The sequence below is a fragment of the Mycobacterium neglectum genome, from assembly GCF_002591975.1.
Lineage (GTDB): Bacteria > Actinomycetota > Actinomycetes > Mycobacteriales > Mycobacteriaceae > Mycobacterium > Mycobacterium neglectum.
The window spans coordinates 1-55,348 of the sequence record NZ_NVQE01000023.1; the positions used below are offsets into that span (position 1 = coordinate 1).

The window sequence follows — 55,348 nt, forward strand, 5'->3', positions numbered from 1 at the left end:
GAAGTCGCCGCCGAACTCAACAACCGGCCCCGGAAACGCTACGACTTCGACAGCCCCGCCCAAGTCCTTGACCGGATACTCTCGGATCCGAAAACAACCACTGTTGCGATCAAACCTTGAATCCGCCCGAGAAGACGTCTGCACAACGTCGATTTCGGCGCAAGCATGTGGCCATGACCGCAGCACTCCAGACCCCCAGCCTTCACGCCACCTCGTTGACCGACGGCGAAGTCGTCGAGCAGAACGACCTCGGATCGATCACGCGGGTCACCGCCGACACCTTCCCGATCCTGGCCGGCATGTCGATCAAGCGCATTGTCGTCAACCCCGGCGCGATGCGCACTCCACACTGGCATGCCAACTGCAACGAGCTAACCTACTGCGTCTCCGGCGCCTCGCTGGTGTCGGTGCTCGACAGTTACAGCCGGTTTTCCAGTTTCACCGTCGGAGCCGGCGACATGTTTCACATCGACTCCGGGTCACTGCATCACATCGAGAACATCGGCGAGCAGCCCGCCGAGTTCATTCTTGCGTTTCGCAGCGAGAGGCCCGAAGACTTCGGTCTGGCGGCGTCTTTCGGTGCGATGACCGATGCCGTGCTGGGCAACACCTATGACCTACCCGCCGCCGACTTCGCCAAGATGCGCCGCGACACCACTGACCGCAAGTTCGCCGCGCGCGCCGCAAATCCCAACGTTCCGTCGACTGCGCGGTTCGACGATCCGCACAAGTTCGCTGTCGAGGCGCAGAGCCCGGCGATCGGCGTCGCGGTCGGCTCGGCGCGGCTGGCGCGGGCTCAGTATTGGCCAGCGCTGAAGGATCTGTCGATGTACTCGCTGCGGATCCGCGAAGACGGTATGCGTGAACCGCACTGGCATCCCATCACCGCCGAAATGGGCTACGTGCACACGGGTTCCGGCCGAATGACGGTGATGGACCCAGACGGCTCGCTCGACACCTACTACCTCAAGGAGGGCGACGTCTACTTCATCCCGCGCGCCTACCCGCACCACATCGAGGTCGTCGACACCCCCGACATTCACTTCGCGATCTTCTTCGACCAGCCCATGCCCGGCGACATCGGTTACCGCGCATCGGCGAGCGCCTACTCACGGGAAGTGCTGGCCGCGACGTTCAACATGCACATCGACGATCTGCCGGCCTTCCCGTTCACCAAGACCGACCCATTGATCGTCAACCGCTGCAATCCGGTCGACGCAATCAGCGAACGTTAGATCACGCCGCAGTCGCGTTGATTTCCATCGCGCCACGATTTGGACACAGTCACGTTGACCTGTGTGAATTCATGTCACCCTCACTGCACGGCGTCACACCAACGAAGGAGTCACGCATGCGCGAGCCCACGATGCTGCACCGATTGGCGGCAGAGTTCATCGGAACGTTCTGGCTTGTTCTCGGCGGCTGCGGCAGCGCGGTGTTCGCCGCCAAATTCGCCTCTGCGGACGGGGTGTCGCTGGGCATCGGGTTCCTGGGTGTCTCGCTCGCCTTCGGCCTGACGGTGCTGACGGGCGTGTACGCCTTCGGCACGATCTCCGGCGGCCACTTCAACCCCGCGGTAACGCTCGGCGCTGCACTGGCGCGTCGGGTGGAGTGGAAGGCGCTGCCCGCGTACTGGGTCACCCAGGTCATCGGCGGAGTGGTCGCCGGCGCGGTCATCTACATCATCGCCAAGGGCCAGGAAGGCTGGACCGCCACCGGCAACATGGCCGCCAACGGCTTCGGCGAGCACTCGCCGGGTGGCTATTCACTTGCCGCGGTCCTCATCGCCGAGGTGGTCCTGACGGGCATCTTCCTGCTGGTCATCCTCGGGTCCACCGACGACCGGGCACCGAAAGGGTTCGCGGGCTTGTCGATCGGCCTCACGCTGACGCTGATCCACCTGATCTCGATTCCCATCTCGAACACGTCGGTCAACCCGGCGCGCTCGACTGCCGTCGCGTTCTTCAACGGCGACGGCGCACCGGTTCAACTCTGGGCGTTCTGGTTGGCGCCGCTCGTCGGTGCCGCGATCGCCGGCATCGCCTACCCGTTCCTGTTCGGCAGGAACGAGGAACTGGCCGACCGTCCGGTCCGCGACGACGCCCTCGACGACTCCGCGGCCAGGTAAGCCCAAACTCCCCTCGAGTCCCGGTGCGACATCGTCGCACCGGGCTTGTTCGTTCGCCAAGAAACCTCCAAGATCGGGTTCGCAAACTTCCTCTCGTCGAGACGAGACCGAGAGGAGATATCCGATGAACGCAGTTCGTGCACTCAACCCTTGGTACATGCCAGGCCCGGGAGACTTCCTGCACCGCTCTGCGATGCACGGCCACACACCCGAGTGGTTCAACAACGGCGCCATCTTGCTGAACGCCGCACCGGGCGCCATGCCGTGGCTCGCGGCGATCAGTATCGTCGGATTGCTCCTCATCGCCGTCCTCCGCACAGTCCGTACGGGTCGATTCGGCGCTTCGCTTCGGCACTACGTGTGGCGGATCGTGGTCTCCCGATTCGGCGGACTCACGGTGATCGGCCATTGGCGTCACGTTGGCGGCTGCATCCTCGTGGCCAACCACAGCTCACACGCCGACACCGCCGCGCTCCTCGCGGCGCTGCCGCCCAGCGCGAAGCCGGTGTTCGTCGCGGCCGCTGACTACTGGTTCGACGTGCCGGTACGCCGCTTCGTGCTCACCAGCCTCGCCGGCGGTCTACCGGTGCGGCGGTCGGGCGGATCCTCCTACGCCGCGCTGGTCGCAGCGGTCAAGCCGGCGCTCACTGCGGGCCGCACCGTCGTGATCTACCCGGAAGGCACCCGCAGCACCGACGGTCACATCGGCGAATTCCGTTCTGGTGCACTTCATTTGGCCAAGGAGTGCGGTGTGCCGATAGTCCCCGTCGCCCTGCTGGGCACGGCTGACGTGTTGCCGAAGGGCGGGCGCCTGACATCCAGCCCGATGGAGATCCGCATCGGTGAGCCGATGCACCCGAACGCTCTCACCGCGCAGGAATTGCGGCGCGAGGTGGTGGCGCTGCGCTACGGACGTCGTACACGGACGAACACGGGTACCCTGCGGCTGGTGCCAGCCACCGATCGTGTGGCGTTGGCACACAACGGATCTCGTCATGTGCCCCTGGCGGGAGTGGCTTAGGCCGATCCGATGGACGGACTGTACGCACTCAAACCCTGGTATACCCAACGCCTGCGAGTCTTCATTCAGCGCGCTGAGATTCACGGCACGTCACCAGACGCCTTCACCGCGATCGGCGTCTTCGGCGCGGCGGCGGCCGCGATCAGCATAGCCGCCGGCTGGTGGCCACTGGCAGTGTTCTCGCTCGGGGTGCGGCTCGCCGGGGCCAACCTCGACGGCGCCGTCGCCCGAGCCAGGAAGGTCAGCCGGCCGTGGGGGTTCGCTCTGAACGAAATCGGCGACCGGGCATCGGATCTGCTGATGTTCTCCGGACTTGCGGTGTGGGCGGCGTATCAGGGCGGCCCCGGCATGAATTGGCTGTCGTGGCCGGTGATCTGGGTGCTCGTTGCCGCGTCGACGGCCACGCTGCCGACATTCGCGTCACTGGCGGCCGCAGGAGCGGGTGCGACCCGACGCAACGGCGGACCGTTCGGCAAAACCGAACGCTGCCTCGCCGTCATCGTGGCCGCCGCGGCACCGGCCGCCATCCCGACGGTCTGCGCGATGATCGTCATCGGATCCATGCTGACCGCAGGCCTACGACTGGCGAGCGCGCACCGTGAGCTCACGGAGCCAGGACGAATCCTGGCTGAGTGACTATTTGGCGGGTGCTTTCTTCTTCGCCCGGCTGGCCGCGGCCTTCTCGGTCTTGGCGCCCGCGTTGGACAGCTGCCCACCCGAGTTCTCCAGGTGCGCGCGGACAAACCACTGGAACTTCTCCAGCTCGCCCGCCTGGCTGATGAAAAGGTCTTGCGACACCAGGTCGAGATCATCGAGGCGGTCGATGCCCTTACGGAGGTCCTCGATCACGCCCGTGTAGACGAGATCAAGTGCCGCGAGGTGCGCCTGCACCGTGTCGCGGTTGACGGAGTAGTCATCCCAGGTGCGGTCCTTGATGATGGCTCCCGGCGTGCCAAGGGGCGACTTACCGAGCGCCGCGATGCGCTCTGCGACGTCGTCGGCATATCCACGCACCAGTTCGACCTGAGGGTCGATCATCTCGTGGACGCCGATGAAGTTCGGCCCGACAACGTTCCAGTGCACGTGCTTGAGAGTCAGGTGTAGATCGTTGTACGCGCTCAGCGCCTTCTGCAGAATTTCAGCAACCTCGCTGCCCTGCTTGTCGGACAGGCCGGGGATGGTGAACGTAGTCATCAGTAGCTCCTTCGCATGATTGACTTCTCAGGCCGTGTACCCATCCCTACCGCAGATAACCGTGCGTGCAAGCGGCGTCACATATCGGCAAGCTTCGGGATCGGCATACGCGGACCGAACCGCGGATTCGATCCCAGACCGCTGACTTCCAGCAGGCGAACCGCCCGATGACGGTGCGGGCGCATCGGCTCGAGAAGCTCGACCATTTCGGGGTCGTCAATGGGGTGCCCGAGCAGGCTCCAGCCGACCATCTTGGCCAAGTGGTAATCGCCGACTGACAACGCATCGGCGTCCCCGAATGCGCGCTGGGCGACCTCGGCCGCGGTCCACTCCCCGACGCCGGGCAGCGACATCAGTGCCGCGCGGGCGTGCTCCGCGGAGCGGCCGGTCAGGCGTTCCAGTGAGTCGGCTCGCTGCGCGCAACCCACGATCGTGCGTGCGCGGCCAGGGTCGACGTTGGCGAGGTGGAACTCCCACGACGGAATGCGCCGCCAGATTCCGCCGGGGGGCGGCACCCGCATGTGGGCAGGAGCAGGGCCGGGCGCGGGGGCACCGTATTTGGTGACGAGCGTCCGCCAGGCCCGTCGGGCGTCCTTGCCATAGACCCGTTGTTCGAGCACCGCCGGGACGAGCGCTTCCAGCACCCGGTCGGTTCGGCCCAGCCGCAGGTGCGGCACGCGCCGAAGCGCGGCGGCGATGGTGGGCTCGACCGGAAGAAATCCCGATGTGTCATCGTCGCATCCGAGCTGGATCGGCAGCGTCTCGGTGAATTCCGTTGCGCCGCCGCCCCATGCCTCACATTCGACCGTGCCGGGTCCGGTCTTCGTGATGCGGGCGGTGACAGGTCCGCTGCGCATGAGGCTGATACGCCAGATGGCCCCGTCCTCGGCGTCGTGATAACAAGGATCGGCGCGGCCACGGCGCAGCGGCGACAACGTCAGTCCCGGGCTGGCCGGCCCGTCGAATACGACGCTGACCGAGCTGTACACCGCCTCAGATTAGGCGACTGTGACGACAGCCTTGTCCGGATAGAAGGCCACATGCCCGCCGATCGCGGCCACGGCGGGAAACGGCTCGACATATGTCCAGATCGCGTCCTCGACCGTGTCCCCGGATCCGGTGACAACATGGAAGTAACTCGCTTCGCCCTTGAACGGGCAGTACGTCTCGGTGGTGCTGTCGCGCAGCGCCGACTGCACGACGTCATCCCTCGGGATGTACTGGACGGCGGGATACGTCGACTCCTGCAGGGTCAGCGCGTTGTCGGTGTCGGCCACGACCTCGCCGTTGACGCGAACGGTGACGTGCTTTCCGGTCGCTTCGACGGTGATCGGGTGTGTCTCAGAGGGCTGGAGTACCGGTCGATCGCTCATGAACGAACCAACGTGGCAGTACGCCTCAGGATTCCTGTCCCGCTGACTACGATCGCGGGATGACTCAACACGGGCCCGCCTCGGCAGCTGCTTCGACGGACATCGCAGCGGATCCGGCAGAGGTATACGCGCTGATCACCGACCTTCCGACGCTCGCAGCGCTCGCTGAGGAAGCCACCAAGATGGAGTGGCACAAAGGCGACTGCGTCGCACCCGGCGCCGTCTTCAAGGGCCACAACCGGCAGGGCACCAAGAAGTGGACCACCACCTGCACCGTCACTCACGCCGAGCCCGGGCGCGCGTTCGCCTTCGACGTGAAGAGCCTCGTCATCCCCGTGGCGCACTGGCGCTACGACATCACGGCCACCGACGCTGGCTGCACCGTCACCGAACGCACCTGGGACAAGCGTCCGGGGTGGTTCCGCACCCCTGCGGGTATCGCGACCGGCGTGCGTGACCGCGATACGGCCAACGCCAAGCACATCAAGTTGACCCTGCAGCGACTGAAGGACAGGGCCGAGTCCGTCTAGGGCCGGCCGGCGATCCGGTCGGCGACGACGGCAATCGGTGATGTCGACTTGCGCCCGCGCGCCTCGTGCCAGTCGGCGGCCTTGTACGCCAGATACATCCCGCGCACACCCAGCCATCGCAAGGGTTCGGGCTCCCAATCGCGCGAATGGTGCCCGACCCACGGCAGGTCGGTGAGCGGCGTCTGATGTCCGAGCACCAGGTCGGCCAGGGTGCGTCCGGCCAGGTTGGTCGCGGTGACGCCGTGGCCGACGTACCCACCGGCGGCACCCAAACCCGTTGTCTTGTCGAAGGTTACGCATGCCTCCCAGTCCCGCGGGACGGCCAGCACACCACACCATGCATGGGCCACGGGGATGTCGCGGACCTGCGGAAGCGCCGAATGCAGCACGGCAGTGAGATGTGCGATGGTGCGCTCGGGCACCTGCCCGTCGATATCAGTACGTGAGCCGAAGCGGTAGGGCACACTGCGCCCGCCGATGGCGATGCGATCGTCGACGGTGCGCTGAGCGTAGAAGAAGCCGTGCGCGGTATCGCCAAGAGTCTCGCGGCCCTCCCAACCGATCGTCTCCCAAATATCTTGGGGAATAGGCTCTGTCGCGATCATCGAACTGTTCATCGGCAGCCAGCGTCTTTTCAGCCCCGGCAGCGCGGACGTGAAGCCTTCGGTGGCGCGCAGCACGACGGGTGCGCTCACGGTGCCCTGCACGGTCCCGACCCGTCCCGCGCGCAGTTCGTTGACCGGCGAGCGCTCGTAGATGTCGACGCCGAGTCGCTCGACTGTATCCGCCAGTCCCCGCACCAGCTGGGCCGGCTGCACCCGCGCGCAATGCGGGTTGTGGTAGGCCGACACCACGCCGTCGAGCTTAATGCGTTGTGCTGAATCAGCTTTCGTCAGTGTGGTGATGCCGTCGATCCGCCAGCTGAGTTCTTCGGAGACTTCGTCGGCCAACCTCGACGCCTGGGCGCGGTTGCGGGCCACATGAAGTGTTCCGCCCTTGACGATGCCCGCATCGATGCCTTCGCGGCGGGCGACGTCGATGACCTCGTCCACGGAGTCGTTGAGGGCCTGCTGCCAGGCCAGCACGCGGTCGCGCCCGTAGCGCTTCGCCATCCGGTTGCGGTCACCAGGCACCAGCCCCGACAGCCATCCGCCGTTGCGGCCCGAGGCGCCGAACCCGGCGAATCGCGCCTCGAGCACGACGATCCGCAGCGACGGATCGGCCCGCTTCAGGTAGTACGCCGTCCACAATCCGGTGTAGCCGGCGCCGACGATGCACACATCGGCGTCCCGGTTGCCGGGCAGCGCCGCCCGCACGTCCGGAAGCTCGGCATACCAGGCCGAGATGCGGCCGTTGATCACGTGGGGCACCGTCCGATTCTGGCAGGACGCCGCGGTGATGTAATCGGGAGATGACCCGTCTTGACCGCACCGGGGCGGTTTTCGTGTTGACGCTGGGGGACGACGAGAACCGCTTTCATCCGGATCGACTCACCGAGATCAATGCCGCGCTCGACGAGGTGGAAGCCGCCGATGGCGCCAAGGCCGTGGTCACGACGGGTGGCGGCAAGTTCTACTCCAACGGGCTGGACCTTGATTTCATGGCCGCCAACCCCGACGCGTCCGAGGCGAACCTGGTCGACGTCCACTCGTTGTTCGCCCGCGTCCTCGCGTTTCCGGCGCCGATCGTCGCCGCGGTGCAGGGCCACGCGTTCGCCGCAGGGGCGATGCTGGCGCTGGCCCACGATCTGATCGTCATGCGTGCCGACCGAGGCTACTTCTGTCTGCCCGAGGTCGATCTCGGCATCCCGTTCACTGCAGGTATGAATGCCCTGATCCGCTCCCGGCTGCCGATCGCGACCGCGCACGAGGCGATGACGACCGCGCGCCGCTACGGCGGTGAGGACGCTCGGCTGGCAGGCATCGTCACCGCCACCGGCGGCGAAGGCGAAGTGCTCGACACCGCAGCCGCGCGGGCCGAGGAGCTCGCCCCGAAGGCCGGTGCGGTGTTCGGGGCGATCAAGGCCCGGCTCTACGCCGAGGTCATCGCCGAGCTGAAAGCCGCCTAAACCGTACTTGTCGGAGTGGCCCGCCACAGTATCCGTACCGACGACAGGAAGGTGCGGCCATGTGCTGGATGTGCGACCACCCCAACGCGACCCGCGAGGACTACTCCGATGTGTTGCGCACCAAGATGCTGCAGTCGGGGTGGGTGGTCCAGTACGTCGAAAGCGACCGCAATCCGTTCGCCTACACCGTGGGGCTGCACGACTGGGGCCGGCCGGAGCTGCTCATCACCGGAGTCTCACCGACCAGGGCGTGCCGGCTCCTCAACAGCGTCACCCGCGACGCGCTCCGCGGTCTGACCCTCGTGCCCGGAATGCAGATACGGGTGGCTGACGGGCCGCTTGTCGAGGTCGTCGAGGTCGACCACCCCGACGCCCACATGGGTTGGGCGATCCATGTCGGTGGGCCGGACGTGCGGGCACTCCAGCTGGTCTGGGCCGACGGTCGCGGACGCTGGCCCTGGTCTGCGACATTCTGCGACGGCCGGCGCCGACAGCCGGTCCTCGGGCGCCGCACTCAGAACGTTTAGCGGTGTACTGCGTCGGTAGCGCAGCGACGGTGAAAGTGGTGTCCGAACCCGTCGCCGCGCCGTGCGATCCTGGAAATGGACTGTGACGAGACAGAGAGGGCGACTTGATGAGTCAGTACCAATCGTGGGCGAGTCCTGGGGCCGAGCGCGCTGACCGGCGCAGCAGCGGGCGGATGCTCGTCGCGCTCGCCCTGTCGTCGGCCGCACTCCTCGCGGGGTGTGGTGGCGACTCAGAGGCGCCCCCCACGGAGGCTTCCTCTGCGGCCGAGCCGACCACGACGACCTCGACCACCCCGCCGCCGCCGCCGCCGGCGCCGCCGCCTGTCACCGCCAACACCGCGCGCTCGCTGTTGCCGAGCCTCGATGAACTCAAGACCATCATGGACAACCCCGAGTTGATCGCAGGCCCGGACTCCACCGGTGTGGCGGAACCGGATCCGACCCAGCAGGTCTACGAGCCCGCGGACTGCGCGAGCTCGTTCAGCGCCGGCGCGCCGCCGGCCTACGAAGGCACCGGCTGGCGGGGGTTCTTCGGGGCCAGCCAAGCGCAATCGCCAACGCCTTCGGTCATGCTCGGCGAATCTGTGGTCACCTTCGACGACGCGGCGGCCGCGCAGCAGGCTTTGGCCCAGTACGTCGAGCAATGGCGTCGCTGCGCCAATAAACAGTTCACCTGGAAAATCATTGCGCAAGGCCAACAGGCGGCGTTCACGCTTGGCGAGCCGGTCGACGCCGGAGACGGCGTCACGTCGTTGCGCAATGTCAACCCCGATTCACCGGTGACTGTCACGCGTGCCATCGCAGCCAAGAACAACGTGCTGGTCGACGTGCAGATCATGGGCAGCGATCTGGCCGAGCAGAACGTCACGATCGCCCAACGCATTTTGGAGCGCATCCCCGGCTGAGCCGAGGGTGCTTCTATCGGCTGAGCATCAGATACTGGGCCGCTAGCTGCTGATGGGCGTTGGTTAGTTCGCGGGCAACGGCTTTGAACGTGAATCGCTCGTTGGTGGCGACGCACCAGTGGTGCGCAATCAGCCCGCTCGCGTCTTCGATGCGCACACAACGGCTGCCGGGAAGGCCGGGCACCGCAGCGGCGGGCTGCGCGCTCACCGCGATGTCATCCCCCAGCGCCTGCGCAAGCCGTTGCGCGGCCTCGACGTCGCGGGCCTGGTACACCGTCGTCTGGCTGACCGCGACGGTGTCGACTCCTGCGTCCTGCATAGCAGTCGCCGCCTGAATCGGGTTGTCCTCCAACTGCATTGCCCCCGCCGGATCGTAGTCGGCGTCCGACATCGAGTCGCCCTGGCCTGGCTTGAGCGGCACCGTACGGACCAGCAGGCCCGACGGATCCCGCGGCAGCGTCGCCAGCGGAGCCGGCTCGGTGGGCACGAACGTGTCGATCATCGGGACCTGCAGATCGAGAATGCGCCCCGCGAGGTCGGCAGCCCGTTCGGGCGTCGCGAACTGGACAACCTGGATCAGCACGTACCGCCCACGAGCGCTGATGACGGTCAGCTCATGCACGCCCGCGGTGCCTTCGAGACGTTTCATGAGCGCTCCGGTGGCCTCGGGGTGCCCCGGGATCGGCACCGGCCGTATCGGTTCGGTCAGTGCCGGGCCGCCGCCATGGTCGACGACGTTCAGCGCCCCAGCGGCCAAGGCTTCGGCCGCATCCGTTGCGGTCTGCGGAAATGGGTACTGTAGCACCGCATTTCGCAGCAGTGTGGCATCGCCTGGATTTGTCGAGGTCCGTTCACTGACGAAGCCGGCGACGATCGGTAGCGCCGGCAACCTGGCCAGCATCGCGGGCCAGACCACTCCGACGATCTCGTTACGGCGCTGTATTACTTTCGCAGACGACGCCCCGATCTGAGTCAGCGCGGGGTCGACCTGCCACGGCCCGACGACGAAGCCGGCCATCCGCCGACCCTCGACGAGCTGACCCGCCTCATCGGTGCCCGCCTGCCCCAGCGGCGGCCGCGCTGTCGTCGGGTAGGAACCGGGGTCGAGCGCCGACGGATCGACCGTCGGTGTCGTCTCCTGCACCGCCGTGCCGCCGACGGTGCCCCCGCACCCGGCCAGCAGCAGCGCGATGGTCAACGCCGCCAGCGTCTTCCGCACTACTGCACACCGCTGGGCATGCACATGCGCCAACCGTCCTCGCGTACCAGCTTGAGATCGAGGGTCTTCCGTCCCAGCATCTCGTTCTGGGCATCGACAGTAGCCGTGGCTTCGTCTCCGACGATCTGCACGCTGTCGACGGTCATTGTCGTCAAGCCTTGATCGATACGGGTTTTCTTCGTCATATCCATGACCGGCCCGGTGTACTGCGCTCGCCACGACGGGCACATGAGCTCCAGATAGGCGTCCCAGTTCTGCGTGTTGTAAGCCTGTTGGAAGGCCATCACAGTTTCGCGTACCTGATCGTCGTCGGACGGCGCCGCGGTCGTGGTCAGCGTGGTGGCCTCCGCCGCGGACGTCTGTGTCGACTGCGCGGCGGTCTCCTCAGCGACGGGCGCTCCACCGCGTGAGCAGGCAGCACTCAGCCCGGCCGTGACGAGTATCGCTCCGATGACGGTCAGTACTCTACGTGACGCCATGCGCGGCAAACCTCCTAAATGACAATGGGTTTCGATGACTCACTGTTCTCGGGGCACCTTGTTCGCGGTGGCGGTGATCAACGCGCCGACGTCGCCGGTGCCCGGCGGTCGGCATTGGCGGATGTCGATGAGCACGTTTCCGCGGGTGGATATGCCGTGCTGGCAGACCGCGTCCCCGGCGCTCGATGAGGCCTCCAACACGAACGCGCCTACGTTGTTGGTGGGCTGCCCGAACGTCCATTGCTGCGGCGGTTCTCCGGCGGGGGTGACGGTGACGGTCTTGCCAGCGCACGCCTCCCAATCGCGCCGCTGCAGCTGCAGTGAAATGCCGGCGCCGTTCGGGTCGGGGAACGACACGACTGCCTGAATAACGCTGTCCTGGGTGATCTTCCGGTACAGCGCACGCAGTGACTGCACCGCGACCCCGGCGATTTGGGTCTCGCTGTAGACCGGCTGCTGCGCCGGCGCCCATGCGCCAAGGCACTGCTGATTGTCGATGGTCGCCGAGTCGTTGAGCAGCTCGGTGCCGTCCTGCTCGAGAACTACTGCGTTCTCCCCGGTGTTTCCGGGAATCTGACTGCCGTTCAACAAGATTGATCGTAAAGCGCGAACGGGCACGTCCGTGGCTGGGGGTCCGGCCACGGTGGTCGGGACATCTGCTGACGACGATCCGGCCTGCTGGTTGGCGGCCGGTTCGTCCGAAGGCCACGCCACGACCGTCACGGTGGCGGCAACCAGCACCGTCACCGCGGCCACCGCGCCGATCACCACGGCGCGCCGTCGGCGTCGCGGCGCGGCACCGGCCCCCACGGACGGGCCGTAAGCCGGTGTCGACTGCGCCGGCGGCGGGCCGGAGTGAGGCCAGGACACAGCGGGCGCGCGCGCGTCCGCCCGAGGGTAGGAGCTGACCTCCGGACCGGGCACCGGCGCCATCAGCATCCGGTTCTGCAGGCCACTCGGGTCGTGCAGTGCCGCAGCTGCGGCCGCCGCCAACGCGCTGCCCGAACCGAACCGCTGCCCCGGCTCCTTGGCCATCGCCACCGCGATCACCCGGTCGAGCGCGGGCGGCAGCGAGGGCACCACGTCGGTAACGCGTGGCGGCGGTTGCTGCAGGTGGGCCATCATCGTGGCGGCCGGCCCGTTGCTTCCGGAGTACGGTGTTTTGCCGGTCAGCAACCGATACAGGGTGCAGCCCAGTGAATAGATGTCTGCGCGGCCGTCAAACGGCATGCCCGACAACACCTCTGGTGCGGCATAAGCGATGGTGGCCATGACCGACCCGGTCGCGGTCAAACCCACATCGTCGAGCGCGCGGGCGATCCCGAAGTCGCCGAGCAGCACCCGCTCGTCGGGGCCGGCCGGTCCCGACAGCAGAAAGTTGGCCGGCTTGATGTCGCGGTGCACCACCGTGCGGGAATGAGCGAAGTCCAACGCCTTGGCGACCTGGGTGACGATGTGCACCGCACGCGCCGGGGTCATTGTGCCGGCGCGCAGCGCCGCATCGGCGTCTGTTCCGTCGACGAACTGCATCGCGATCCACAGTTGTCCGTCGTCGGTCTCGCCCCGGTTGTACACAGCCACGATCTGTGGGTGATCCAGCGAGGCCGCCACGTCGGCCTCGCGGGTGAACCGCGTCCGGAAGTCGGGGTCGCGGGAGAGTTCGCGGGAGAGCACTTTGAGCGCATCGAAGCGAGGAAGGGTGGGGTGTGCGGCCAGATACACCGACCCCATACCGCCGGCGCCGAGCTCCCGTTCGATGCGGTAGCCACCGACCATCGACCCGCCGGTCAGCATCGGCGGCCCCCCGTCGCAGTCATGCTCAGCAGTATCACGCACGGACCTGGTCGTCGTCTTCTCACCCGGCGGGGACGGAGTCGCATCTGGATCCGCGCGCTCAGCGGCTGGTGAGCCGGTAGACAACGTCTTCCAGCGCGGCGGACACCTCCGCCGGTACCACCCGTTCAGCCTCCGCCGCGGTCACGGCATCAGCGTCGACGCCGATGGCTGCGGCAATTTCCGCGGCGCTGAGTTGGGCTCGGTGCCGCGCGGCGTAAAGGCGCTGGCCTAACGTGGCGCCCGGGGCGGTGGCTGCGAGCAGCATCAGGTCGCGATGGGTTCGGCGAACATCGCTGAGCGCCAGCATGATCTCGAGGGCCGGGGCGCTGCGTGCGGCGTGGGCGGTGGTGGCTACCAGCCGTCGCAGCTGCGCCAACTGGGCAGCGGCCTGCGCGCCGAAGTCCGGGTCGCTGACCGGCGGCAGGCCCGCGATCCGCGCCGCCAGCCCGTCGAGGGCGATCTCGGCGTAGTCGAGCATCACCTCGAGCTGCACGGAGTCCGACAACAACTCGGTGTCCTCGTCCTCGGGGATCTCACCCCCGTAGGCCACCCGCGTGATCGTGCCCGGCGGCCAGCGCAGCGCGTCCTCGAGCTTTTCGCGGATGTTCTCGGGAGGCCAGCTGCGCCCGCGCTCGAAGTCCTCCAACTCGACATGGCCGATGACGCCGTCGTCGCTCAGGCGGCGTGGGGAGTACCCGAGCTCTTCACGACGCTCGGCCACCGCCGCGCCGGCCCGTGCGATGTCAGGGGGGCCGCCCAGCGCATCGGTGCGGACGGCGGTCGTCTCCTCGTCGGCACGTGACGGCATCGCGTGGGTGGCCATCATCGTGCCGGCGTCGGGATCGATGAACGAGAACCTCACAGCGATGCCTTGCGCGTGGCCCAGGTGCAGTGTCATGCCGTCGGTCACCGAAACGGTGGACACCCGCTTGCCATCGAGGAAGACGCCATTCGTGCTGGCTTCGTCGACAGCCACCCACTGCGCGCCCACCGCCTCGATTCGGACGTGCGTCCTGGAGATACGCGGGTCGTCGATGCGTAGCTGCGCCGGCAGCTCCCTGCCGATGAACACCGGGCCTTCACCAGGACGGAGAACCTCATCGACGCTGCCGAACCGCACGATCAGGATGGGCAGACCCGGCTGATCGTGCGGGGACTGCGACGCAGGCATCGTCCAATCGTGTCAAATACGACCGGGATGCAGTTGGCGGCCCCTTGCTCTCCGGACCCGCGGGGGCGTAGCTCAGAACGCGTAGCGGTGGTACTGCGCCATGTAGCGCAGCGGCGGCGCCACCGACATCACACCGGCCATCGCGCGGTAGAACCATGCGAGGCCCCGGAATGACGCAGAGTCGAACGGTGACTCCCAAGCCAACAGCCGCACACCCGGAACCGCGCCGACGATATCGTCGGGCCGGTTGATGGCCCAGTACAGCGTCGATCCGGATCGTCGGACCACCGCGTTCATCCACTGGGATTTGATGCCGAGCCGGTTGAATGCGTCGAACTGCAACTCGCCGCTTCCGAATCTCTCGACGATGCGGCGCAACAATGCGACGCCGTCGGATTCGGTGAGGTACATGGTCAGCCCCTCGGCGATCATCAAGGTCGGCCGGTCCGACCGCACCTCGGTGAGCCACGCCGGATCGGTCACCGAGGCGGAGATGACGTGGTAATTGCCGCGAGCGGGGAAGAGTTTCCTGCGCAGATCGGCGACGTCGGGATAGTCGACGTCATACCACTCGACGCCAGGACCGGGGTCCAGCCGGAAGGCCCGCGCGTCCAGTCCGCAGCCGAGATGCACGACGGTGGCTTCGGGATTGACCGCCAGAAACTGGCGGGCCCAGGTGTCGAAATGTGCACTACGAGTGGTGACCGACGGTGAATTGGTTTTGGTGATCGACGTCTTAGACCAGTCGTAGTCGATGCGGTCGACGATCTCCTTTGCCCATCGATCGCCCAGGATCGGTTTGGGTAGGTCGGCGTCCAACGCCTTGGCGTAAAAGGTGGCCAGCATGGTCTGCGGCGCACCGGACAGATCCACGCGCAGTTTCTCGCTCACTCTTTCGAGGCTAACCTCGGCGCGGTCCAATTTGCCAGCGGCTGAACACTGTACGGCGTGGCGTTCAACGAATAGCGTTGACATTCATGCGGATCGACGTGCACGCCCACTACTGGACCGACCATTACCTCGACATGCTCGTCGGTCTCGGCAAGACCGACACCGCCACCCAGCGCGGGATCGGCGCAGGCGACGGCGCAGAGCTCGATGCACGGTTGCGATTGATGGATCGCGCGGGAGTCGACCTCCAAGTGCTTTCCGCTGCCCCCCAGTTGCCGTACGGCACCGATGCCGGCCACGTCGCCGCCGCACGCTACGTCAACGACGAGTACGCGGCCGTGGTCGCAGCGCACCCCGACCGCTTTCGCGCATTCGCTGCCACCCCCATGCCCCATATCGAGGCCTCGCTAATCGAAATGAGCCGAGCCCTGGACGAATTGGGGATGGTCGGCATCACGATGAACACCAGTGTGCTGGACCGCGCGATCACCGATCCGGACGTCGAGCCGATCTTCGCCGAACTCGACGCCCGCGGCGCCGTGCTCTACCTGCATCCAGCAGGCAACGGCGCCTGTTCACCGCTGGTCACCGAACACAACATCACCTGGATGGTCGGGGCGCCGTTCGAGGACACCGTCGCCGCGATGCAGTTGATCACCTCCGGGCATCTGCAACGCTATCCGGGGGTGAAGATCATCTGCTCGCATCTCGGCGGTGCGCTGCCGATGATCACCCGCCGCGCCGACGACCACCTCTCGTGGGAAGCGCCCGACACCCCGGAGCCACCTACTGCGGCCGTACACCGCCTGTGGTTCGACACCGTCAGCCACTGCCACGCGCCTGCATTACGTTGCGCCATAGATTCTTTCGGTGCGGACAGAATCCTGCTCGGGACCGACTTCCCCTACGAGGACGGTGACACGTTCGTGCGTGCGGTCGGCTACGTAACCGATGTCGCCGACCCTGGCGAGGCGCACGCGATCCTCGATGCCAATGCCATGGCGCTGTTCCACCTCGCCTAGCATTCTTCTTGGTCGCAATAGTGCGTCCAGGGTCGTGAAAGGCCAGTCGATCACAGCCCTGTGCGCAATCTTGCCGGCGCTGTTCCACCTCGCCTAGGCGGCGACCGCAAGGTCTTCGGTGAACACGTTTTCCAGGGTCGTCAGGTCACCCGACTGCGTCGCCACCGTCAGCGCGACCACCAGCCGCTTCTGCTCCGCGCCGGTGGGTGCCTCGCGGCGTTCAGCGGCAAGGCGTTTGCGTGCACGGCTGACGAGTTGGCGCGCGTTCCCCTGTGTCACCTCGACGATCGTCGCGATCTCGGCGTACGAGTAGTCGAACGCCTCCCGCAACACATATGCGGCGCGCTCGGGCGGTGACAGCCGCTCGAGGAGGGTCTGCGCGGCGAGTTCCAGTGCCTCGCACTGCTCGATGCGGCGCTCCGGGTCGGCGTTGCGGTCCACCGGTTCGGGTAGCCACGATTCCAGCTGAGTTTCATGGCGGGCACGCGCCGACTGCACGGTGTTGATGCAGAGCCGCTTGGTGGTGGTGGTCAAGAATGCGATGGGGTCGAGGACGACACTTCGGTCGCATGTCTGCCACCGCAGCCACGCGTCCTGCACGATGTCCTCCGCTGCGGCGCAGTCATTAAGGATGCGCAATGCGATGCCGAACAGACGATCCCGGCATGCCAGGAACGTCACCGCCGCCTCTTCGAGCGTTTCGTGCGACTCGATCGTTGTGAATGACACGTTCACTCCTTCCCCTCGGCGCCGACGTCAGACCGCTGCGCCGCCGCCATCGGCGTGCAGCGTCGAACCCGTGATGAAGCTCGAGCGAGGCGAGGCGAGAAACAGCACCGCCTCGGCTATCTCGGCGGCGTGAGCGGTCCGTCCAAGCGGCAGCGCCCGGCCGAGCTCCTCATTGGTCTCGCCCCATTCGGCCTCCACACCCTCGGTGCGGGTCGGCCCGGGCGCCACGCTGTTGACGCGCACGCCGTGCTTTCCGAACTCAGCGGCCCAGGTGCGGGTCAGGGACTCCAGTGCCGCCTTGGAAGCGCTGTATCCGGATGCGCCGGGGACGCCCTTGGAGGCGACCATGGAGGTGACGTTGACGATGCTGCCCCGCCCACGTTCGAGCATGCCCGGCACCAGCCCGGCGACCAGGAAGTACGCCCCGCGCACATTGGTGTCGAAGATCGACTCGAACACGGCGACGTCTTGGTCGACCGTGGCGGCGCCGGTGAAATTCGCCGCGTTGTTCACGACGATATCTACGTGTCCGCACTGCTCCACGAGTGCCTTGACCGACTCCATGTCGGACAGGTCGGCCTGCACGAATCGGGCGTTCTCACCGATTCTGGCCGCCGCCGCCTCGCCACGTTCGCGGTCGCGTCCCGAGATGACGACCTCGGCGCCCTCGGCCGCCATCAGGCGCGCGGCCTCCCAGCCGATGCCGGCGGTACCACCAGTGACCAGGGCTTTGTGATTCTCAAGTTCCATGCACCCAGCCTGTCGGCTGCCGCAGCTCAGCGGACCCTTGGAAACCCGTAGTCACACCATGGTCCGTGGCCTGGGTGAGCGTGGGTGACCTTAGCTGGCCTGAGCCCGGCCGCGGAGTTGGCGACGTGACTTGATGCCGAGTTTGGCGAACACCTTCCGCAGGTGCCATTCAACGGTGTGCGCGCTGATGAACAGCTGGGCGCCGATCTCCTGGTTGGTGAGTCCGGTGCCGGCCAGCTGGGCGATCTGGGCTTCCTGCGCGGTCAGCCCGTCACCCGAGCCGACCGGACGTTTCTGGGTTTTCTCGCCGGTGACCAGGAGCTCACGACGGGCGCGCTCGGCGAAGCTCTCCGAACCCATCTGGACGAACATCTCATGGGCGGCGCCGAGGTGCTCGCGAGCATCCACTCGCCGGTTCATGCGGCGCAGCCACTCGCCGTACACGAGGTGCGAGCGCGCGAGATAGACGCGCATCCTGGTACGTCCGAGTCGATCGATCGCCTCGCGGTAGTAGTCCTCGGCGGCCGCATCGTCGGCGACCAGCGCGTGGCAGCGGGCCAAGGTGCCCAGCACCCAATCCGTTCCTGCGGCCGCCTGCGACTCCATTTCCGCGACCGCTTCGAGCGCCGCCTCTCGATCGCCACAGCGGACGCCCGCCTCGATGAGTTCGGCAAGCGCCATCCGATAGGGGCCGAGGTCCTCGTGCTCACATGCCTGTTTCGCTGCGCGCAGCGCGTCGGAGTAGTGACCGAGCCCGTTGTTGAGTATCGCGGTCATGAACCCGACCAGGCCGATGACCCTGCCCTCGCCGCGGGACGTCGCAACTTCGGTGGTGGCTTCGAGCAACCGCTTCGAGTCGGCCTCCGCTCCACGCCAGACGCTCAGCGAGATTGCGTGATACCGCACCGGTGCATATCCGGTTGCGTGGGCGATTGTGCCGGCCTCCTCGATCAACGCCGCCGCCGCGTCGAATTCGCCTGCGAACACGTGGTTTCCCGCACGCGTTGCCAGGGCGAGCGGAAGCATGCCGAGCGCACCGGCCTCGCGCGCGAGCCGAACCGCCGTGGCTCCGACGTCGTGCCACAGATCGTCGTCCCACAGTTCACCTGCGGCGCACTCCTGCGCAATGGGAAACCCCTGCCAGAACGAGCGCATCACGTCGCCGTCGGTGTGCGCAGCGGACTCGAGAACGTGCGTCATCGCCGTGCGCAACGTCGGCAGGCTCGCCACGTGGCCGTCCGTGAATCGCGCCGCGAGGCCGTCCAGCAGCAGATCGTTCGGGCGTGGCGGTTGGGGTCCTGGCGGCGCACGACGGGCGGGTTCGGCGACGACGATCGGCCCCCCTTGCGGACACAGCCGGCCCGCGTACATCGCGGCTCCGAGCGCCTCGAGATAAGTCTCTCGCGCTAGGGCATCATCGAGTCCTTCCAGACCGCGAGCCGCGTCGAGCAGTCCGAGCGCGGTGTCGGCGACCGGTGGAGCGCCGTCGCCTCCGCCTCGACTCTGGACGAAGGCGATCCTGGCACGGAGTCGTACGGCTTGAGCTCGCTGCAAAGCGTCCAGCGGACTGATCTCGGCGATCGCCAGCAGGGCGTACGCCGCCTCCGACGACGTGGCCGCGAACTTCGCCTCGGCGGCGGCCAGCGCCCTGGCGCCTCGTCGCGCCGGGTCCGACGTCAGCTCGGTCGCCCGTTCCAGGAACGCCGCCGCGGCGGCGACACCACCTCGCCCGGCGGCCCGGTCCGCCGATCGCTCGAGGTCGTCGGCGACCTCGTCGTCTGTGCCGAAGGCTGCGTTGGCCCCGTGCCATGCACGACGATCCGGGTCGGACTGCGGGTCGGTCTCGTCGGCGAGCGCGCGGTGAGCCTTGCGGCGGTCGTCCACGTCGGCGGCGAGGTAGGCGGCCGAGCGCATCAGTGGGTGGCGGAATCGCACCCGCGCACCGATCTCGATGAGTCCCTCGGCCTCCGCGTGCGCCGCGACGTCGGGTGTGATTCCCATCCGCTTCGCCGCGCGAATCAACAGGGCCTTGTCGCCGACGGGTTCGGCCGCCGCGGCCAGCAGCAGTTTCTGCGTCGGCATCGGCAGTAACTGGACCCGCCGGACGAAGCTCTGCTCAAGATGGCCCGACGGGGCACGTGCATCGGGACGGCCGAACCCCCCTTCTGCCGCCGCGGGATCCCGGGGCAGTTCCAGCAGGGCCAATGGATTGCCACGCGCTTCGGCGATGATCCGCTCGCGCACCCGTTCGTCGAGGCGGCCGCGAATGACAGAATCCAGCAGGGCCCGTGCTTCGCCGTCGGACAGGCCGCGAATTTCCAACTCCGGCAGTCCTTTCAGTTCATCGTCGTGGCCGTCCCGCACGGCGAAGATCAGCGCAACGGGCTCGGCCAGCAGGCGGCGCGCGACGAAGGCGAGCGTCTGCGCGGAGACCCGGTCCAGCCACTGCGCGTCGTCGACGACGCAGATCAGCGGTTCGTCCGCGGTGGCCTCGGCGAGCAGGCTCAGGACCGCGAGGCCAACCAGGAAGCGATCCGGCGGTGGCCCCGCGCTTTGACCGAAGGCCGTCGCTAGCGCATCGCGCTGGGGGACGGGCAGATCATCGAGGCGGTCCAGCAACGGCGCGAACAGCTGGTGCAGGCCGGCGAAGGCGAGGTCGACGTCGGCCTCGACACCGCCGGCTCGTACCACGCGAAACCCGTTCGCGTGCTCGGCGGCGTAGTCCAGTAGGGCGCTTTTGCCGACACCGGCTTCCCCGCGCAGCACGACGACCTGGCTCCGCCCCGTGCGTGCCGCCTCGATGAGGCGATCCAGCGCCTCACACTCGTCGTTTCGGCCGCGCAGGGGTTGCTCCGCACCGCCCGCCATGTACACCGCCGTGATCTTGAAACAACGGCTTTCAGGTTAGCTTGCGCTGCCGTCCGACGGGGATTTGGTCTTGCGCCTGGCCTCCCGCAGCCCGACCCAGAACCGGGCCGCTTCCCTGATGGAGTCCTCGACGGGCCTGGGCTCCCACCTCAGTTCGCGCCTGGCCTTGTCGCAGGCCACCGGCGCCTCCGCGCGCATGAGGCGCAGCGACCCCATCGACAGTTGTTCGTCGGTGCCACGCAGCTTGGCCTTCACGCTGCCCAGCGTTGCCATCGCATACGACAACGGCAGCGGAATCGACTTGGTGGGCGCGGGCACACCGGCCGCCTCGGCCGCGATCCGCACGACCTCGGCGTTGCTGATCATCTTCTCCGAGATCAAATACCGCTCACCGACCCGGCCGCGTTCGGCCGCAAGGAGCATCGCGCGCGCCGCATCGTCGACACCCACGGCTTCGAGCTCGATCTTGTCCATCACGAAGGGCAGCTTGCCGAAGGCGGTGCCTGCGATGATTGCGCCGTGCGGAGTCCCGCCCCAGTCACCCGCACCGTAGGTCGTGGACACACACATCGCGACGGCGGGCAGTCCATGGTCCCGCGCATACGACAGCACCAGCTTCTCGGCCTGGACGCGGGAGCGGACGTACGGCGTCAGTCCCCGGAGGTCGATCATGTCGTCCTCGGTGGCGATGCGCCCGCGCTTGCGGCCGACGGTGACGTAGCTGCTGGTGAAGACGAACCGGTGCAGCCCAGCATCTTTCGCAATCTCGAGTACATTGCGGGTGCCGTCGACGTTGGTGTGAAACAGCGGCGCAGGGTCACGTAGCCAACCGCGGGTGTCCACGACGCAGTAGTACACGTCGTCGACGCCGGCCATCGCCGCACGTAAGGTCTCGTTTTCCCAGATGTCGCCGACGAAACGCTTGACATCGAGGTCGTCGATACCGATCGTGTTGGCGCCGTCGCGCACCATGACGCGTACGTCTTCGCCCTTGTCGACGAGCTGGCGGGTGACGTGGCTGCCGAGATAGCCGTTGGCGCCGATGACCAGTGCGGTCACTGCTGCCCGCCGAATTGCTTGCGCCACTCGGCCGCCTCGTCGGGCAGCGTGCCCAGTTCCTCGGCCTTGCGGCACCACTTGACCGCCGCCCGCACAAACCGCAGTGGGTTGTAGATGTCCTCCTGCCGACGCCACAGCCCATCGCCTGCGTAGGTGATGATCGAGATGTTGGTGGCGGTGATGATCGTGCCGTCGCCGGGGTCGCGCATCGGATTGTCGAGTTCGCAGATGACTCGACCGGTCGACTCGTCGAACACCGACCACAGCGACGGGAATGACGTCATGTAGCTGCCGGGGAAACTCTCCATCGTCTGCCAGATCCACGGGCGTACCTCTTCGCGGCCGCGCATCGTGCCCGCGGCGTGCTCGACGTAGAGGACGTCCGGTGTGTACTGCTCAACCCAGGGATCCCAGTCGCGGGTCTGCGCCGCGCGATCGACCGTCGCCTCGAATTTCTCGAATGCCGCGACCAGCTCGTCGCGGCTGAAGGTGCTGCCAGTCACACCCAGAACTAGAACACGTTCTACTGACGTTTGTCGAGCGTCACGAGACGCTGAGCACCTGTCGGCCGCCGAGCGGGCCACCCAGCGGCACCTCGAGCGTGCCGGAGACCGCGATCATGATGCAGGCACGTCCGACTGCCTCGGGCAGCGAGCCCGACTGCAGTTCGACGCTCACGGTCTGCGCATTCTCGGTGACGATGGCGTGGACGCCGTAGCACCGTGGCGTGCCGGTGGTGAAGTGCACGGCCACGGCGTGGTCGCCAGGCACGCGACTGAACGATTCTGCGGGCATCGGATACGCGTCGACGATCGCCGGATTGTCGACGAAGACCACCCCGGGCGGTCCCTGCCGTTCCGGCAGCACCGTCGTCTCCGCGGATGCCGCAGGTGCGACCCACACGGCGAGGGCGAGGACGGCGGCGGCGAGGCTAAGACTGGTACGCATCACACTTCCGTAATCTCCGGATGGAACAGCGTTGTTACCTGCGTCGTTATATGAGCGTGCAATACAACAAGAATCCCGACGCGGTCGACGCCCTGTCGCCCGAGCAGTATCACGTCACCCAGGAGAACGGCACCGAGCGGCCGTTCACCGGTGAGTACTGGGACAACCACGAGCCCGGCATCTACGTCGACGTCGTGTCCGGTGAGCCATTGTTCGCTTCGGCCGACAAGTTCGAGAGCGGCAGCGGCTGGCCGAGCTTCACCAGGCCGATCGACGCGGAGAATGTGGTCGAGTAAAGTTGACCGCACCTTGTTCATGAAGCGCACCGAGGTCAGGTCGGCACACGGCGACAGCCATCTCGGGCACGTGTTCAACGACGGTCCGCGATCTGAAGGTGGGTTGCGCTATTGCATCAACTCGGCTTCGCTGAAGTTCATCCACCTCGACGATCTGGACGCCGCGGGTTACGGCGACTACAAGAGGCTTTTTGTGAATCAGGAGGCACAGGCATGAGTGAGTACAAGAAGGCGATCCTGGCCGGCGGCTGCTTCTGGGGCATGGAGGATCTGATCCGCAAGCAGGCCGGCGTCATCGACACCAGGGTCGGCTACACGGGCGGCGAGAACGCGAACGCGACCTACCGCAACCACCCGGGTCATGCCGAGGCCATCGAGATCGTCTACGACCCCGCGCAGACCGACTATCGCGCGCTGCTCGAGTTCTTCTTCCAGATCCACGACCCGACCACGAAGAACCGGCAGGGCAACGATGTCGGCACGAGTTACCGGTCGGCGATCTTCTACCTCGACGATGAGCAAAAGAGCGTCGCGTTGGACACCATCGCCGACGTCGACGCGTCGGGCCTGTGGCCGGGCAAGGTTGTCACCGAAGTGACCCCCGCAAGCGACTTCTGGGAAGCCGAACCAGAGCACCAGGATTACCTGGAGCGGTACCCGAGCGGCTATACCTGCCACTTCCCGCGGGCCGGCTGGAAGCTGCCGAAACGGGCAGCTGTGCAGTAGGCGGGCCTATTTCCCGTGGGCTCGCAGTTGGTAGAGCCCACGGGTGACAGCCACGGTCTGGCCGGCTTCGTCACGAACCACCGCGTTCAGTGCGAAGTCGGCCTTTCCGTTCTCTGCGGCCTCGGAGTCGATGCGACGCAATTCGTCCTCGTCCAGCGACGCTTCGGCGCGTAGATCACTGCGTGCGGCGGCGGTGAACTCGATATCGAGCTTCTTCACCAGCGGGTAGTACTTGGCGGCATCGAAGCTGGCGATCGCGATGATCCCGCCGAGGATTTCGGCGACGGTGAACTCCACGCCCGCGTAGACGACGCCGAAGTGGTTGCCGTTGCCCTCCAATGGCACTGTTGCCGCGGCGAATCCGGGGCGTGCCTCGACCGCCTTGATACCCAGCTTGTGCGCGGCGGGGATGGTGGCCTCCATGGCGCCGTTGATCATGTCGACGAGACTCATGGAGACGAAACTAGCCGATGACCGTCAGCGCCGGTGCACAGTGACGAGCCCGCCGTCTTTGGGCGTGAAGGCAATACCCCGGAAGTGGATCTTCTCCTCCGGAGCATTGTCGGTCTCAATCACAAAGTGCCGCAGAATGGTTCGTAGAACAACGTCCATCTCGACGTTGGCGAACGCCGCCCCGATGCAGCGCCGGGTCCCGCCGCCGAACGGCACCCACGCCGTCGGCGTCCTGGTTCCGACGAACCGGTTCGGGTCGAAACGTTCGGGATTCGGAAAGGCGTCGGCATTGGCGTGCACGTTGCCGATCGAGATCATCACCGTGTAGCCGTGCGGAATCCGCCAGTCACCGAGGTCGAAGTGCGGTGCCGACACGTGGCGGCCGGCGAAGTCGATGACGGTCCGGTTCCGTTGCAGCTCAACAATTGTGGCCTGGCGGAACTCGTTGCCCCCTTCGTCATTCTCGCTGACCAGCTCGGCGAGGACGCCGGGGTGGCGGCGCAGCCGCTCGAACGCCCAGCCAAGGGTGGACGCGGTGGTTTCATGTCCGGCGCCCAGCAGGGTCAGGAGCTCGTCGGAGATCTCTTGATGAGCCATCGGCATGCCATCTTCGTATCGACTGCGCAGCAGCAGCGCCAGAATGTCGGTGCGGTCCTCGAGCCGCGGATCGCCTTCGGCCTTTGCGATCAGCGCGAACACCGTGCGATCGAAGTTGCGACGGAATTCCGCCATCCGGCCCCACGGGCTGTACCGGCCGGTGCGGAACGGTGGTTCCGGCAGGGTCGCCATCCGCGAGGCCAGCTTGGCCCACGGCGGAATGATCTCGCGCAGGTAGTCCAGTTCCGAACCGTCGGCGCCGAATACGGTGCGCAGGATGACGTTCAGCGTGATCCTGTTCATCGGTTCGAGCGTTGAAAACTCGCGTCCCTCGGGCCACGTCGCCGTCTCCCGCAGCGTCTCCTCTTCGATGACCCTCTCGTAGTTCCTGATGCTCTGCCCGTGGAACGGCGGGGCCAGCAGCTTGCGGCGGACCCGGTGCTCCTTGTGATCCAGCGCGAACACCGAACCCGATCCGAAGATCCTGCTGAGGTTCGGCTGCACGTTGATCAGGTCGTCGGTACTCGCCAGGAACACCTGGCGCGCGAGCGCCGGATCGGAAACCACCACGCTTCGGCCGAAGAACGGGACGTTGATGGCGAAGACCGGGCCGTAGCGCTTCAGCGCGTTGCGCAGGAACCAGCGCCGAAAGCCCGCCAGCAGGACACCCTGGACCGGCTTCGGCAGAGGCACGACGGGCGGCGTCTTGGCCGGCGTCACCGGAGCCTTGGTGTCTTCGGCGTCGCTGATGGCTGTGTCGGTCATTGGTCTCCTAACCCAGTGGGGTCTCGCGGCGGTGCACGATGATGCGGCCGCCGTCCTTGGGGGTGAAGGCCACACCGCGCGAGTGCGGCTTCTCATCGGATGCGGTCGTCGTATCGATCACGAAGTGCCGCAATACTGTTCGCAGCACCACATCCATCTCGACATTCGCGAACACCGCACCGACGCAACGCCGGGTACCGCCGCCGAACGGCACGAACGCGAATGTCGGCGGCCGAGTGTCGATGTACCGCTGGGGATCGAACCGATCCGGCGCGGAAAAGTCCTCGTCGCGGTTGTGCAACTGCGCTATCGCGACCACGATCGAGGTTCCCCGCGGGATCACCCAGTCGCCGAGCTGGAAAGTCGGCGCATAGACGCGTCGGCCCGCGAAGTCGATGACGGTGCGGGCGCGCTGCACCTCCAGGATGGTGGCCTGCCGGTACTCGTTGTCATCGGTGGCCGCCTCGTCGACCAGCTTGGCCAAGACCCGTGGATGACGGACGACGCGCTCGAACGCCCATCCGAGGGTGGAGGCGGTCGTTTCGTGCCCGGCGGCCAACAGTGTCAACAACTCGTCGCCGATGTCACTGCGCGACATCTGCGAGCCGTCGTCATAGGTACTGCGGAGAAGCAGTGCGAGCACGTCGTCGCGACTGTCCAGGTTCGGGTCGGCTCTGACGTGGTCGATCAGCCCGCCGATGACGTCGTCGTACTGGCGCCGGTATTCGGCGAGCCTGCCCCAGGGACTGAACCGGCCATAGTCTCGTGTCGGTGTCGGCACCACTGCCAGCCGCGACCCGAGCGTGACCCAGGGCGGGATGATGCGCCGCAGCTCGTCGAGCTGTTCGCCGTCGGCGCCGAACACCGCGCGCAGGATGGCATTGAGGGTGCTGCGCATCATTGGCTCGAGCGTCGGGAATGCCTGGCCTTCCGGCCAATTCGCCGATTCGCGCAGCGTCTCCTCTTCGAAGATTTTTTCGTAGTTCTTGATGCTCTTGCCGTGGAACGGCGGAGTCAGCAGCTTGCGGCGCAGACGGTGGTCGGCGCCGTCGAGCGCGAACACCGAGCCGCTGCCGAGCACTCTGGACAGGTTGGGCTGGATGTTGCCGACATCGTCGGTGCTTGCGGTGAACAACTGCTTGGCCAGCTGCGGGTTGGCCACGATGACCGTGCTGCCGAACATCGGCAGGTTCATGGTGAACACGTCGCCGTGGCGGCGGGCGATGCGCTCGTACACCCGGTTGCGCGAGAGGGCATAGCCGATGCCCTGCACCAGCTTGGGCAGCCGGGGACCCGGTGGCATCTTGACTGTGCCGGCCGTGGCGACTGGTCTCTCGGCGATCGCCGTCCCCTGCTCGTTCATGGCGCACTCCCAGCCATCTCATTAAGACAACAGTCTTCTTGGCACTGCGGCGGACTGGTACTACGGTGTACCGCAGCTTTGTGTAGTACGGTACCGGTTGGTACCAGCTGCATGCAAGGGTCCCGAGGGAGGTGACATGTCGACCGCAGTCGAACAACTCGATTCCGCCGACACCGCCGACCCGTTCCGGGACCGCTTACTCGACGGCATGGCCGCATCGATCGTCGAGCGCGGCTTCCGCGACAGCACCGTGGCAGACATCGTCCGACACGCCCGCACCTCGAAGCGCACGTTCTACGCACAGTTCGCCAGCAAGGAAGACTGCCTGATCGAGCTGCTCCGCCGGAACAACGACACCCTGATCACCAACATCCGCAATGCCGTCAACCCGGAGGCGGACTGGGAGGACCAGATCCGCCAAGCCGTCGGCGCATATGTCGACCACATCGGCGCGCGGCCGGCGATCACACTGAGCTGGATCCGCGAGCTTCCCGCACTGGGCGCGGTGGCCCAGCCGCTGCATCGGCAGGCCATGGAACACCTCACCGACATGCTGGTCGATCTCAGTGACAGCCCAGGCTTCCGGCGCGCTCAGATCTCACCGCTCTCCCGGCCGCTGGCGCTGATCCTGCTGGGTGGTCTGCGTGAGCTGACCGCGCTGTTCGTCGAAGCGGGCCACGACGTGCAGGGCATCGTCGAGCCGGCCATCACCGCGTCGACGGCGATCCTCGGCCCGCGCTAACTCAGCATCAGCCGCGCGGATTTCTCCAGCCTGTGGGCGATCTCCGCATACGACGCGTAGCCCATTCCGGCGCGGACGAGTGCACCGGAGTACAGCATCTCCAGCGCGTCGACGACCTCAGGATCGATGTCGGGCCCCAGCGCAGCGGACAGCCGGTCGCGAATGTCGCGCCCGATGCGCTGGCGCAACACCTCGACATCGGCATCCCTGCCGAGCAGAGCATTGGTTACCGCACAAGCGAATTCGGGTTCGTCGGCAACCAGGAGTGCGATGTGGCGCAGAACCTCGGTGACGCGCGTGGCCGGGTCGCCGGAGTCATGATTCGCCGGAGGCGAGGCGACGAGACGGCGCCAGAACACCTCGGCGACCAGGTGCTCCTTGGACGAGAAGTAGGTATAGGCGGTGGCCGCACCCACGCCGGCCTCTGCCGCCACCCGACGTACGGTCAGACCGGTGAAACCATCTCGGCAGAGGAGTTCGACCGCGGCCCTGCCCAGACGATCGACGGTGTCGGCCTGCTTGGCGGTCAGACGGCGCCGAGTCGCCTCCAGCGCCGTGTCGGACACATGTCCGGACGCTACTACAACTGCCATTGACCAGCAACGGTAGGTTGGTCCCCATGAGCACTACCAACACTGCCCTGTCTGAGGGTGCTGACACCGAACTCCCCGAGGCCGCCGCACGCCTGTTCGCACTTGCCGACGAGGTGATCGGTTTCATGCCCGCCGACGAAGGTCGCACGCTGTACGACACCGCTGTCCGCTACCTGAAGGACGGCGTCGGCGTGGAGATCGGCACGTACTGCGGCAAGTCGACGGTGATGCTCGGCGCGGCGGCCCAGCAGAGTGGCGGGGTCGTCTACACGATCGACCACCACCACGGTTCCGAAGAGCACCAGGCGGGCTGGGAGTACCACGACGAATCGATGGTGGATCCGGTGACCGGACTGTTCGACACGCTGCCGACGTTGCGGCACACCCTCGACGCGGCCGGGGTGGACGACCACGTCGTCGCGGTGGTCGGGCGGTCGACGACGGTGGCGCGCGGTTGGCGAACACCGTTGCGGCTGTTGTTCATCGACGGCGGCCACACCGAAGAGGCCGCGCAGCGCGACTTCGACGGCTGGGTCCGGTGGGTTGAGGTCGGCGGCGCGCTGATCATCCACGACGTGTTCCCGAATCCGGACGACGGCGGCCAGGCGCCGTATCACGTCTACCGCCGTGCGCTCGACACCGGCGACTTCCGCGAGGTCCCGGCGACCGGGTCGATGAGGGTGCTCGAACGCGTGTCCGGCGTGCCCGGCGAGACGATCTGAGGCGCAACGGAAGTCACGCTGGTCGTCGCTGAGCTACGAGTGCGGTGTCCACACCGACGGGCCCCATCCCACTCGCGCCGCCCGGCGACCCGATCGGTGCGTCGCGCCCGGGTAGGACATTGACGAAGAACTGCCGGTTGTCCTCGATGAACGAGGAGTCCCCAGCGGGCACCCGCCGGTCCTGGCTGATGGCCTCGACCGGGCAGACCGGTTCGCAGGCACCGCAATCGATGCATTCGGCGGGATTGATGTAGAGCTTCCGCTCCCCCTCGTAGATGCAGTCGACCGGGCACTCCTCAATGCACGACCGGTCCATGACATCGATGCACGGACCGGCGATCACGTACGGCATCGCCGACCCCCCGCGTCGTCGGTGGAATGTCCGGGGAAGAGTTGCGCGTCTGGGTGAATGTGTACGGCAGCGTTGTTCACCGCTGTCGCCACCTCACCGAAACCGGTGGAGATGAGCCGGACTTTGCCGTCGTAGTCCACGACATCCCCGGCGGCGAAGATGCCGTCCCGCGCGGTCCGCATCGCGGAGTCGACTACGATGTGCCGGTTGTCACGCAGCGTCAACCCCCAGTCCCGCAGCGGCCCCATGCTCGCTACGAAACCGAGCGCCGCAATCACTCGCTGGCAGTAGAGCCGACGAATCTCGCTGTACCCCTTGATGGCTACGTCAGCATGGGTGATCGCCCCATTGCCGCCGATCGACCGTACCTCGGCATCGGTAACGAGACTCACCGTGGACCTCTCGACCTGCATCACGGTCGACGCGTGGGCACGGAATGAGTTTCGCCGGTGCACGACGGTGACGGATGCCGCGATGTCTTCGAGCATCAGCGCCCAGTCGAGCGCGGAGTCACCACCGCCGACGATGACCACGTCGAGGTCGTCGTACGGTTCCGGGTCGGGAACGAAATACTCGAGTCCGTTGCCGAGGTAGTCCTCGCCGGCGGCGAGTTTGCGCGGCTCGAATGCCCCGATACCGGCTGTGATGACCACTGCCCCGCAACGGATCTCGTCACCAGTGCTGGTCGTGATGATATGCCGGAGATCAGCGCCGGTGGTGAGATGTCGGGCCTCTTGGCCCAGCAGGTAGGTGGCGCCGGCAGATGCGGCTTGCTCACCCAGTGCGTCGACGAGGTCACGTCCCTTGACTGCGGAAAAGCCTGCGACGTCATAGATCTGCTTTTCCGGATACATCGCGGTGACTTGCCCGCCGGGTTCGGTCGACGAGTCGATGACGGCCGTGTGAAGCCCACGGACGCCGGCGTAGTAGGTCCCATACAGGCCCACCGGACCGGCTCCTACGACGAGCAGGTCTACGTCGTACGTCGTCACTGCGCAACCCGCGGCGTCACGACGTGGGCCATCATCTCTCTCACGCGATAGCGCTGCAGTTTTCCGGTCGCGGTCTTGGGCAACTCGGTGGAGAATTCAACAGCGCGCGGCAGTTTGAAGGCGGCCAGACCCCTGCGACACCATTCGATCAGTTCGGCAGCGCCGACGTCGTCGTGGCCGGGGACGCGGACAACCAGCGCTACCGGCTTGTCGATTCCGTCCTCGCCGGGAGCGCCGACGACCGCAGCTTCGGCGACCGACGGGTGTTCGAGCAGGCGACCCTCGACTTCGGCGGGTGCAACCCAGATGCCGCCGGCCTTCAGGAGGTCGTTGGACCGTCCGAGACATCGATAGTAGCCGGACTCGTCGATGACATAGGTATCGCCGGTTCGAAGCCATCCTCCTTGGAAGACAGCCTGATTGGCCTCGGGTCGCTGCCAGTAGCCGGCAGCGATCGACTCACCGCAGACGTACAGGTCGCCGGGTACCCCGGGCGCGACGGTACGTCCTTCGTCGTCCCTGACCTCGATCTGGTAGCCAGGGACCGGCTTGCCCGTAGTGCCGGGTTGAATGTCATCAGGACGATTCGATAGGAATATGTGCAGCGCCTCGGTGGAGCCGATTCCGTCGAGGATGTCGACCCCGAAGCGATTCTTGAACTGACTGTGGACGGCGACCGGCAACACTTCACCGGCCGAAACGCACAGACGTACCGACGCGAACGAATCGTCGGGCAACTCGGACTGCACCAGGCTCGAGTAGAACGTCGGCACCGCGAAGAACAGGCTCGGCGCGGTTGAGACCATCCGCTCGCGCATCGAGTCGGGAGTGGGCCGCAGAGGTTGCAGGACCGCGGTACCGCCCGCCGCGAGCGGGAAGAACAAGCTGTTGCCGATGCCGTATGCGAAAAACATCTTCGCCACCGACAGACACCGGTCCTCCTGCCGGATGTTCAGGGTTCGGCGGCCGAAGGATTCGTATACATGACGGATGTTGGCATGGCGATGCATGGCCGCCTTCGGCTTACCCGTGGTGCCGGAGGTGTAGAGCCACAACGCAGCGGTGTCAGGTTCTGTCAGGGCGGGGACCTGCGGGTCATCGAGCAGATCTGCCCACAAATGGACTCGCAGATCGGCACGGAGTGGCCTGAACATCAGGTCTGCCTCGGCATCGATGACGACGAGGTTCCCTATGTCACTACAGGATTCGACACCGGGCAGCACCGCCTCGACATACTCCCCGGTGGCGATGACCGCCCGTGCGCCTGCGTCGCGCAGTATCTGCTCGAGTTCTCCGCCGGTCAGCATCGTCGACGCAGGCACCGCAATCAGACCTGCGTGGAAGGTGGCCAGTATCGCGGTGGCCATCTCGACACCGTCGCTCATCACCATCACGACCCGGTCGTTGGGGCGCAACCCGAGTGCGCGGAGTCCACCGGCGAGTCGTGCCACATCGTCGGAGAGCTCGCGGTAGGTCCGCGTGTGAGAGCCGATCAGCGCTACCTTGTCGCCGATTCCCTCCCGTACCTGTCGGTGTACCAGGAAGTCGGCGGCGTTGAAAAAGTCCATCGTGTTCACACCCGCTCGGTGTCGTAGCTTGCGCGTGCGCCGGTACCGTATCGCCTCAACGCACCGTCGGGGCCGGCAGCGTTGGGCCGCACGAAGATCCAGTTCTGCCAGGCAGTCAGTCGACCGAAGATCTTTGACTCCTGGGTTTCGGGCCCGACGAACCGGTGATTGGCTTCCATGCCCGTCAACGCGTCGGGCGACAGCGCCGCCCGCTCTTCGAGGATGATGCGAAGCTCCTCGCCGAAGTCGATGTCGTCGAGAACAGACGTGACCAATCCGAGCCGTCCGGCGACATCCGCAGACAGGGGTTCATCGATTCGGTCGGCGATGGCGGCGAGGAGTTCGGGATGGCCATAGAAACGGGACTCCATCCGCGTCAGCCCGTTGCCCATGGGAAACGCGCCGAAATTCGATTCGCTCACTTCGAGCGCGGCGGGAGATGCGTCCGGCTCGGCATCCTCGTAGATCCCCTCCAGCATGTATTGGCGGTCACTGGCCAATGCCAGCTCCAAAAGAAACCCGACGTAGGCACTGCCCGGCTCGACCACCGCGAAAAGGCTGCGGCTCGTCACATCCAGCCGCTTGAGTGTCCGCTTGTAGTAGTGGATCACCTCGTTGACGAACCAGTCATCCGCGAGCTCGCGAAGTTGCCGATCATATGCTCGTACCCGATCGCAGTCGCCGACGACGCGGAACACCCAGGTACCCAACTCGATTTCGTTTGTTCGCAGGTGCAGGATCACGTCATCCAGCTCGCGGGTGAGCGCCAACGGCCAGTAGTCCGCACCTGCTGAGGTGACTCCGCGGGCGTCGGGTGGCGGCGCCGAATCAGGCGCCGACACGACGATGTCGACGCGACGCTCCGCACGGTGCAGCGTCGCCCGAACGTACCGGTAGACGATCGCGTCGCCCTCGGTCCGTCGGGCCAGCGGCGTCAGGGCCACGCCCTGACGATCGTCGGGTCGTGATGAGCTTTCGGTAGCGTTCTCGGCGATCGCCTGAACTCGTGCATCAAAGCACGCCGGAGGCACCGTTTCATCTATGAGTCCCCACTCGACGGCGGTATCCCCGCGCACTCCTTCTGATTTCGTCGCAAACGCATCCGCACGGTCCTTGCGCACCTTGCGTTTGTCGACCACCCGCGTCAACCCGCCGGTGCCCGGTAGGACGCCCAGCAACGGAACCTCGGGAAGGGATATCGCAGATGAACCGTCGTCGACCAAGACGATCTGGCTGCACGCCAGCGCCAGTTCATATCCGCCACCGGCCGCCGTGCCATTGAGCGCAGCGATATAGGTCTGACCGGAGCACTCGGTCGCGTCCTCGATGCCGTTGCGGGTTTCGTTGGTGAACTTGCAGAAGTTCACCTTCCATGTGTGTGGTGACTGCGCGAGCATCCGGATGTTGGCCCCTGCGCAGAACATCCGGTCCATTCCGCCGGTCAGCACGACGGCCTTCACTTCCGGATGCTCGAATCGCAGGCGCTGGACGGCGTCGTAGAGTTCGATATCGACGCCCAGGTCGTACGAGTTCATCTTGAGCTCGTACCCGGCGACGATCCCGGCGTGCGCGTCCACGGCGAGCGTAAGCGTCGCGATCGGCCCGTCGGTCGCCAACCGCCAGTGACGATATTCGGACGGTTCGGTCGTGAACGCGACGGTGGGGGTATCGCCCCGTATCGCGGGTGCAGTCGTGGCAGCGGTCATGACCGTCTCCTCAGGCCAGGGCTTCGTCACGTAGGTGCACGTAATCGAATTCCACTGGCTGGTCGTTGATTCCGGTCTTCGGCGGCGCGATCCAACCAGCGAACTCACCGGGCTGGTAGTGCGCCACCATCAGGTCGGCAACACGGGACCGGTCCTCATCGGTCGGCAGCCAGTCGTCCTCGCGGCGATTCCAGTCCGCGGCCGTCAGTACGTCGCCATCCGGTGAGATGAAATGCCCGGCGTAGTTGCCGATGCTTCGATTGAAGCCCTCGTGCGGGAGAACCAGTCGCTCTTGGCGGCCCGCGTTCTCGAGCGCCTGGTTCCATCGGCGTACACCGTTGCGGCAATCGGCGACATACTCGTCGCGTAGGTCCAGATTGAGAGCATTGAGGTACGGCACCGACTCCTCGGTGATGCGGCCGCCTGTCACCGTTCGGGCCGGGTAGGCGGCGTTCGCCAGGATGTGGTCATCCTGGCGCCGGGTCTCCTGCCAACGTCCCTTCAGTCCGCCGGTGTAGTACGCGGCGGCATTGGACGACTGCTCGGACCCGAACAGGTCCATCGACACGGAGAACTGCGCGTTCAGATACTTCTGAATGACTGGGAGCGGGATACCGCCGTGCTCGAAGACCTTGTCCGAGCCGTGCGCCGCCATCAACTCCGCAGTGCGCTCGACCGTGCGCTGCACTCCGGTGGTTCCGACGAACATGTGGTGGGCTTCTTCCTTGAGCATGAACTCGCAGGTCCGCGCCAAGGGATCGAACGCCGATTCCTTCAACGTTCCGAGCTGATACTTGCCGTCCCGGTCGGTGAAATAGGTGAACATGAAGAACTGCAGCCAGTCGGTCGTCTTCTCGTTGAACGCACCGAGAATTCGCGGCGTGTTCACATCGCCGGAATTTCGCTTGAGTAGCTGCTCGGCCTCGTCTCTGCCGTCCCGACCGAAGTATGCGTGCAGTAGGTACACCATCGCCCACAGGTGGCGTCCCTCTTCGACGTTGACCTGGAACAGGTTTCGGAGGTCGTAGAGACTGGGTGCGCTTCGGCCGAGGATGCGCTGCTGTTCGACGGATGCCGGTTCGGTGTCTCCCTGAACGATGATCAGTCGCATCAGCTCGGCACGGTATTCACCGGGCACCTCCTGCCACGCCGGCTCGCCCTTGTGCTTCCCGAATCCGATCGTTCGGTCGCCTTCGCGTTCGGCGAGGAAGATGCCCCAGCGATACTCGTTCATCGGGACATGGGCGAAATGGGCCCAGCCATCCCGCCCGACGGCGATCGCGGTCCGTAGATAGACGTCTTTCGTAGGAAGTTCAGGACCGAGCGACTTCCACCATTGCAGGAACTTCGGTTGCCATCCCTCGAGTGCCCGCTGCAGCCGACGGTCGGCCGACAGGTTCACGTTGTTCGGGATGCGTTCGCCGTAGTCGATCTTGCTCAGCGGCCCCCTGGGGGCAGGCGCTGCGCCTGTTCGTGTCTCGTCAACCGCCACACTGCCTCCAGAATCTGTCCTTAAATGTTCTACACTATATCCGACGAACGCAATACTAATGTGGCATATTTGAAGCGATAGGGTGCCGCCCCTATGGTCGGCGACGGATAGTCCTCTACAGGGGATCAGCGCTGCGCAGTTGAACCGTCGCGGCTCAACTCGTGCGTCGGTGGTCAGCGTTGTGATGCACTCTTAGCGGGAACAGCGCATCAAGTACGAAAGGATGGGGCCATGACGGCCGCCGAGCACCTCGCCGGGGACGACGCTGCGCTCGCGGGGTCCGAGCGCCGGGAGGTGGGGTCGAGTGCGCGCAGCCTCCTGCTCACGATCCTCGGCGAGTTCGTGCGCCCTCGCGGGGCCGCTGTCTGGACGGCGACGTTGGTGTCGAGCCTCGGAGTTCTCGGAATCGAGGAGAAGGCCGCTCGCCAAGCAATCGCACGGTCGGCGGCCCACGGAGTCCTGGAGTCTGAGAAGTCGGGGCGCCGAGTGTCGTGGCATATCACGCAACCCGGAACTCGGCTCCTTTCGGAGGGCGCCCGGCGCATCTACGGCTTTCTGACGGACGCGCCGCCGTGGGACGGCGAGTGGCTCGTCCTCTCTGTCGGCATCCCGGAGACGCAGCGGCGACTGCGTCACCGGTTGCGCACGCGGCTAACGTGGCTGGGGATGGGCTCTCCCAGCCCAGGGATCTGGATTCTCCCGGACGTGAGCAAGGTCGGCGAGGTCGCAACGATCATCGACGACCTCGGCCTCGAGGGACGGGCGTTCGCCTGGACGGGCAAGCTCGCCTCCGTCGGCAAAACCGAGTCACTCATCGGGGACGCGTGGAACCTGGGCGAAGTAGAAGAGCGCTACGCGGAGTTCCTCACCACCTTCGGCAAGCTGCGCGCCACCACACCGGTCGAGGCATTCCAAGCGCAAGTGCGGTTGGTCCATGCGTGGCGACGATTTCCCTTCCTGGACCCTGGGCTTCCACGTGAACTGCTCGATCACGACTGGCCTGGCCCTGAGGCGGCCGCGTTGTTTCATCGCCGCCACGACGAATGGCATGGCGGCGCCCAGAGATACTGGACCGAATTGGAGGTGCTGTCGTCGTCGTGAGGCGGCTAGCGGTCGCTGGTCGCACACTCGCAGTCGTACTCGCCTTCGAGGCCCCGTGGCAGATCCACGCCTCGGAAGATGCCGTTGGCCGCGGTCGTTCGTGACAGCGCATCGGCCGCGAGGATCATCGCTCCGCCGGTCCACGTGGTGCGCTCCACCGGCCACCGCTTACCGTCGGCATAGACCAGACCGGTCCAATAGGAGCCGTCCTCTTCACGCAGATGGTGCATCGCCTCGAACTGCTGATGTGCGCGCGCCCTGTCGCCGATCGCATCCAATGCCATTACCAGCTCACAGGTTTCGGCTCCGGTGACCCACGGCCTGTCGTCGACGCAACGGATACCGAGGCCGTCGACCACGAAGTCGTCCCACCGTTCGTCGATGCGCGACCGCGCGGCAGCGCCGCGCAACGCGCCCCCAAGCACCGGGTAGTACCACTCCATCGACCACCGGTCCTTGGTGACGAAGGCGTCCGGATGCTCGGCGATCACATGGCCAAGGCGGCCGACGGCCAGCTCCCACTCCGGCTGCGGATCGTTGAAGTAGTCCGCGAGCGCCAGAGCACACCGCAGGCTGTGGTAAATGCTCGAGCACCCGGTCAGCAGCGCCTCGGGCTCCAGTCCGTTAGGGCTTCTGGCCCAGGAGATTTCGCCGCCATTGAGCTGCATGCCGAGTACGAAGTCGACTGCCTTCGTGACCACGGGCCACATCGTCTCGGCGAATCGTCGGTCACGGGTGATCAGTACGTGGTGCCAGACGCCTGTTGCGATGTAGGCGCAGAAGTTGCTGTCGCTGTTGGAGTCCTCGATGACGCCGTTGCGGAACTGGATCGGCCATGAGCCGTCGGCCCGCTGCGTCCTGCGGCACCACTCGAACGCCGCGCGTGCGGGCTCGAGAAGTCCTGCCGCCGTGAGCGCCATCGCATTCTCGACGTGATCCCACGGATCGGTGTGGCCGCCTTCGAACCACGGAATCGCACCCGTCGACTCTTGCGTCTCGGCAATCGACCGGGCGGTCTGGCGGCACTGCGCAGGCGTCAGGATGCCGCGCACTCCGGGAACGTCACGAGTCAACGTCAAACCACCGGCTTCTCGAAGTACATCGCGACGCTCTTGCCGATCAGGGGGTTGAGCACCGACTCCGCCGTCCGCGTGAGCCACGGCCGGCTCATCATGTCCCACACCAGCAATTTGTGATACGCGACCACCGCGGGGTGATCCGACTTCTCGGTTCCGACAGCGCATTTCAGCCACCAGTAGGGGGCGTGCAGCGCATGCGCGTGGTGGGTATCGGTGAGCCGCAGGCCATGGGCTAGCACTTTGTCACGTAGCTCGTCGGCCTTGTAGATCCGGATGTGCCCGCCCTCGTTGGCGTGGTACTCGTCGGAAAGGATCCAGCACAGCTTCTCGGGCAGCCAACGTGGCACCGTGATCGCCAGCGAGCCACCAGGTTTGAGCACACGGACAAGTTCTGCGATCGCGCGGTCGTCCTCGGGCACGTGCTCGAGGATCTCCGAGGCGATCACGCAGTCGAAAGTGCCGTCGGCGTAAGGCAATTCCAGCGCATCGCCCTTGACCGCCTGTGCGGTCGCCGATGCGGGCGCCTCGCCCTTGTCCTTCATGGCCTGCAGGATCTCGTCGACGTCGTTGAGATCGGTGACGCTCTGATCGAAACCGATCACGTCGGCACCGCGTCGGTACGCCTCGAAGGTGTGTCTACCGGCGCCACAGCCGACGTCGATCACCTTGGTGCCCTTGCCGACGCCAAGCCGGTCGTAGTCGACGGTCAACATTTCGCAACTCGCTCACGTGCTTGCTCATACACCGCAACCGTCTGCGCGGCAACGGATTCCCAGCTGAATACATCGACGGCGCGCCGACGGCCGTTCTCGCCGAGCCGACGCAGCTCCATCGGCGAGTCGAGCAGTTCGCCCAGCACTCTGGTCAACTCGTCGACGTCGGCCGGCGTGACGAGCCGAGCGCATTCGCCGTCGGCGCCGACCACCTCGGGCAGCGCTCCCGCACGGCTCGCGACAATCGGTGTTCCACTGGCCATCGCCTCTACCGCAGGCAGCGAGAAGCCCTCGTAAAGCGAAGGGATACAGGCAACTTCGGCAGATGCCAGCAGGTCGGCGAGCTCGGCGTCGGTAACCCCGCTCGAACTGTGGACGATGTCGGAGATGCCCAGTTCGGCGATCAGCTTCTCGGTCGGCCCATTGGGTTCGAGCTTGGCGACGAGCTGAAGTTCGAGGTCACGCTCAACCCGTAGCCGTGCGACGGCGTTCAGCAGATGCGCAACGCCCTTGAGCGGCACGTCGGCACTCGCGATCGCGATGATGCGGTTGCGCACCCGTCGCTCGGACGGCTTGAACAGTTCGGTGTCCACGCCGAGGGGCACGACGTGTAGCTGATCGGGCGACACCCCGAAGTCCTGGGCGATGTCGGCGGCCGACGTCGATGACACGGTCAGCAGCTCGGGGATGCGCCGCGCGACGTCCTTCTGCATCTCGGCGAAGCCGTACCAGCGCCGCACGAGGGGCTTGCGCCACCACGGTGCCGCCGACACGTCCAGAACGCGGTCTCGGGTGATCGGATGATGCACTGTCGCGACGACCGGCATGCCACGCTCGGCGATCTTGAGCAGACCGGTGCCGAGACACTGGTTGTCGTGGACCACGTCGAAGTCGTCGAGGCGCTCGGCGAGCGCGCGGGCGGCCCGCAGGCTGAAGGTCTTGGGCTCGGGGAATCCCGCGGTCCAGGTCGCCAACAGCTCGCGCAGATCGATGCTCGTCTTGATCTCGCTGGGCCACGGGATGCGGAACGGGTCCGGTTCGCGGTAGAGATCCAGGCTCGGCACCTTGGTCAGGCGGACCCGGGGATCAAGGCCGCCGGGGTAAGGCTGTCCCGAGAACACCTCGACGTCATGGCCGAGCTCGACGAGGCCGCGAGACAGGTGCCGGACGTAGACCCCTTGCCCTCCGCAATGGGTCTTGCTCCGGTACGACAGCAAAGCGATGCGCATGATCAGCTCACGCCGATGCGCGCAGGCGGACACGTCCAGGTCCGGTGAGCAGGACAAATCGTGTCACTCAAAAACTCCGAACCTCTCTGGACATGTGTCCAGACTATAGTTTGACTAGCTATCGGACGCAACGCGTCCGTACTGCTCTGACTACCACATACGCCGCGATGCGCGCTCTTCGGCCTGTTCAGTCCGGGTCGGTTCCAAACCCCTCACCGGGGGTATTCGCCGGTGATGACCACACAAATCAAGGCGGCATTCGAGATCGGCAGTTGGGACGAGACGCCGTTCGAAGACGGCGACGAGGAGACGAAGCTCACCGAGGCGTTGGTTACCAAGCGCTACTCCGGGGACATCGACGGCACCTCGACGACCAAGTGGCTGATGGCCTACGCACCGGACAAGTCGGCGACCTACGTCGGGGTCGAGCACATCACCGGAACCGTCGGCGGCCGGCGCGGCGGACTGGTTCTGATGCATGACGGCGAATTCGCCGACGGTGTCGCCACGGCGACCATGCGGGTCGTGTCGGGCACCGGCGAGCTCACGGGCGCGACCGGCAGTGGGAAGTTCCGCGCCGATCCGGCCGGCTCGCTGCTGCTGGATCTCGACGCCTGAGTGCTATTGCTCTCGTTCGGGCGGGAAGCCGCCGGTGGCCACCGGGCCCCACCGCGTCGGCGTGACACGGATCAGGCACTTGCCCTGGTCGACCATCGCCTGCCGGTATTCGTCCCAGTCGGGATGTTCGCCGGAGATGGAACGGAAGTAATCCACCAGCGGCTCGACGGCGTCGGGCAGGTCGATGACTTCGGCGTCGCCGTCGACCTGTACGTAGGCGCCGTTGAACTCGTCGGACAGAACCGTGATGCTCGCGCGTGGCGTGCGCTTCAGGTTCGTGGACTTGGCCCGCTGCGGGTAGCTCGAAATCACGATCCGGCCGTGGTCGTCGACCCCACCTGTCACCGGCGAACTCTGCAACGATCCGTCCGCGCGAAAAGTGGTGAGCACCATGCGATGTCGCGGTCGGACGAACTCCAGCAGCTGGGGCAGATCGACGGCGTCGGAAGACGCATACTTTCTGGACATAGCCCAACCCTAGTGACGGGAAAGCGATGGAAGCCTTCGAGAAACTTGTCTCAATGCTGGACTATCCGATGTACGTCGTCACCACCAGCGCCGGTGACAAGCGGGCCGGCTGCCTGGTCGGGTTCACGAGCCAGGTGAGTATCGGGCCGCCGCGATTCATGGTCGGCCTGTCCGAGAAGAACCACACGTATCGGGTCGCATGCGACGCGACCCATCTGGCCGTGCATCTGTTGCCGCGGCGGCACAGCGAGCTGGCCCGGCTGTTCGGCAGCGAGACCGGTGACCGCACGGACAAATTCGCGCGGACCGCATGGCACGAAGGACCGCATGGCCTGCCGATCCTCGAAGATGCGGCGGGATGGTTCGTCGGCGAGGTGCTCAGCCGATACGACGTCGGTGATCACGTCGGATTTCTGCTGCAGCCGGTCGAAGGCGATGCGCCGGACACATTCGACCAACTGGTGACCTTCGCCGATGTTCGCGATCTGGAGCCAGGGCACGAAGCGTGAGCCTGCGGACTTCCGTCACGTGTCAGAACCCGGAGGTATGATTCGAACATGCGTTCGGATAAAGAAGCGCTCGTCGAGGCGCTGGAAGCAATTGAAGCCGGTTGCAAGGCCGTCGGCGTGTTCCCGTTGGAGACGCTGTCGCGTAGCGATGGTCAGGCACTGCTCGCCCGGCTGGACAAACTGGACCAGAAGTTGGTCTCCCTGCAGCGGAGCCTGAACGGTCGACTGATCACCACTGCACCTCGGATGTCGGCCTAGTTGGCCTTCCGTTTGAGCGTCCACGCCGGAATCCAGTGCGTCACCGCTCTGCGGCGGGCCCCGTAGGCGATCTCGTAGGTGACCAACCCCCACCAGTGGCCCTGCTCGCAGATGGCCCAGCACGACAACCTGCCCTCGACGACCGAGTGCATCTGCAATCCCGCCGGGTTGTAGCCGCCCGTCCGATGCGGCTCGCGGGGGAACACGGTGGCCAGGTCGACGAGCACCGCCACCGCCGGGTCGACCCGGCGGAAGGCCTGCTGCACGGGTTGCCCGTTGTAGCCGATCGACTGGAGCTCACCCACCGTTCGATCATACGTTCGAACAGGGCGTCACGAACGCGAACGGACGTGGGTAGCCCAGCCCGGTCAGTCGTGACTCCCGGACCGCGGCAACATCGACCGACCGCAACTCCCCTGACGACGGCTCGTAGCAGGTCAGCCGCCCTTCAGCCGTCGCGACGATCAGCACCCAGTGCCTCGGAATCCCCCGGCCCACGAGCATCGCCACCGGCCGGTCGGCGCTGACCGCCGCCACCACATCGAACAGATTGTCGCGGCGGCCGCGGAACAGCCGCCAGCGGTAGCAGACCCCGGCCGTGGCTCCCATCGCCGTCAGCGCTCGCGCCATTCCCCACGGCGTCGTGCCGAGCCGCCGAGGCCAGATTCGGTTCACGTCGGCATGCACACGCAATTGTTCCGCCGCGAACAGTGCTGCCCCGGATTCCGGTTCGGCCAACGCCGCATGGCGGGCGGGATCGAGCAGCGCGCCGGCCATCACCGCGACCGAGGGGCCGCACGTCACCCCGTCGCGCTGGCGCAGCCGAAGACCGGCGAGCTTCATCGGATCCAGTGTGCGCCGACTGGTCCAATTGCATTCGGCGATCGTGGGCCACCCGCAGTTTCCCCAGCGCGATTCCTGCCACTTGGCAACCAATTGCTGCCACCGGAATTAAATGCCTGACCTGGTGGTTTACCAGATCAGTTGCAGCGATAGATGCGAGGAGATGCTGCGGCTGAGAATACGAAACGCAAGAGAGTAGAGGGCTCCAAAGATGATGAAGAGGCTTGGATTCGCCACCGTCGCCGCGAGTGCACTGGCCGCCGCTTTTTTCGGGCTAGCTGTGCCGGCTTCGGCCACGCCGGCGGGTCCAGGGAACGCGCAAGACACGATCAGCGATCTGCAAGCTCACGGCTTTACGGTGATCGTCAACCGCATCGGTAACGCGCCGCTCGAAGAAGCCAGCGTTATCGCAATACGTTCAGAACAGACGTACAGCCCGGCGGCTCTCAAAGGGCCGGGAAACGACCTGCGGGTAAAGGTGCCCAACAAAACGGTCTACGTCGACGTGAAGTAATAACCGGTGAATTAGCCCCTCACCACGACAAGCCCCCGCGATGTTCCCCCAGGCATCCGGGGGCTTGTCCCTGTCAACGGCCATTTCCGTGAACAAGTGTTTCGGATTGACAGCAGGCGGCTAATCGAGGCCCTGATGACCTTCGACCTCACGCCGACTGCGGCGCAACACGACCTGGCCCGCCGCACCCACGAATTCGCCGAACAGGTGGTCCGTCCGGTGGCGGCCGAATACGACCAGCGCCAGGAGTTCCCATGGCCGGTCCTGGAGGAAGCGGCGGTCCAGGGCTTCTACAGTCCACTGTTCTACCGCGATCTCATCGGCGACCCGACCGGGCTTTCACTGCCGATGTTCATGGAGGAGTTGTTCTGGGGCTGTGCCGGGATCGGGCTGGCGGTCGTGATGCCCGCCCTGGCTCTCTCCGCGATCGGCCAGGCGGCTTCGCCGGAGCAGATGCTCGAGTGGGCACCCGAATGCTTCGGAACACCAGGCGATCTCAAGCTGGCTGCCCTGGCGATCTCCGAACCCGAGGGCGGCAGCGACGTGCGGAATCTACGCACCACGGCCCGCCGCGACGGTTCGGGGCCGGATGCCGACTGGATCATCAACGGCCACAAGATGTGGATCGGCAACGGCGGCATCGCCAACGTCCACGTCGTCAACGCCGTCGTCGACGAGGAGCTCGGCCACAAGGGCCAGGCGCTGTTCGTCGTCCCCGGCGGTACGCCGGGCCTGGAGATGGTCCGCAAGCTCGACAAAATGGGTTGTCGAGCCTCACACACCGCCGAGCTGAAGTTCAACGACGTCCGGGTGCCCGCAGCCAACCTGCTCGGTGGCCAGGACAAGCTCGACCACAAACTCGCCAGGGCGCGCGAAGCCATCGAAGGCGCCGCGCATTCCGGTTCAGCCACGCTCGGCACGTTCGAGCAGACACGACCGATGGTCGCCGCGCAGGCCCTCGGGATCGCCAGGGCTGCACTGGAATACGCCACCGAGTACGCCAACCGGCGCGAAGCGTTCGGGGCGCCGATCATCGATCACCAGGGCATCGCGTTTCCGCTCGCCGACCTCGCCACCCAGATCGACGCCGCGCGGTTGCTCACGTGGCGGGCCTCCTGGATGGCGGGCAGCGGCGTGCCGTTCGAACGCGGCGAGGGATCGATGTCGAAGCTGGCCGCCAGCGAGGTGGCCGTGAAAACCACCGAGCGCGCCATCCAGACCATGGGCGGATGGGGCTACGTCAAGGACCATCCCGTCGAGAAGTGGTATCGAGATGCCAAGCTGTACACCATCTTCGAGGGAACCAGCGAGATCCAGCGCATCGTGATCGCCAACGCACTCGGCGCCGCTGACGGAAAGCCGCCGCTGCACGTCGACCTCGAACCCACCGGCGGACCGCTCAACCGAATGTTCGGCCGCGGTACACCCGTGCGGACCCAGGTCGCCAGCGCGGCGCTCTCGGCCAAGGACCAGGTTCCCGCGCCGCTCATGCGGTTGGCGATGAAGGTGTTGCAACCGCCCCGCAAGTGAGGTTTGGGCCATGCCCGAGCGGGCACGTGACTCGTAACCGTCAACCGTCAACCGTCAACCGTCAAGGGAGGATCCGATGCGAGCAGTTACGTGGCAGGGGCGACGAAAGGTATCCGTCGACAATGTGCCCGATCCGGCGCTCAAGGAGCCCAACGACGCGATCATCCGGGTGACGAGCACCAACATCTGTGGGTCCGACCTGCACCTGTACGAAGTGCTCGGCGCCTTCATGAGCCCGGGCGACATTCTCGGGCACGAGGCGATGGGCATCGTCGAGGAAGTGGGCCGTGAAGTCGAGAACCTCAAAGTCGGCGACCGGATCGTGATCCCGTTCAACATCTGTTGCGGGCACTGCTTCATGTGCGGGCAGGGTCTGCAGAGCCAGTGCGAGACGACGCAGAACCGCGATCAGGGCACCGGCGCCGCGCTGTTCGGCTACTCGAAGCTCTACGGCGAGGTCGCCGGCGGGCAGGCCGAGTACCTGCGCGTGCCGCAGGCTCAGTACACGCACATCAAGGTGCCCGACGACGGGCCTGACGAACGCTACGTCTATCTATCCGACGTGCTGCCCACCGCGTGGCAGGGCGTCGAGTACGCCGACGTGCCCGACGGCGGCACGCTCGTGGTGCTGGGTCTGGGACCCATCGGATCGATGGCCTGCCGCATCGCTTCCCATCGCAAGAAGTGCACGGTGATCGGCGTGGACCTGGTCACCGAGCGGCTGGACCGCGCGCGGCAGTACTGCTCGGAGGTCGTCGACCTTCGAAGCAACGATGCCGAAGAAGTCGTCAATAGCTACACCTCGGGTCGCGGCGCCGACGCTGTGATCGACGCCGTCGGGATGGAAGCCCACGGATCGCCGGTCGCGACCGCCGCGCAGACCGCCAGCGGGTTCCTGCCGTCGCCGGTCGGCCGTGCGGTGATGAAGCACGCCGGTGTGGACCGCCTCGCGGCGTTCAACATGGCGATCGCGCTGGTGCGCAGGGGCGGCACCATCTCACTGTCCGGTGTGTACGGCGGAGCGGCGGACCCGATCAATCTGATGACGCTGTTCGACAAGCAGATTCAACTGCGGATGGGCCAGGCCAACGTCAAGAAGTGGATTCCCGACATCATGGGATTGCTCACCGACGACGACCCCCTCGGCGTCGAGCAGTTCGCCACCCACCGGCTGCCGCTCTCGGCGGCCCCCGATGCCTACGAGACCTTCCAGAAGAAAGAGGACGGCATGGTCAAGGTGGTCCTCACCCCCTGACGCGCGGTTACCCGATACCCCTGGTTTCAGGTTGGGCAGTTCTGGCAACATTACCGACGGGTAAGTTTTCCGGCGCTAATCAACGGGTGGAATGAAAATGGATTCTCTTGCTCAAGGCAGCGAGGGTGGCGGGGCCGCGCTCAACGAAATCATCGGCTTGACGGTCGCCGGCGGCGTCGTCGCGGCGATTCTGCTGTGGATCGGCTGGATGCACCGCAATCACAAGATCACGTGGCTGACCAGCCTCGCCGACTGGACGGGCCGCCGGTTCAAACGGCCCCCGTGGGTGGCGCTGCCGGTGGGGATGTTCATCGCGTCCATCATCTGCGCGCTGTTCGGCTTCATCTGGGACGTCAGCCTGCACATCGGCAACGGTCGAGACGACGGCGCGTTGGCCAATCCGGCGCACTACTTCATCCTCATCGGGTTGTTCGGCATCTTCGTCGCGGGGTGCACCGCGATGGTGCTGCCCCTGGGAGAAGATGCCCGGCCCGGCCCCGCAGCGGTCCGGATCACCGACGACTGGTACGCGCCGGTCGGTGGACTGGTGATGGCCGGATGCGGCCTCTACGCACTGATGGGCTTTCCCCTCGACGACGTCTGGCACCGCATCTTCGGGCAGGACGTCACCCTGTGGGGTCCCACCCACTTGATGATGATCGGCGGCGCCGGCTTCTCCACCTTGGCCGCGTTGTACCTCGAACACGAGGGTCGCAAGGCCAGGACCGACGACACCCCGCCGGATGGCATCGGCCTCAAGTTCGTCCAGTACCTCGCCTTCGCCGGTGTGCTGATCGGCGCGTCGGTCTACCAGATCGAATTCGACTTCGGGGTGCCGCAGTTCCGGCAGGTGTTCGAGCCCATGCTGATTGCCGCCGCAGCCGCGCTCGCCTTGGTGGCCGCCAGGATCTTCATGGGCCGGGGGGCCGCCCTCATCGCCGCGGTCGTCGCCATTGGTTTGCGCGGGATCGTCGCCTTCCTGGTGGCTCCCGTCCTGGACGCGCCCGTCAACTGGTTCCCGCTCTACCTCGGGGCCGCAATCATCGTCGAACTGCTCGCCCTGACCCCACTGCTGAAACGACCCGTCGTGTTCGGCCTGGTTGCCGGACTGGGCATCGGCACCGTGGGGCTCTGGGTGGAGTCACTGTGGATCAACGCCGTCTACTACCACCCGTGGCCAACGAGCATGTGGCCGGAAGCGCTGGCCATGGCCGTGCCGGTCGCCATCCTCACCGGTGGATGCGGCGCGATGATCGGCATGGTGCTGACGGGCCAGCGGTTACCCGGCCGCGCCATCGGCGTCGGGCTCGTCGCACTCACGGTCCTGGTCATCGGCGGCGCGGCGGCCAATGGTCTGCGCTACGACGTCCCCCAAAGTGCTTCGGCCACCATCACTCTCACGGATGTGCCCAGTAGCGACGGCGAACGTTACGCGACGGCCGACGTGCAGCTCACCCCGGCGAACCTGGTCAGCGACGATCCCAACTGGGTGTCGGTGCTGGGTTGGCAGGGTGGACTGGACAACGACCGTGGGATGTTCGTCGACAATCTCGAGAACGTGGGTCCGGGCCACTTCCGGTCCACCGAGCCGATGCCGGTGTCCGGTGAATGGAAGACGCTGCTGCGGCTTCACGACGGCAGAACCTTCGCCGCCGTGCCGATCTATCTGGCGGGCGATCCCGGCATCGGCGCACAGGAAGTGCCTGCTGAGGCGTCCACGACGCGACCGGTCGTCGCCGAGATCACCATCCTGCAACGCGAGCGCAGTCCTGACATCCCCCAGTCGCTGTGGCTCATCGGCTGCTTGATCGTGCTGGTCTGCACACTCGCAATGATCGCCGGAATCACCTGGGGCGCAGGCCGGATCAATAACAGCGAACCGCATGCCAGCGAGGCCGAGCTGCAGCCGACCGCGCAAGCATGATGCCCGAACCCAATGTCGTCATCCTGGCTGATCACTCGGTCTGGCTCGCCGTCCCGGCGTTCGCCCCTGCCTTCGTGGTAGCGGGGGTCGTCGTTTACGTCGCGGTGAGAAATCGGCGCAAGGGCGACGCACCTCGCAGCGACGGGACGGCCGCGGCAGGAGAAGACGGGTGACCGTGAGAAGCGCAACGGTTCTGTCAATTTTCGTCACGGTCGCCTTCCTGGCCGCCGGTTGTGGCGGTGGCGAAAGTCTAAGCGGCACACAGGCCAGCTCGTCAGCGTCGACGGTCAACCCCTCGGACGTGACCGATCAGCAGGCGCCGGCCGATCGGCTCGTCGTGGACGTCAAGATCGCGGGTGGCACGGTGACGCCCACCAACGAGCAGTTGGAGGCGACGGTCAATGAGCCGATCGTCTTCCGTGTCGATAGCGACGCCGTCGACGAGTTGCACGTCCACTCGAACCCCGAGCACTCGTACCAGATCGAGGCCAAACCCGGCCAGTCATTTCAGTTCACCGTCGCCGTGCCCGGCAAGGTCGATGTCGAGCTGCATGAGCTGAACAAGACCGTCGCCACCATCACCGTGCGGTGAACGCGGACGGACCGGTGACCGTACTGGCCCATGGACTGGGCGGCTCAGCGGATCTTCCGATCCCGTTCACGTACGCGCTGATCGGTGCGGCGTGGGCACTCACGTTCACGTTCGCCGTGGTAGCACTGGCGTGGCGCAAGCCGCGATTCGATCCCGACAAGCCCGGCCGTGAGCTGCCGCGCTGGGTGACCGCCGCAGTCGACGCACCGGTCACCCGCTGGGCGGTCGGCATCATCGGCCTGCTGCTCGCGGTGTGGGTGGCCCTGGCCGCATTCCTCGGTCCGCAAAACGCCGACAATCCGCTGCCCGGCATTTTCTACGTGCTGATGTGGGTCGGGCTGGTCGCGGTGTCGCTGGTGCTCGGCCCGGTGTGGCAGGTGCTCTCACCGGTGCGCACGGTGCACCGATTGCTCGGCGGCAAGTCGCTGCGCAGCTATCCGGCGGCGCTAGGGTACTGGCCTGCGGCGCTGGGCCTGTTCGCGTTCGTATGGCTGGAGCTGGCCAGTCCAGATCCGGGATCGCTTGCCGCCATTCGGATTTGGCTGCTTATCTACCTGGCAGTCACCCTCACCGGAGCTTTGGTGTGCGGCGCGCGCTGGTGCGCGCGCGCCGACCCTTTCGAGGTGTACAGCATGGTGGTGTCGCGGTTGTCGGCGCTGCGGCGCAACCGCGACGGCCGCATCGCGATCGGCAACCCGTTCGACCATCTGCCGTCGCTGCCGGTGCGACCGGGCATCCTCGCGGTGCTGGCGGTGCTACTGGGGTCGACGGCGTTCGACAGTTTCTCGGCGAGGCCGCAATGGCGCACGTTCATCGACGAGACTGCGGGATCCGCCGCGACGGCAACGCTGATCAACACGGCGGGACTGCTGGTGTTTTCCGGGGTGGTCGCGGCGACGTTCTGGTTAGCCGCAAGGGCGACCGGCGGAGTCGATCACGAACAGCGGCGCGCACTGCCGGGGCAGATGGCGCATTCGCTCATCCCGATCGTCGTGGGCTACGTGTTCGCGCACTACCTTACGTACCTGATCGAGCGGGGACAGCAGACCGTCCACCTGCTGCTGGGTATGGACGCCGACGTGAACTACTTTCTGTCCCTTCATCCTTCGCTGCTGGCCACCCTCAAGGTCGGCTTCGTGGTCGCCGGGCATGTCGCCGGTGTGGTGGCCGCGCACGACCGGGCGCTGCGTCTGCTGCCCAAGGCCCACCAGTTGACGGGTCAACTCGCGATGATGCTGGTGATGGTCGGCTATACGTTCACCGGGCTGTACCTGTTGTTCGGAGGGTAAATTTTTATTATGCGGGCACTGATCATCACCGACGTTCAGAACGACTTCTGCGAGGGCGGTTCGCTGGAGGTGAGTCGGGGCGCCGAGGTAGCCAGCGGCATCAGCGAGTTGCTCGCGGGTGACCACGGCTACGCGCACGTCGTCGCCACCAAGGACTTCCACATCGATCCCGGTGAACATTTCTCCGACCATCCGGACTATGCGGTGTCGTGGCCGCGGCACTGTGTAGTCCAGACATCGGGCGCCGAATTCCATCCGAACCTGGACACCAGTGCCGTCGAGGTTGTCTTCCGCAAGGGCCAGTACGCGGCCGCCTACAGCGGTTTCGAAGGCGCCGACGACGACGGCACACCCTTGGCCGACTGGCTGCGGGAACGCAGCATCGATGGGGTCGACATCGTCGGCATCGCGACGGATTACTGCGTGCAAGCGACGGCCGCCGCCGCCGTGGAGGCGGGCTTCGCCACTCGCGTGCTGCTGGACCTGACAGCCGGCGTCGCGCCCGAGTCGACGGCCAAGGCCATCGAGGACATGCGCGCCGCCGGCGTCGAGATCAGCTAGCGCTCAACCCGGCACGGTGGGGTCCACCGGGTTGCCCGACCACTCGGGCGGCCTACCCGCTTGGAAGGCGCGCACACCTTCCTTCGCGTCGTCGTGCGCCATGACCGCGAGGTGGATCTCGGTTTCGCGGCGGCCCACCGCTGCGCGGTCGAGGTCGAACGAATCCCACAACAACCGTTTGCTGGCCGCCACCGACATCGGCGCGGTGTTGGTGGCGATGTCATGCGCCACCTCCAGGGCTGCGGGGAGCACCTCGTCGGCGTCGAGCACCCGGCTGCCCAAGCCGAGCTCAACTGCCCGATGCCCGTCGAATGTCGCTCCGGTCAAAAGGATTTCGGCGGCGTTGGCGATCCCGACCAGCCGCGGCAGCACCCAGTGCGAGTACGCGTCGCCGACGACTCCGCGCCGCACCTGGACAACGCCGTATCGGGCGTCGCCGGCGAAGAACCGGATGTCGCACTGCAGCGCCAGCGTCAGGCCCAACCCGATCGCATGGCCGTTGACCGCGGCGATCACCGGCTTTGACAGCGTCCAGGCGGGCACGTCGATGCCGGCCGCCGAGAACCCCGCTCCGGGCGCGGCAAAGGTGTCTTCGCCCGCGGCGAGATCGGCACCTGCGCAGAACGCGGGCGGTGCGCCGGTCAGCACGATGGCACGCACTCCGTTGTCGCGGTCGCAGGCTCGGTAGGCGTCCACGAGCTCCTCACGCATCCCGTCGCCGACGGCGTTTCGCTGTTCGGGCCGGTTGAGCGTGATGGTTGCCACACCACCATCGATGGCCAGCAATAATGTGCGGTATTCGGACGACGGGCTCATTGGTTGTAATGCTGTCGCATTGGGCATCCCTTAACGTCGCCTTCATCCGTATCCGTCGATCTTTGGAGCCATAACCTTGACGCAAGCCGCCAACCAGCAGGTCACCACCCAGTTTGAGGTCTGGCCCGGAAAGGCCTACCCGCTGGGTGCGACCTATGACGGCACAGGCACGAACTTCGCGCTGTTCAGCGAGGCGGCCGACCGCGTCGAACTGTGCTTGTTTGATGCCGACGGCGTCGAAACTCGACTCACGCTGCCCGAGGTCGACGGCTTCGTCTGGCATGCATTCATCCCCAACGTCGAGCCGGGGCATCGCTACGGCTACCGGGTGCACGGAGCGAACGACCCCGACGCAGGCCACCGATGCAATCCCAACAAGCTGCTTCTGGACCCGTACGCCAAGGCTATCGAGGGCAACTTCGACTGGAATCAGTCGCTGTTCGGCTACAACTTCGGCGATCCCGACAGCCGCAACGACGACGATTCGGCGGCCAGCATGCCCAAGTGCGTCGTCATCAACCCGTTCTTCGACTGGGGCGTCGACCGCCCGCCGGGCCACGAGTACGCCGACACCGTCATCTACGAGGCACACGTCAAGGGACTCACACAGACGCATCCGGACATCCCCGAGCAGATCCGCGGCACCTACGCCGCCGTCGCGCACCCGGTGATCATCGAGCATCTGAAGACGTTGGGCGTCAACGCGATCGAACTCATGCCCGTCCACCATTACGCGAACGATTCGACGCTGATCGAGAAAGGTCTGTCCAACTACTGGGGATACAACACCATCGGGTTCCTGGCTCCGGATTCCAAATACAGCTCCAGCCCCAACCCCGGCGGGCAGGTGCAGGAGTTCAAGGCGATGGTGCGCGCATTGCACGAGGCGGGCATCGAGGTGATCCTCGACGTCGTCTACAACCACACCGCCGAGGGCAACCACATGGGCCCGACGCTTTCCATGCGCGGCATCGACAACGCGGCCTACTACCGACTTGTCGAAGACGACAAGCGTTACTACATGGACTACACCGGGACCGGCAACAGCCTCAACGTCAGGCATCCACACACGCTGCAGCTGATCATGGACTCGCTGCGGTACTGGGTGACCGAGATGCACGTCGACGGTTTCCGGTTCGACCTCGCTTCGACGCTGGCCCGCGAGTTCTACGATGTGGACCGGCTGTCGACGTTCTTCGAACTAGTGCAACAGGATCCGACGGTCAGCCAGGTCAAGCTGATCGCCGAGCCGTGGGACGTCGGTCCGGGCGGCTATCAGGTCGGCAACTTCCCGCCGCAGTGGACGGAATGGAACGGCAAGTACCGCGACACCGTGCGCGACTACTGGCGCGGAGAGCCGGCCACGCTCGACGAGTTCGCCGCCCGGTTGACCGGCTCAGCCGATCTCTACGAGAACACCGCGCGGCGGCCGGTGGCGTCGATCAATTTCGTCGTCGCCCACGACGGGTTCACCTTGCGGGACCTGGTGTCCTACAACGAGAAACACAACGACGCCAACGGCGAGGACAATAACGACGGGGAAAGTCACAATCGGTCGTGGAACTGCGGGGTCGAAGGTCCGACCGACGACCAGGAGATCAATGCGCTGCGCGCCCGGCAGCAACGCAACTTCCTGACCACACTTCTTCTTTCCCAAGGCGTTCCGATGCTCGCGCACGGCGACGAACTCGGGCGCACGCAGGAGGGCAACAACAACGTCTACTGCCAGGACAACGAATTGTCCTGGATCGACTGGTCGACCGCAGACACCGAGCTGATCGAGTTCACCGGCGCCGTGTCGGCGCTGCGCGCCGCGCACCCGGTGTTCCGGCGGAAGCGATTCTTCTCCGGCGTCCCGGTGCGCAAGCGCGGAGGCGACGGCCTACCCGACATTGCGTGGTTCGCACCCGACGGCTCGGAGATGAGCGACGAAGACTGGGACTCCGGGTTCGCCAAATCGATTGCGGTGTATCTCAACGGGCACGGCATCCCTGATCTCGACGAGCGCGGCCAGCGGGTGACCGACGATTCGTTCGTGCTGTGCTTCAACGCCCATTTCGAGCCGATCGAGTTCGCGCTGCCCGAAGACCGGTTCGGTCCAGCATGGATCCCGGTGATTGATACCGCCGGGGACCCGAACGCCGAAGGCGAACCCAAACCCGTCGCCTCCGGCGGCGCGGTGACGGTGGAGGGTCGCGCGGTCGTGGTGCTGCAGGCGGCCTCTCTCTAGCCGGTTTACCGCTCGACGTCGAAGAACGACTCGCCGTCCTCCGGCGTTCCATCGATCTGACCGCGGTCGGTGCCGTGGTGCGCGGAGTCGAGACGGTCGAGTTGGTCGTCGGACATCGTCACGGTCCTCCTGGGGCTGTCGTCGGCATCGCGAACGTCGATGTCATCGGGCCCGACGTCGGGCACTTCCTCGGCGAGGCGCTCGTCCAGCGTCTCGTCCTCTTTGGCGTCGATCCATTTCTCCGGCGGGTCGACCACCTCGTCACCGTCGTCGTTGCGGACCTCGTCGGAGTCGAGTGCCTCTTCGGGCGTGAGCGGGTTGTCGTCGGATACGTCGCGTGCCATGTCTGCCATGGTGCCCGACGCGGGACTCCGTTAAACAGCGGGAGGCACCGCTCACCACCCACGAGCCACCCGCACCGCTGCGCGGGAACGTCCTGGATCTCATGCTCCGGCGGTAGATCTGCTGGGCTTCAGCCCGGTCTTGTCGTCCAGATACTGCAACAGCTCATAAGCGGCGACCTCGACGTCCTTGTGCCGCCATTCGGCCGCCCGGTAGACGCACGCGATCAGGCCGGTGCGGTGCAGCCTCCTGAGGTCGCCGTAGACGAATGCATAACGCGCCTTGGTGCCGTCGGTGGCGCCCTCGGTCAGCCCGAGATGCCATTGTGCGTAGTCCTCCCATGAATGCGATTCGAGATAGGAGTTCTGGTCATCGGCGCGAGGCTGCACGTCACCCCAGTCGCTGTCGAGCACGTACTGGCGGGCGTCGATCAGTTCTCGCGCCTTCGCCACCGCGCCGTCGTTGACCGAGTACTTCGCCATGCTGGCACTCTCCTCGAAGCTAGCGACGCAGTGCCCGCACGGCGTCGGCCAAGGTCCACACGGAGATTCCCAGCAGCGCAATATCTTTCATCAGGAAGCCACCCGTCAGCGACAGCGCCGGGAATCCGCCCTGTGCATCCTCGAATACCCCGGTGGTGGTGAACATGAAACTTATCGTCGAGGCGAAGAGTGCGACGGCGAGCAGGCTTCCCGCTACGGATATCTTGGGCCACCACGGCTTGACCGCGAGCAACACGGCGGCCGCGATCTCGAAGACGCCGAGCAGCGCCGAGAACGTCGACACCGAGAAGACGTCATAAACCCAGCTCATCAGCGGGCTGTCGGACACCAGCGGCACGATGCCCTCGGCCTCATACCTCATGAATTTCAGTCCGCCGTACCAGGCGAGCACGATGACCAGGCCGTAGCGCACGATCAGGCCCGCGGCCGTATCGAAGGTGTTCTTCTGCGTGGATTCGATCTGTTGTGTCGTCATGTAGCGGTGGTGCGGTATGTCGCCGCCACCGTTACGCTCCTCAGCCGACGAGCCGCGCGATCGACTTCAACGGGATGGGCAGCCAACTGGGTCGGTGCCGGGCTTCGTAGCCCGCCTCGTACACCGCCTTGTCGAGTTCATACGCCAGGAGCAGGGGCCCGAAATCGCGCGGGTCGGTGCCGGACACCTCGGCGTATCCCTCGCAGAACGAGCCGGCGTTGCGGTCCACCCACTCGCGGGCCCGCGCGCCGAGTTGACGGTCACGATCCTCATCTCGAGAGTCGCTGGACTGGTCCATCAGCCGCTGGAATGCCGCGTACTCGTAGGAACGCAGCATTCCGGCCACGTCCCGCAGCGGCGAATCGGGCCGTCTGCGCTGGTCGAGCGGCTGTCCGGGCTCACCTTCGAAGTCGATCACCAGCCAGCCCTCCGGGGTGCGCAGCACCTGGCCGAGATGCAGGTCGCCGTGAATGCGTTGCACGACGATGGTCTCCTCGGCGAGCTTGCGGTAGCGCTCCTCGATCAGCGGGACGTACTCCTCGAGTTCCGGCACCGCCTTCGCGACCGCCGCCAATCGCTCCAGCATGGTGTCGGTCGCGAACTGGGTCGAGGCGGTCTCCAGCTGCTCGGCCAGCGTCGCGTGCACCGACGCGACCGCCTCCCCCAATCGGAAGGACTCGCCGGCGAAATCGCCACCGACCTCGTCGGCGTAGAGGTCACCTTCGGCGAACAGGTCGCGCGTACTGGCCAGCGCCATGTCCCACCCCTCGGCGGAGTTCGCGGCGAAATCGGTGACCATGCCGAGCGCGCATGGTTGTCCGTCCCACGTCGTCTCGAAGGACCCCAGCAGCCGTGCCACGTGCGGGTTTTCCGCTCGCGCCAGCACCCGGTTGAGTTCGATGTCCGGGTTGGTGCCTCCGGTGATGCGGCGAAAGATCTTGAGGACGGCTTCCTGCTCGAAGACCACGCTGGAATTGCTCTGCTCGACGCCCAACAACCGCGGAGCGATGTCGAGCGGCAGTATGGCGTCGGGTTCCTTGAGGAAACGCACTGGCGCTTCGGGCGGGCCGACCGTCGCCGACGTGTCGATCAGCGACAGCAGATACTGCCCGGCCGTCGGGTCGTAGAGCGCGTCATAGGCGGTGCGGTCGCCGTCGGTGCCGATGGTCGCAATGTCGGCGTACTCCTCGATGGGCCCGGCGTCATTCCACTGCACGATCACCTGGTAGCGCTCTGAACTGCCGTCGGTGTAGGACACGTCGAGCAGAACGAGGTCCAAGCCGTCGCGCAGTGAGACGACAACGGCGGGGTTGGTTGAGGCGAGTTCGCGGCTACGCCCGGCGTACCAGCGCTGCTGCGGAAGCCACTCGTCGAAAGGCAGATTCACAGCGCGACTCCAGGTTCCGGTTCTGGC

The 55,348-nt window shown here is 66.0% G+C and carries 61 protein-coding genes and 1 pseudogene (1 of these 62 cut by a window edge); 26 read left to right on the plus strand and 36 right to left on the minus strand.

The window, feature by feature from the left end:
- Positions 1-173: 173 nt before the first annotated feature.
- The 4 genes from CSQ99_RS18180 to CSQ99_RS18195 all read left to right on the plus strand — a co-directional run bounded on the left by CSQ99_RS18180 (position 174) and on the right by CSQ99_RS18195 (position 3,785).
- Positions 174-1,235: a cupin domain-containing protein gene (locus CSQ99_RS18180; protein ID WP_099040408.1), complete on the plus strand. Its 1,062-nt coding sequence runs from the start codon at positions 174-176 to the stop codon at positions 1,233-1,235.
- A gap of 116 nt (positions 1,236-1,351) precedes the next feature.
- A complete protein-coding gene (aqpZ, locus tag CSQ99_RS18185; RefSeq protein ID WP_099040491.1) occupies positions 1,352-2,128 on the plus strand; it encodes an aquaporin Z in 777 nt (258 codons plus the stop codon).
- Between the two features lie 124 nt (positions 2,129-2,252).
- The gene (locus CSQ99_RS18190) at positions 2,253-3,149 is read left to right on the plus strand and encodes a lysophospholipid acyltransferase family protein (RefSeq protein ID WP_245908980.1); all 897 of its coding nucleotides are present in this window, start codon (positions 2,253-2,255) and stop codon (positions 3,147-3,149) included.
- 9 nt (positions 3,150-3,158) lie between these two features.
- Positions 3,159-3,785 (plus strand): CDP-alcohol phosphatidyltransferase family protein, encoded by a 627-nt coding sequence (locus CSQ99_RS18195; protein WP_099040409.1) that lies wholly within the window; start codon positions 3,159-3,161, stop codon positions 3,783-3,785.
- Here CSQ99_RS18195 and CSQ99_RS18200 read toward each other — a convergent pair whose 3' ends face one another.
- From CSQ99_RS18200 to CSQ99_RS18210, 3 genes are all read right to left on the minus strand, one after another.
- Positions 3,786-4,343, minus strand: coding sequence for a Dps family protein (locus CSQ99_RS18200; protein ID WP_099040410.1), 558 nt, complete (start codon positions 4,341-4,343; stop codon positions 3,786-3,788).
- 77 nt (positions 4,344-4,420) lie between these two features.
- Complete coding sequence (locus CSQ99_RS18205) at positions 4,421-5,332, minus strand: DNA-3-methyladenine glycosylase family protein (RefSeq protein ID WP_099040411.1); 912 nt, start codon at positions 5,330-5,332, stop codon at positions 4,421-4,423.
- 9 nt (positions 5,333-5,341) lie between these two features.
- Positions 5,342-5,716, minus strand: a complete 375-nt coding sequence (locus CSQ99_RS18210; RefSeq protein WP_099040412.1) for a DUF427 domain-containing protein — start codon at positions 5,714-5,716, stop codon at positions 5,342-5,344.
- Between the two features lie 59 nt (positions 5,717-5,775).
- On the opposite strand from CSQ99_RS18210, the gene CSQ99_RS18215 reads away from it, so the two are divergent.
- Positions 5,776-6,246, plus strand: coding sequence for an SRPBCC family protein (locus CSQ99_RS18215; protein WP_099040413.1), 471 nt, complete (start codon positions 5,776-5,778; stop codon positions 6,244-6,246).
- On the opposite strand, the gene CSQ99_RS18220 is transcribed toward CSQ99_RS18215, so the two are convergent.
- Complete coding sequence (locus tag CSQ99_RS18220; protein WP_099040414.1) at positions 6,243-7,616, minus strand: NAD(P)/FAD-dependent oxidoreductase; 1,374 nt, start codon at positions 7,614-7,616, stop codon at positions 6,243-6,245. The two genes, CSQ99_RS18215 and CSQ99_RS18220, sit on opposite strands and share 4 nt — an antisense overlap.
- Positions 7,617-7,657: 41 nt before the next feature.
- On the opposite strand from CSQ99_RS18220, the gene CSQ99_RS18225 reads away from it, so the two are divergent.
- The 3 genes from CSQ99_RS18225 (at position 7,658) to CSQ99_RS18235 (ending at position 9,746) form a co-directional block, all read left to right on the plus strand.
- Positions 7,658-8,314, plus strand: a complete 657-nt coding sequence (locus CSQ99_RS18225) for an enoyl-CoA hydratase-related protein (protein ID WP_099040415.1) — start codon at positions 7,658-7,660, stop codon at positions 8,312-8,314.
- 59 nt (positions 8,315-8,373) lie between these two features.
- Complete coding sequence (locus tag CSQ99_RS18230; protein WP_099040416.1) at positions 8,374-8,841, plus strand: DUF4262 domain-containing protein; 468 nt, start codon at positions 8,374-8,376, stop codon at positions 8,839-8,841.
- 107 nt (positions 8,842-8,948) lie between these two features.
- Positions 8,949-9,746, plus strand: a complete 798-nt coding sequence (locus CSQ99_RS18235) for a sensor domain-containing protein (RefSeq protein ID WP_099040417.1) — start codon at positions 8,949-8,951, stop codon at positions 9,744-9,746.
- Between the two features lie 13 nt (positions 9,747-9,759).
- Here CSQ99_RS18235 and CSQ99_RS18240 read toward each other — a convergent pair whose 3' ends face one another.
- The 5 genes from CSQ99_RS18240 to CSQ99_RS18260 all read right to left on the minus strand — a co-directional run bounded on the left by CSQ99_RS18240 (position 9,760) and on the right by CSQ99_RS18260 (position 15,297).
- Complete coding sequence (locus CSQ99_RS18240; protein ID WP_099040418.1) at positions 9,760-10,965, minus strand: DUF7373 family lipoprotein; 1,206 nt, start codon at positions 10,963-10,965, stop codon at positions 9,760-9,762.
- Entirely contained in the window at positions 10,965-11,444 is a 480-nt protein-coding gene (locus CSQ99_RS18245) for an Rv0361 family membrane protein (RefSeq protein WP_099040419.1), read from the minus strand. The genes CSQ99_RS18240 and CSQ99_RS18245 overlap by 1 nt, the downstream gene beginning before the upstream one ends.
- A gap of 39 nt (positions 11,445-11,483) precedes the next feature.
- Positions 11,484-13,238 (minus strand): serine/threonine-protein kinase PknH/PknJ, encoded by a 1,755-nt coding sequence (locus CSQ99_RS18250; RefSeq protein ID WP_099040420.1) that lies wholly within the window; start codon positions 13,236-13,238, stop codon positions 11,484-11,486.
- A 100-nt stretch (positions 13,239-13,338) separates the two neighbouring features.
- Positions 13,339-14,451 (minus strand): FHA domain-containing protein, encoded by a 1,113-nt coding sequence (locus CSQ99_RS18255; RefSeq protein ID WP_099040421.1) that lies wholly within the window; start codon positions 14,449-14,451, stop codon positions 13,339-13,341.
- 72 nt (positions 14,452-14,523) lie between these two features.
- Positions 14,524-15,297 carry a class I SAM-dependent methyltransferase gene (locus CSQ99_RS18260; protein ID WP_176561086.1) on the minus strand — a complete coding sequence of 258 codons (774 nt, stop codon included), beginning with the start codon at positions 15,295-15,297 and terminating at the stop codon, positions 14,524-14,526.
- A gap of 131 nt (positions 15,298-15,428) precedes the next feature.
- Here CSQ99_RS18260 and CSQ99_RS18265 point away from each other — a divergent pair, with 131 nt between their 5' ends.
- Positions 15,429-16,364 carry an amidohydrolase family protein gene (locus CSQ99_RS18265; RefSeq protein WP_099040423.1) on the plus strand — a complete coding sequence of 312 codons (936 nt, stop codon included), beginning with the start codon at positions 15,429-15,431 and terminating at the stop codon, positions 16,362-16,364.
- 93 nt (positions 16,365-16,457) lie between these two features.
- On the opposite strand, the gene CSQ99_RS18270 is transcribed toward CSQ99_RS18265, so the two are convergent.
- The 6 genes from CSQ99_RS18270 to CSQ99_RS18295 form a co-directional block, all read right to left on the minus strand.
- Entirely contained in the window at positions 16,458-17,093 is a 636-nt protein-coding gene (locus CSQ99_RS18270; protein WP_099040493.1) for a sigma-70 family RNA polymerase sigma factor, read from the minus strand.
- Positions 17,094-17,120: 27 nt separating this feature from the next.
- Complete coding sequence (locus tag CSQ99_RS18275) at positions 17,121-17,843, minus strand: SDR family NAD(P)-dependent oxidoreductase (protein ID WP_099040424.1); 723 nt, start codon at positions 17,841-17,843, stop codon at positions 17,121-17,123.
- A gap of 90 nt (positions 17,844-17,933) precedes the next feature.
- Positions 17,934-20,711: an ATP-binding protein gene (locus CSQ99_RS18280; RefSeq protein WP_099040425.1), complete on the minus strand. Its 2,778-nt coding sequence runs from the start codon at positions 20,709-20,711 to the stop codon at positions 17,934-17,936.
- A gap of 36 nt (positions 20,712-20,747) precedes the next feature.
- On the minus strand, positions 20,748-21,770 hold the full coding sequence (locus tag CSQ99_RS18285) for an NAD-dependent epimerase/dehydratase family protein (RefSeq protein ID WP_099040426.1): 1,023 nt from the start codon (positions 21,768-21,770) through the stop codon (positions 20,748-20,750).
- Positions 21,767-22,273: a nuclear transport factor 2 family protein gene (locus tag CSQ99_RS18290; protein WP_099040427.1), complete on the minus strand. Its 507-nt coding sequence runs from the start codon at positions 22,271-22,273 to the stop codon at positions 21,767-21,769. Before CSQ99_RS18290 ends, CSQ99_RS18285 begins: the two co-directional genes overlap by 4 nt.
- Before the next feature lie 40 nt (positions 22,274-22,313).
- On the minus strand, positions 22,314-22,718 hold the full coding sequence (locus CSQ99_RS18295; RefSeq protein WP_099040428.1) for a hypothetical protein: 405 nt from the start codon (positions 22,716-22,718) through the stop codon (positions 22,314-22,316).
- A gap of 50 nt (positions 22,719-22,768) precedes the next feature.
- Here CSQ99_RS18295 and msrB point away from each other — a divergent pair.
- Positions 22,769-23,231: pseudogene (gene msrB / locus CSQ99_RS18300) on the plus strand (peptide-methionine (R)-S-oxide reductase MsrB).
- Complete coding sequence (gene msrA / locus CSQ99_RS18305; protein ID WP_099040429.1) at positions 23,228-23,740, plus strand: peptide-methionine (S)-S-oxide reductase MsrA; 513 nt, start codon at positions 23,228-23,230, stop codon at positions 23,738-23,740. The pseudogene msrB and the gene msrA overlap by 4 nt, the downstream one beginning before the upstream one ends.
- 6 nt (positions 23,741-23,746) lie before the next feature.
- On the opposite strand, the gene CSQ99_RS18310 is transcribed toward msrA, so the two are convergent.
- The 3 genes from CSQ99_RS18310 to CSQ99_RS18320 are packed head-to-tail and all read right to left on the minus strand — an operon-like array spanning position 23,747 to position 26,918.
- Complete coding sequence (locus CSQ99_RS18310) at positions 23,747-24,193, minus strand: YiiD C-terminal domain-containing protein (protein WP_099040430.1); 447 nt, start codon at positions 24,191-24,193, stop codon at positions 23,747-23,749.
- A 24-nt stretch (positions 24,194-24,217) separates the two neighbouring features.
- Entirely contained in the window at positions 24,218-25,555 is a 1,338-nt protein-coding gene (locus tag CSQ99_RS18315) for a cytochrome P450 (RefSeq protein WP_099040431.1), read from the minus strand.
- A 7-nt stretch (positions 25,556-25,562) separates the two neighbouring features.
- Entirely contained in the window at positions 25,563-26,918 is a 1,356-nt protein-coding gene (locus tag CSQ99_RS18320; RefSeq protein ID WP_099040432.1) for a cytochrome P450, read from the minus strand.
- 136 nt (positions 26,919-27,054) lie between these two features.
- On the opposite strand from CSQ99_RS18320, the gene CSQ99_RS18325 reads away from it, so the two are divergent.
- Positions 27,055-27,660 carry a TetR/AcrR family transcriptional regulator gene (locus CSQ99_RS18325; protein ID WP_099040433.1) on the plus strand — a complete coding sequence of 202 codons (606 nt, stop codon included), beginning with the start codon at positions 27,055-27,057 and terminating at the stop codon, positions 27,658-27,660.
- Here CSQ99_RS18325 and CSQ99_RS18330 read toward each other — a convergent pair.
- Complete coding sequence (locus tag CSQ99_RS18330; protein WP_099040434.1) at positions 27,657-28,226, minus strand: TetR/AcrR family transcriptional regulator; 570 nt, start codon at positions 28,224-28,226, stop codon at positions 27,657-27,659. The genes CSQ99_RS18325 and CSQ99_RS18330 overlap by 4 nt on opposite strands.
- 53 nt (positions 28,227-28,279) lie before the next feature.
- On the opposite strand from CSQ99_RS18330, the gene CSQ99_RS18335 reads away from it, so the two are divergent.
- Positions 28,280-28,975, plus strand: coding sequence for a class I SAM-dependent methyltransferase (locus CSQ99_RS18335; protein ID WP_099040435.1), 696 nt, complete (start codon positions 28,280-28,282; stop codon positions 28,973-28,975).
- Between the two features lie 13 nt (positions 28,976-28,988).
- Here the strand turns inward: CSQ99_RS18335 and fdxA are convergent, their stop codons facing one another.
- Genes fdxA through boxB form a run of 5 tightly spaced genes read right to left on the minus strand, consistent with a single transcriptional unit; the run spans position 28,989 to position 35,085 of the window.
- On the minus strand, positions 28,989-29,327 hold the full coding sequence (fdxA, locus tag CSQ99_RS18340; RefSeq protein ID WP_099040436.1) for a ferredoxin: 339 nt from the start codon (positions 29,325-29,327) through the stop codon (positions 28,989-28,991).
- Positions 29,315-30,319, minus strand: coding sequence for an NAD(P)/FAD-dependent oxidoreductase (locus CSQ99_RS18345; RefSeq protein ID WP_099040437.1), 1,005 nt, complete (start codon positions 30,317-30,319; stop codon positions 29,315-29,317). Before CSQ99_RS18345 ends, fdxA begins: the two co-directional genes overlap by 13 nt.
- Positions 30,316-31,887 carry a benzoate-CoA ligase family protein gene (locus CSQ99_RS18350; RefSeq protein ID WP_099040494.1) on the minus strand — a complete coding sequence of 524 codons (1,572 nt, stop codon included), beginning with the start codon at positions 31,885-31,887 and terminating at the stop codon, positions 30,316-30,318. The genes CSQ99_RS18345 and CSQ99_RS18350 overlap by 4 nt, the downstream gene beginning before the upstream one ends.
- Positions 31,888-31,892: 5 nt before the next feature.
- The gene (gene boxC, locus CSQ99_RS18355) at positions 31,893-33,593 is read right to left on the minus strand and encodes a 2,3-epoxybenzoyl-CoA dihydrolase (RefSeq protein ID WP_099040495.1); all 1,701 of its coding nucleotides are present in this window, start codon (positions 33,591-33,593) and stop codon (positions 31,893-31,895) included.
- A 10-nt stretch (positions 33,594-33,603) separates the two neighbouring features.
- Positions 33,604-35,085 (minus strand): benzoyl-CoA 2,3-epoxidase subunit BoxB, encoded by a 1,482-nt coding sequence (gene boxB / locus CSQ99_RS18360; protein ID WP_218014600.1) that lies wholly within the window; start codon positions 35,083-35,085, stop codon positions 33,604-33,606.
- Between the two features lie 231 nt (positions 35,086-35,316).
- On the opposite strand from boxB, the gene CSQ99_RS18365 reads away from it, so the two are divergent.
- Positions 35,317-36,186, plus strand: a complete 870-nt coding sequence (locus tag CSQ99_RS18365) for a PaaX family transcriptional regulator (protein ID WP_099040438.1) — start codon at positions 35,317-35,319, stop codon at positions 36,184-36,186.
- A gap of 5 nt (positions 36,187-36,191) precedes the next feature.
- On the opposite strand, the gene mmpH is transcribed toward CSQ99_RS18365, so the two are convergent.
- Genes mmpH through manT form a run of 3 tightly spaced genes read right to left on the minus strand, consistent with a single transcriptional unit; the run spans position 36,192 to position 39,207 of the window.
- Entirely contained in the window at positions 36,192-37,265 is a 1,074-nt protein-coding gene (gene mmpH / locus CSQ99_RS18370; RefSeq protein WP_245908981.1) for an MMP endo-(1,4)-3-O-methyl-alpha-D-mannosidase, read from the minus strand.
- Positions 37,262-37,978, minus strand: coding sequence for a class I SAM-dependent methyltransferase (locus tag CSQ99_RS18375; RefSeq protein WP_099040440.1), 717 nt, complete (start codon positions 37,976-37,978; stop codon positions 37,262-37,264). Before CSQ99_RS18375 ends, mmpH begins: the two co-directional genes overlap by 4 nt.
- Positions 37,972-39,207, minus strand: a complete 1,236-nt coding sequence (manT, locus tag CSQ99_RS18380; RefSeq protein WP_099040497.1) for an MMP alpha-(1->4)-mannosyltransferase — start codon at positions 39,205-39,207, stop codon at positions 37,972-37,974. Before manT ends, CSQ99_RS18375 begins: the two co-directional genes overlap by 7 nt.
- 234 nt (positions 39,208-39,441) lie before the next feature.
- On the opposite strand from manT, the gene CSQ99_RS18385 reads away from it, so the two are divergent.
- Complete coding sequence (locus CSQ99_RS18385) at positions 39,442-39,825, plus strand: DUF3224 domain-containing protein (RefSeq protein WP_099040441.1); 384 nt, start codon at positions 39,442-39,444, stop codon at positions 39,823-39,825.
- 3 nt (positions 39,826-39,828) lie between these two features.
- On the opposite strand, the gene CSQ99_RS18390 is transcribed toward CSQ99_RS18385, so the two are convergent.
- On the minus strand, positions 39,829-40,293 hold the full coding sequence (locus CSQ99_RS18390) for a PPOX class F420-dependent oxidoreductase (protein WP_099040442.1): 465 nt from the start codon (positions 40,291-40,293) through the stop codon (positions 39,829-39,831).
- A 26-nt stretch (positions 40,294-40,319) separates the two neighbouring features.
- On the opposite strand from CSQ99_RS18390, the gene CSQ99_RS18395 reads away from it, so the two are divergent.
- Together CSQ99_RS18395 and CSQ99_RS18400 are read left to right on the plus strand one after the other, a co-directional pair.
- Positions 40,320-40,802 carry a flavin reductase family protein gene (locus tag CSQ99_RS18395; RefSeq protein WP_099040443.1) on the plus strand — a complete coding sequence of 161 codons (483 nt, stop codon included), beginning with the start codon at positions 40,320-40,322 and terminating at the stop codon, positions 40,800-40,802.
- Positions 40,803-40,850: 48 nt separating this feature from the next.
- On the plus strand, positions 40,851-41,060 hold the full coding sequence (locus CSQ99_RS18400) for a hypothetical protein (RefSeq protein WP_099040444.1): 210 nt from the start codon (positions 40,851-40,853) through the stop codon (positions 41,058-41,060).
- Here the strand turns inward: CSQ99_RS18400 and CSQ99_RS18405 are convergent.
- Together CSQ99_RS18405 and CSQ99_RS18410 are read right to left on the minus strand one after the other, a co-directional pair.
- Positions 41,057-41,365 (minus strand): hypothetical protein, encoded by a 309-nt coding sequence (locus CSQ99_RS18405; protein WP_099040445.1) that lies wholly within the window; start codon positions 41,363-41,365, stop codon positions 41,057-41,059. The two genes, CSQ99_RS18400 and CSQ99_RS18405, sit on opposite strands and share 4 nt — an antisense overlap.
- Before the next feature lie 7 nt (positions 41,366-41,372).
- Complete coding sequence (locus CSQ99_RS18410) at positions 41,373-41,903, minus strand: hypothetical protein (RefSeq protein ID WP_099040498.1); 531 nt, start codon at positions 41,901-41,903, stop codon at positions 41,373-41,375.
- Positions 41,904-42,117: 214 nt separating this feature from the next.
- On the opposite strand from CSQ99_RS18410, the gene CSQ99_RS18415 reads away from it, so the two are divergent.
- The 8 genes from CSQ99_RS18415 (at position 42,118) to CSQ99_RS18445 (ending at position 49,568) form a co-directional block, all read left to right on the plus strand.
- Positions 42,118-42,417, plus strand: a complete 300-nt coding sequence (locus CSQ99_RS18415; RefSeq protein WP_099040499.1) for a hypothetical protein — start codon at positions 42,118-42,120, stop codon at positions 42,415-42,417.
- A gap of 135 nt (positions 42,418-42,552) precedes the next feature.
- Positions 42,553-43,947, plus strand: a complete 1,395-nt coding sequence (locus CSQ99_RS18420) for an acyl-CoA dehydrogenase family protein (protein ID WP_099040446.1) — start codon at positions 42,553-42,555, stop codon at positions 43,945-43,947.
- A 76-nt stretch (positions 43,948-44,023) separates the two neighbouring features.
- Positions 44,024-45,202 (plus strand): zinc-dependent alcohol dehydrogenase, encoded by a 1,179-nt coding sequence (locus CSQ99_RS18425; protein ID WP_099040447.1) that lies wholly within the window; start codon positions 44,024-44,026, stop codon positions 45,200-45,202.
- A 97-nt stretch (positions 45,203-45,299) separates the two neighbouring features.
- The gene (locus CSQ99_RS18430; protein ID WP_245908982.1) at positions 45,300-47,126 is read left to right on the plus strand and encodes a hypothetical protein; all 1,827 of its coding nucleotides are present in this window, start codon (positions 45,300-45,302) and stop codon (positions 47,124-47,126) included.
- Complete coding sequence (locus CSQ99_RS31030) at positions 47,126-47,299, plus strand: hypothetical protein (RefSeq protein WP_176561081.1); 174 nt, start codon at positions 47,126-47,128, stop codon at positions 47,297-47,299. The genes CSQ99_RS18430 and CSQ99_RS31030 overlap by 1 nt, the downstream gene beginning before the upstream one ends.
- A 2-nt stretch (positions 47,300-47,301) precedes the next feature.
- Positions 47,302-47,718: a hypothetical protein gene (locus CSQ99_RS18435; protein ID WP_099040500.1), complete on the plus strand. Its 417-nt coding sequence runs from the start codon at positions 47,302-47,304 to the stop codon at positions 47,716-47,718.
- The gene (locus CSQ99_RS18440) at positions 47,715-49,007 is read left to right on the plus strand and encodes a hypothetical protein (protein WP_176561082.1); all 1,293 of its coding nucleotides are present in this window, start codon (positions 47,715-47,717) and stop codon (positions 49,005-49,007) included. The genes CSQ99_RS18435 and CSQ99_RS18440 overlap by 4 nt, the downstream gene beginning before the upstream one ends.
- A gap of 9 nt (positions 49,008-49,016) precedes the next feature.
- Entirely contained in the window at positions 49,017-49,568 is a 552-nt protein-coding gene (locus CSQ99_RS18445) for an isochorismatase family protein (protein ID WP_099040449.1), read from the plus strand.
- Positions 49,569-49,571: 3 nt separating this feature from the next.
- Here CSQ99_RS18445 and CSQ99_RS18450 read toward each other — a convergent pair whose 3' ends face one another.
- Entirely contained in the window at positions 49,572-50,411 is an 840-nt protein-coding gene (locus tag CSQ99_RS18450) for an enoyl-CoA hydratase/isomerase family protein (RefSeq protein WP_099040450.1), read from the minus strand.
- Positions 50,412-50,460: 49 nt separating this feature from the next.
- On the opposite strand from CSQ99_RS18450, the gene glgX reads away from it, so the two are divergent.
- Complete coding sequence (glgX, locus tag CSQ99_RS18455; protein ID WP_099040451.1) at positions 50,461-52,614, plus strand: glycogen debranching protein GlgX; 2,154 nt, start codon at positions 50,461-50,463, stop codon at positions 52,612-52,614.
- Positions 52,615-52,619: 5 nt separating this feature from the next.
- Here glgX and CSQ99_RS18460 read toward each other — a convergent pair whose 3' ends face one another.
- From CSQ99_RS18460 to treS, 5 genes are all read right to left on the minus strand, one after another.
- Positions 52,620-52,967 (minus strand): hypothetical protein, encoded by a 348-nt coding sequence (locus tag CSQ99_RS18460; protein WP_176561083.1) that lies wholly within the window; start codon positions 52,965-52,967, stop codon positions 52,620-52,622.
- 90 nt (positions 52,968-53,057) lie between these two features.
- Positions 53,058-53,438: a hypothetical protein gene (locus CSQ99_RS18465; RefSeq protein ID WP_099040452.1), complete on the minus strand. Its 381-nt coding sequence runs from the start codon at positions 53,436-53,438 to the stop codon at positions 53,058-53,060.
- Between the two features lie 19 nt (positions 53,439-53,457).
- Entirely contained in the window at positions 53,458-53,934 is a 477-nt protein-coding gene (locus CSQ99_RS18470) for a YkgB family protein (protein WP_099040453.1), read from the minus strand.
- Between the two features lie 40 nt (positions 53,935-53,974).
- Positions 53,975-55,321, minus strand: coding sequence for a maltokinase N-terminal cap-like domain-containing protein (locus tag CSQ99_RS18475; RefSeq protein WP_099040454.1), 1,347 nt, complete (start codon positions 55,319-55,321; stop codon positions 53,975-53,977).
- Positions 55,318-55,348: the final stretch of a maltose alpha-D-glucosyltransferase gene (gene treS / locus CSQ99_RS18480; protein ID WP_099040455.1), read on the minus strand. Its footprint extends 1,748 nt past the window's final position; 31 of the gene's 1,779 nt are visible here — the last part of the coding sequence; the start codon falls outside the window, past its right edge — the gene reads right to left on this strand; its stop codon occupies positions 55,318-55,320. The genes CSQ99_RS18475 and treS overlap by 4 nt, the downstream gene beginning before the upstream one ends.

Coding starts and splice junctions, on each gene's coding strand:
- CSQ99_RS18180 (WP_099040408.1), top strand. CDS start 174: ATGACCGCAGCACTCCAGACCCCCAGCCTTCACGCCACCTCGTTGACC.
- aqpZ (WP_099040491.1), top strand. CDS start 1,352: ATGCGCGAGCCCACGATGCTGCACCGATTGGCGGCAGAGTTCATCGGA.
- CSQ99_RS18190 (WP_245908980.1), top strand. CDS start 2,253: ATGAACGCAGTTCGTGCACTCAACCCTTGGTACATGCCAGGCCCGGGA.
- CSQ99_RS18195 (WP_099040409.1), top strand. CDS start 3,159: ATGGACGGACTGTACGCACTCAAACCCTGGTATACCCAACGCCTGCGA.
- CSQ99_RS18200 (WP_099040410.1), bottom strand. CDS start 4,343: ATGACTACGTTCACCATCCCCGGCCTGTCCGACAAGCAGGGCAGCGAG.
- CSQ99_RS18210 (WP_099040412.1), bottom strand. CDS start 5,716: ATGAGCGATCGACCGGTACTCCAGCCCTCTGAGACACACCCGATCACC.
- CSQ99_RS18215 (WP_099040413.1), top strand. CDS start 5,776: ATGACTCAACACGGGCCCGCCTCGGCAGCTGCTTCGACGGACATCGCA.
- CSQ99_RS18225 (WP_099040415.1), top strand. CDS start 7,658: ATGACCCGTCTTGACCGCACCGGGGCGGTTTTCGTGTTGACGCTGGGG.
- CSQ99_RS18230 (WP_099040416.1), top strand. CDS start 8,374: ATGTGCTGGATGTGCGACCACCCCAACGCGACCCGCGAGGACTACTCC.
- CSQ99_RS18235 (WP_099040417.1), top strand. CDS start 8,949: ATGAGTCAGTACCAATCGTGGGCGAGTCCTGGGGCCGAGCGCGCTGAC.
- CSQ99_RS18245 (WP_099040419.1), bottom strand. CDS start 11,444: ATGGCGTCACGTAGAGTACTGACCGTCATCGGAGCGATACTCGTCACG.
- CSQ99_RS18250 (WP_099040420.1), bottom strand. CDS start 13,238: ATGCTGACCGGCGGGTCGATGGTCGGTGGCTACCGCATCGAACGGGAG.
- CSQ99_RS18255 (WP_099040421.1), bottom strand. CDS start 14,451: ATGCCTGCGTCGCAGTCCCCGCACGATCAGCCGGGTCTGCCCATCCTG.
- CSQ99_RS18260 (WP_176561086.1), bottom strand. CDS start 15,297: ATGCTGGCCACCTTTTACGCCAAGGCGTTGGACGCCGACCTACCCAAA.
- CSQ99_RS18265 (WP_099040423.1), top strand. CDS start 15,429: ATGCGGATCGACGTGCACGCCCACTACTGGACCGACCATTACCTCGAC.
- CSQ99_RS18275 (WP_099040424.1), bottom strand. CDS start 17,843: ATGGAACTTGAGAATCACAAAGCCCTGGTCACTGGTGGTACCGCCGGC.
- CSQ99_RS18280 (WP_099040425.1), bottom strand. CDS start 20,711: ATGGCGGGCGGTGCGGAGCAACCCCTGCGCGGCCGAAACGACGAGTGT.
- CSQ99_RS18295 (WP_099040428.1), bottom strand. CDS start 22,718: ATGCGTACCAGTCTTAGCCTCGCCGCCGCCGTCCTCGCCCTCGCCGTG.
- msrA (WP_099040429.1), top strand. CDS start 23,228: ATGAGTGAGTACAAGAAGGCGATCCTGGCCGGCGGCTGCTTCTGGGGC.
- CSQ99_RS18310 (WP_099040430.1), bottom strand. CDS start 24,193: ATGAGTCTCGTCGACATGATCAACGGCGCCATGGAGGCCACCATCCCC.
- CSQ99_RS18315 (WP_099040431.1), bottom strand. CDS start 25,555: ATGACCGACACAGCCATCAGCGACGCCGAAGACACCAAGGCTCCGGTG.
- CSQ99_RS18320 (WP_099040432.1), bottom strand. CDS start 26,918: ATGAACGAGCAGGGGACGGCGATCGCCGAGAGACCAGTCGCCACGGCC.
- CSQ99_RS18325 (WP_099040433.1), top strand. CDS start 27,055: ATGTCGACCGCAGTCGAACAACTCGATTCCGCCGACACCGCCGACCCG.
- CSQ99_RS18335 (WP_099040435.1), top strand. CDS start 28,280: ATGAGCACTACCAACACTGCCCTGTCTGAGGGTGCTGACACCGAACTC.
- fdxA (WP_099040436.1), bottom strand. CDS start 29,327: ATGCCGTACGTGATCGCCGGTCCGTGCATCGATGTCATGGACCGGTCG.
- CSQ99_RS18350 (WP_099040494.1), bottom strand. CDS start 31,887: ATGGACTTTTTCAACGCCGCCGACTTCCTGGTACACCGACAGGTACGG.
- boxC (WP_099040495.1), bottom strand. CDS start 33,593: ATGACCGCTGCCACGACTGCACCCGCGATACGGGGCGATACCCCCACC.
- CSQ99_RS18365 (WP_099040438.1), top strand. CDS start 35,317: ATGACGGCCGCCGAGCACCTCGCCGGGGACGACGCTGCGCTCGCGGGG.
- CSQ99_RS18375 (WP_099040440.1), bottom strand. CDS start 37,978: ATGTTGACCGTCGACTACGACCGGCTTGGCGTCGGCAAGGGCACCAAG.
- manT (WP_099040497.1), bottom strand. CDS start 39,207: ATGCGCATCGCTTTGCTGTCGTACCGGAGCAAGACCCATTGCGGAGGG.
- CSQ99_RS18385 (WP_099040441.1), top strand. CDS start 39,442: ATGACCACACAAATCAAGGCGGCATTCGAGATCGGCAGTTGGGACGAG.
- CSQ99_RS18390 (WP_099040442.1), bottom strand. CDS start 40,293: ATGTCCAGAAAGTATGCGTCTTCCGACGCCGTCGATCTGCCCCAGCTG.
- CSQ99_RS18395 (WP_099040443.1), top strand. CDS start 40,320: ATGGAAGCCTTCGAGAAACTTGTCTCAATGCTGGACTATCCGATGTAC.
- CSQ99_RS18400 (WP_099040444.1), top strand. CDS start 40,851: ATGCGTTCGGATAAAGAAGCGCTCGTCGAGGCGCTGGAAGCAATTGAA.
- CSQ99_RS18410 (WP_099040498.1), bottom strand. CDS start 41,903: ATGAAGCTCGCCGGTCTTCGGCTGCGCCAGCGCGACGGGGTGACGTGC.
- CSQ99_RS18415 (WP_099040499.1), top strand. CDS start 42,118: ATGAAGAGGCTTGGATTCGCCACCGTCGCCGCGAGTGCACTGGCCGCC.
- CSQ99_RS18420 (WP_099040446.1), top strand. CDS start 42,553: ATGACCTTCGACCTCACGCCGACTGCGGCGCAACACGACCTGGCCCGC.
- CSQ99_RS18425 (WP_099040447.1), top strand. CDS start 44,024: ATGCGAGCAGTTACGTGGCAGGGGCGACGAAAGGTATCCGTCGACAAT.
- CSQ99_RS18430 (WP_245908982.1), top strand. CDS start 45,300: ATGGATTCTCTTGCTCAAGGCAGCGAGGGTGGCGGGGCCGCGCTCAAC.
- CSQ99_RS31030 (WP_176561081.1), top strand. CDS start 47,126: ATGCCCGAACCCAATGTCGTCATCCTGGCTGATCACTCGGTCTGGCTC.
- CSQ99_RS18445 (WP_099040449.1), top strand. CDS start 49,017: ATGCGGGCACTGATCATCACCGACGTTCAGAACGACTTCTGCGAGGGC.
- CSQ99_RS18450 (WP_099040450.1), bottom strand. CDS start 50,411: ATGCCCAATGCGACAGCATTACAACCAATGAGCCCGTCGTCCGAATAC.
- CSQ99_RS18460 (WP_176561083.1), bottom strand. CDS start 52,967: ATGGCAGACATGGCACGCGACGTATCCGACGACAACCCGCTCACGCCC.
- CSQ99_RS18465 (WP_099040452.1), bottom strand. CDS start 53,438: ATGGCGAAGTACTCGGTCAACGACGGCGCGGTGGCGAAGGCGCGAGAA.
- CSQ99_RS18470 (WP_099040453.1), bottom strand. CDS start 53,934: ATGACGACACAACAGATCGAATCCACGCAGAAGAACACCTTCGATACG.